Raw genomic sequence first — 57,307 nt, 5'->3', positions numbered from 1 at the left:
AGGCCATCGGTCAGCTTGTACTGCAGCGTGGTGCCCCAGTAATGCACGTTCCAGTTGTACCAGGTCAACGAGTTGGCGGACTTGCCGCCGCACAGCGTCAGCGTCTGAAAATCGCAGGGGATGATCTGATCGAAATCCTGCACCTTGTTCATCATGCCGATGCGCCACTGCAGCCGGCTGTCGAGGAAAGAACGGCTGAAGGTCAACCAACCCAGCCGGGTAATCGACTGTCCGCCATAGCTCTCTTGCGACAGATCGGTCAGGCCGACGCGCGGATCCTGCAGCCGATCGCGGGTCAGGTTGTTGTCATGGTTGCGGTTGACGATATTGCCTTCGATCGCCGCGTCCGGAATGCCGGTCAGCGCCTGCAAATCCTGGCTGAAGGTCAGCGAAAATTGGTCGATATACGACGCCTGTTTATCGTGGTTGTAACCGCCGCCGGCGTTATACGACAGCTGGCTGAGGTAGCCGAGGTTATAGTGGAAGCCATGATCCTCCAGGATCGGCCTGATCCCCAGCATATCCCCCAACAGCCCAGGCTGCGGCGGTTCAAAACCGAGCGCCACCCCTTCCCATTTGGCGGTGGGGGCTTCAACGTCCTTGCCGGTTTGCAGCGTTTCCGCCTGCGCCTGGCTGCACCACAGCGCCAGCGCCGCCAGGGTCATGGAACGAGGTAATAAGCTTTTCATCATTATTATATTTCTCCGCATAACGGCTGACTGCGGGCAACAGCATTCCCTGGGAGAGAATTTCCCATCATGAACAGCAGCGAATAACGTTAGGTTAACGCCCGGCGCTTGCCGCCGGGCTGAAGGGTTACCGTCGGTCTTTCAGACTGGCGCCATTGCTGTGGATCACATCGCGGTACCAGTAGAAACTCTTCTTGCGGCGGCGCTCGAGGCTGCCGTTGCCGGCATCGTCTCTGTCGACGTGAATGAAGCCGTAGCGCTTCGACATTTCGGCCTTCGAGGCGCTGACCAGATCGATCGGCCCCCAGCTGGTGTAGCCCATCACCTCGACGCCGTCGTCGATGGCTTCCGCCACCTGCACCAGATGGTCATTGAGGTAGTTGATGCGGTAGTCGTCGTTGATACTGCCGTCCGCCTCGACGCGGTCTTTGGCGCCCAGCCCGTTCTCGACGATGAACAGCGGCTTCTGATAGCGGTCGTACAGCACGTTGAGCAGGTAGCGCAGCCCGATCGGGTCGATTTGCCACCCCCACTCCGAGCTGGCCAAGTGCGGGTTCGGCACCATATCGAGAATGTTGCCGCGCGCCGTCTCGTACTGCTCCGGGTCGGCGGTGACGCAGCCGCTCATGTAATAGCTGAACGAGATGAAGTCGATGGTTTCGCGCAGCGTTTGCCGATCTTCCTCGGTGATCGTCACCTGAATGCCGTTTTCACGGAAAAAGCGCTGCATATAGGCCGGGTAATAGCCGCGCGCCTGCACGTCGCCGAAAAACAGCCAGTCGCGGTTTTGCCGCTGGGTTTCCAGTAGATCTTCCGGCTTGCAGCTCAGCGGGTACAGAATGCCGCCCAGCAGCATGTTGCCGATTTGGCCCTCCGGCACGATCTCGTGACAGGCCTTCACCGCTTTGGCGCTGGCCACCAACTGATGGTGGATCGCCTGATAGACGGCGCTCTTGTCGCTCTCCTGCGGCAGGCCAACCCCGGTGAAGGGCGCGTGCAGCGACATGTTGATTTCGTTGAAGGTCAGCCAGCGTTTGACCTTGTGCTTATAACGTTCGAATACGGTGCGCGCATAGCGCTCGAAGAAATCGATGGTGCGCCGATCGCCCCAGCCGCCGTAGCGCTTCACCAGACCGTAAGGCATCTCATAGTGCGACAGCGTGATCAGCGGCTGAATACCGTATTTCGCCATCTCGTCGAATAGCCGATCGTAAAACGCCAGCCCGGCTTCGTTCGGCGTCTCTTCGTCGCCCTGTGGAAAAATGCGCGTCCAGGCGATCGAGGTGCGCAGGCACTTGAAGCCCATTTCGGCGAACAGCGCGATGTCCTCCGGATAACGATGATAGAAATCGATCGCCACGTCCTTGATGCCGCTGTCGCCCGCCATGCGCGGCGTAATCGCGCCGAAGATGCCCTGCGGCTGCAGATCGGAGGTCGACAGCCCCTTGCCGTCAGCCTGATACGCGCCTTCTACCTGGTTCGCCGCTACCGCGCCGCCCCACAGAAAATGTTGCGGAAACTTGCCGTTCATCGCTTGCTCCTCAATTAACGTAATAAAGTCAGCAGCGGCGCCTGTTCCTGCACCGGAGACAGGCCGCTGGTCAACACGTCCACGTAGTCATCGCTGTTGCTGATGATGATCGGCGTGGTGGTGTCATAGCCGGCGGCATGGATCGCCGCCTGGTCGAACTCGATCAGCAGATCGCCCGGGGCGACCCGCTCGCCTTCCCGCACGTGGGCGGTGAAATGCGCCCCGTCGAGCTTCACGGTATCGATGCCGACGTGGATAAGAATCTCCGCGCCGTCGTCCGATTCGATGCCGATGGCGTGTTTGGTTTTGAACAGCGACGCCACGCTGCCGCTGACCGGCGCCACTACGCGCCCCTGCTGCGGCGCAATCGCCACCCCTTTCCCCAGCAGGCCGCTGGCGAAGGTCGCGTCGTTCACCTGATCCAGCGGCACGATATCGCCGGCGATCGGGCTGAGAATGGCCTGTTTGCGGTTAAGCGGCGCGGCGGCTTCAGGCTGTACCGTCTCTTCCGCCGGTGCGACGCCGAACAGATAGCTGGCCAGCGCGGCGAACACGAACGACAGCAGGGTGCCGCCGATCGCGCCCCATACCGTGGCGTCGATGCCGCCGCCGGGGATAATCTGCGCAAAGGTGAATACGCTCACCAGGCCGAACGAGTAGACCGAGGTATGGAAGTAGCCAATCACCGCACCGCCCAGCGCGCCGCCGATGCAGCCGAAGATGAATGGGCGTTTGTTCGGCAGCGTGACGCCGTACACCGCCGGTTCGGTGATGCCGAAGATCCCGGCGCCGATGGCTGAAGCAGACAGCGCCCGCAGCTTGGCGTCGCGGGTGCGCAGCATCACGCCCAGCGTGGCGCCGACCTGCCCCATCACCGCCGGCAACAGCAGCGGTACCATGGTGTCGCGCCCCAGCACGCTCAAGTTGTTGATCATCAACGGCACCAATCCCCAATGCAGGCCGAAGATCACGCACACCTGCCACATCGCCCCCATAAAGGCGCCGGCAATGATCGGGTTAAAGGCGTAAATGCTCTGATAGCCGTTGGCCAGCAGGTGGCTGAGCCAGGTTGCCGCCGGGCCGATCAGCAGGAAGGTCAAGGGCACGGTGATCGCCAGGCACAGCAGCGGCGTGATGAAATTGCGCAGCGCGCTGTGGATCACCCGGTTAAACAACGGCTCCAGGCGGCAGGACACCCAGGCCGCAAAGATGATCGGGATCACCGACGAGCTATAGTTGATAAAAGTCAGCGGAATGCCGAAGAAATATTCGCGCACCGCGCCCGGCTGCTGCGCCGCTTCGAACGCCGCCATCATCAGCGGATGCGTCAATGCGCCGCCGATCGCCATGGTGACGAAGGGGTTGCCGCCGAATTTTTTCCCGGCGGTGTAGCCGAGCATGATCGGGAAGAAGTAGAACAGCGAGTCGCTGGCGGCGAACAGCATTTTGAAGGTGCCACCGCTCTCCAGCAGCCAGCCGCAGGCCAGGCTCAGCGCCAGGAAGCCTTTTAGGATCCCCGAAGCGGCCATCACCCCGAGCAGCGGGGTAAAAATGCCGGACACCAGATCGATAAAGCGGCTGAGCAGGTTGTCTTTTTTGCCGCCCGCGTCGTCGCTCGGCGCGCCCTCGGCCAATCCGCCGACCCGATTGACCGCGTCGAACACCTCCGCCACGTGGTTGCCCACCACCACCTGGAACTGGCCGCCGCTCTCCACCACCATGATGACGCCCGGGTTTTTCTTCAGCGCTGCCGCGTTGGCGCGATTGTCGTCGCGCAGCTTGAAACGCAGGCGGGTGGCGCAGTGCACCAAGCTTTTCACATTGTCGCGGCCACCGACGCCGGCCAAAATCTCACTGGCTAATGTGTCATATTTCATACGGTTATCCTTAGACTTCGCGTTCTGCCGCTCCCCTCCCCGCACTGGCCTGGCGCCGGGGCGAAATGCGGCGCAAAAAAAAACCTAAACCTCGCGGCCTCTGTCCCATCGGGGAACAGAAACGCGAGGTTTAGGTTTTGCCTGCCGCAGCAGTAACAACCCTAAATCGGTTGAGCTATGACGTTAACACCGTGGATTTTGCCGGGGCAAGGCTTTGCGCCGGCAAATTGCCGAACTGTGATCGCGAGGGCAAAACGGCCTCAATGCGCGAAATAATGCATGCCGCCATCTACCGGGATCACCGCGCCGGTGATATATCGCGCGAGCGGGGAACAAAGAAACGCCGCCAGATAGGCCATATCTTCCGGTTCGCCGAAGTAGCCAATCGGGATATGTTGCGCAATGAACGCCCGGCGCGCTTCATCGCAAGCGTATAAGCGCTCGCGGATCTGTTCACTGTTGATGCGCCCCGGCTGTAACGTATTGACGGTAATCCCCTGCGCAGCCACGTCGCTGGCCAATCCTTTGGCCCACAGATGCAGCGCGCCCTTGGCGGCGCTGGCGGCGCTCAGGCTGCGCGGCTCCATCGATCCGCTGATATTGATCACCCGGCCCCAGCCTTGCGCCTGCATGGCCGGCAACAGCGCCTGAGTCAACCGCCGGGCCGGTGTGAAGTTCAAAGCAAAGGCGTCATCCCAGCTGCGATCGCTGTCGTTCAGCGTCGTGGGGTGAAACGCACCGACCGCGTTGATCAGAATATCGACTGTCCCCGCCTGGCGCAGCGCCTGCGCCGCCAGCTGGGTTATCGCGTCGGGGTCGGTCACGTCTGCAACGGCTACCCACGGGCGCACCGCCCCTTGCCGTTCAACCTCATCCGCCAACGCCTGCAGCCGATCACCGCGTCGTGCGGTAGCCACCACCTTGACCCCTTGAGCAGCCAATACCCTGACCATGCCGGCACCGATCCCTTCGCTGGCGCCCGTGACCAATGCCGTACGGTGTTGCAACTGTAGATTCATAAGAAAACCTAACCTAATTTTTTCGATTTTAAAGGGAACATTCACACATTGAATCACACCGTTATTCGTGTGAATATTCCCTAAAATCTCATCATCAATGCGCAGGAATTCACCGATGTTTGACTGGCAGGATTTAAAACACTTCGTGGCGCTGGCGCGTACCGGTTCCTTGTCGGCGGCAGCGCGGGAGCTGGGTTGCGATCACGCCACCGTCGGGCGACGCGTAGCGGCGCTGGAACAGGCGCTCGGCCTGCGTTTGATCGTGCGTCGGCCACGCAGCACGCCCTTGACCCAGGACGGGCAGGCGATTGCCGGGCTGGCGGCGGAGATCGAGGCGCAAAGCCAGGCTATTGCCCGCCATGCGCGCAGCGCCGGCGCAACGCCACAGGCCGGGGTGCGCATCAGTGCGCCGCCGTCGATCGCCGCGCATATTCTCGCGCCGCGCATTGCCGCATTTAACCAGGCTTTTCCACAGATCGTCGTCACGCTGTCGGGTGAATCGGCGCTCGCCGAGCTGGATCGCGGCGAAGCCGACATCGCCGTGCGCATGGTGCGCCCACAGCAACCGGAGCTGTTGACGCAGCGCATCGGCATGATGCGCTACGCGCTGTATGCCGCACCGGAGCACGCGGCTCTGCCCGACGCGGCGCGCCGCTTTCTCGCCTATGACCATCACTATCGGCAGCAGCCGCATCAGCAATGGTTGGTGCAGCTGTTGCAGGGGCGTCCGGTGGTCTTTCAGGCCAGCGATCTGTTTTCACTGCAACAGGCGGCGCGTTCAGGGCTGGGCGCCGCCGTTTTGCCGACGTTCGTCGCCGATGGCGATCCGGAGCTGGTCGCATTGCCAACGGCCAACGCCGCGCCAACGCGTGAGCTTTGGCTGGTGACGTATCCCGATTTGGCGCGCACCGCAGCCGTGCGCGCGGTGATGAATTTCCTGGCCGAAACGCTCGGCAAAACGTGCCCATTGCCGGCATAAAGCATCAGAATGACTAATATAAATACTGGACAAAAGTCACGCAGGGGATTATTACTGGTCAACGCTTAATCGAGAGTAGGGATGGCAGTCACCATGGTGTTGCGTACTGATGTAGGACGGATTCTGATCACCGGCGCCGGCGGCCGGGTAGCCACGGCGTTTCGTCAGGCGATGGGCGATCGCTACCCGCTACGGTTGGCGGAACGGGATGTCAGCCTGCTGCGCGATCGGCAGCCCGGCGACGAAGTCATCAGCTTCAACATCGCCGATCTCGACGCCTGCCGCGCGGCCTGCGCCAATATCGACACCGTGTTGCATCTGGCGGCCGATCCCTCCCCCGATGCCGACTTCTGCGGTTCGTTGATGGACAACAACATTCTGGGCACCTTCAATATCTTCCGCGCGGCGAAAGACGCCGGCTGCCGCCGGGTGGTGTTCGCCAGCAGCGCGCAGGCGGTGGAAGGCTATCCGCTCGACTATCAAATCCGCCCGGATGACGCGCCGAAGCCGAAAAACCTGTACGGCGCCAGCAAGGCCTTCGGCGAAGGCATCGCCGCCTACTTCGCCCATCAGGAAGGGCTTTCCGCCCTGTCGGTGCGCATCGCCAACTTCACCACCCTGAGCCGGGGCGAACAGCTTAGCGCCCGCGACATGAGCGCTTTTCTCAGCCATCGCGACGCCGCCGATCTGCTGGAGCGCTGCATTCGTGTCGAAGGGGTGCAATATGCGGTGGTGCACGGGGTTTCCAACAACCGCTACAAACGTTTATCGCTGGAAGAGACCCGACGCCTGCTCGGCTACGCCCCGCAGGACGATGCGTTCAGCCTGCTGGGCTTTGAGTGAGCACGGCGGAGAGTTCCGCCGTGCAGGTACAACTTAGTTGCTGGCGTAGGCCACTTTTTCGGCCTGACGGTGGGTGAACAGCACCAGCAGCAACGCCAATCCGGCAATAATTGCGCCCATCACCGGCACGAAGCTGTATCCCAGCCCGGCGGAGACCACCGCGCCACCGGCGGCGGCGCCCAGCGCATTGCCCAGGTTAAAGGCACCGATGTTGACCGAGGACGACAGGCCCGGCGCTTCGCTGGCGACACGCATCACGCGCATCTGCAGCGGCGGCACCACGGCAAAGGTCGCCGCGCCCCAAATCACCATGCTGACTGCCGCGCCGATTTCACTGCGCGCCAGGAACGGGATCACCAGCATAATGACCACCAACAGCAGCAAGAAGCCCTTCAGCGTCGCGCTCTCGGAGCGGTCGGCGAATTTGCCGCCCAGGTAGTTGCCGATGGAGAAACCGACGCCGATCAACACCAGCATGGACGTCACGAACAGCGGCGTCGCATCGGTGATGTGCTGCAATACCGGCGAGATATAGGTATAGAGCGTGAACATCGCGCCCGCGCCCAGCACGGTCGTCAGCAAGGCGGACAGCACCTGCGGGCGTACCAATACCGACAGTTCGCGCTTCACATCCGGGCGCGCGCCGGCGCTGCCTTTCGGCAACGAGAACCACAGCCCCAACATGGCGATCACCCCTAACCCTGCGGTGGCCAGGAACGACATGCGCCAGCCGATGGTTTCACCCAGCCAGGTCGCGGCAGGCACCCCGCCGATATTGGCGATGGTCAACCCCATAAACATGGTCGCCACGGCGCTGGCCTGTTTCTCCTTCGGCACCACGCTGGCAGCTACCACGGAACCGAGACCAAAGAACGCGCCGTGGTTCAGGCTGGTGATGATGCGCGACAGCATCAGGGTGGTGTAGTCAGGCGCAATGGCCGACAGCACGTTACCCAGGGTAAAGATCGCCATCAGGAAGATCAGCGCGCTTCTGCGCGCCCGGTGCGAGAGCAGCAGCGTCATCAGCGGTGCGCCAACCATCACGCCAACGGCGTAGGCGCTGATCAACATGCCGGCCATCGGGATGGAGACGTCCACCCCTTTGGCGATGGTCGGCAGCAACCCCATCGGGGAAAACTCGGTCGTGCCGATGCCGAACGCCCCCACCGCCAGGGCTAATAAGGGAAAGTTAATTTTCATTCAACAACTCCGGTTAACCGCTGCCGAAGCGCGGGAAAGTTAAGATGCCAAAAGTATGACATTGATCACACCAAAGATAAGCAGGCAGGAGGCTAAAAGACTTTTGCGATTTTGTTAAAAATCGTGGGGAAAAACAGCCGCCGACTCTATCTCAGCAACGCACCGACAAGCAATAGCAGCCGTCGCCCGAGCGCACATCGGGTTCATTCGCACCACCTGTGCAAGCCGCCATACCGACCCATCGGCGGCTGCCGCAACTATTGAACACAGAGCAAAAGTGTTTTGTTATTGTGCGCGTTTTTAGAATTAAACGACGAAATATAATGGCCTCAGTAAAACATCAATGCCCTACGACCTAATTCACATAGAGGGAAGCGCCATGCTTTTTGACTCGTATTCTTTAAACGGTTTATCGCTGAACAATCGCATCGTCATGCCGCCAATGACCCGCTCTCGGGCCGGCGCCGGCGACGTCGCCACCGACATGATGGCTGAATATTATGCCCAGCGCGCCAGCGCCGGGCTGATCGTCAGTGAAGGCACGCAGATCAGCCAGCAGGGCCAGGGTTATGCCTGGACACCCGGCATTTACTCCCCGGAACACATCGCCGGTTGGAAAAAAGTGACCGACGCCGTACATCAGGCCGGCGGCAAGATCTTCGCGCAGCTTTGGCACGTCGGCCGCGTGTCGCATACCATTTTACAGCCTGGCCACGCCGCGCCGGTCTCCTCCTCCGCCATCCAGGCCGACGGGGTCAAGGTGTTCGTGGATGTCGAAGGTCGCGGGCCGGAACATGGCGTGGGTGAAATGGTGCAGCACTCCGCACCGCGCGCCTTAACGCGGGAAGAAATTCCGGCGATCGTTAACGACTACGCTCAAGCGGCACGCAACGCTATCGCCGCCGGTTTCGACGGCGTAGAGCTGCACGGTGCGAATGGTTATCTGATCAATCAGTTTATCGACTCGCGGGAAAACCAGCGCGACGACGAATACGGCGGTTCACTGCAAAATCGCCTGCGTTTCCTGCGGGAAGTCGCGCAGGCGGTAGCGGATGCCATCGGCAAAGAGAAACTGGGCGTGCGCCTGGCGCCGCTGACCACCCTGATGGGCTCGCAGGACGATACCCCGGAAGCCACCTATCTGGCAGCGGCCAGCGTGCTGAACGATATCGGCGCCGCTTACATTCACATCGCCGAAGCGGACTGGGATGATGCCCCGGTGATGCCGGCAGCGTTCAAAGAATCGCTGCGCCTGATTTTCCGCGGCACGCTGATTTACTCGGGCAAATACACGCGTGAACGCGCTGAAGAAGCGCTGGCCAAAGGCTGGGCGGATCTGATCGGCTTCGGTCGCCCGTTCATCGCCAACCCGGATCTGCCCCACCGCCTGCAACACGGGCTGGCGCTGAATGCGCCAATCAAAGAGAAATTCTTCGGCGGCAGCCGGGAAGGCTACACCGATTACCCGACGATCGGATAACGATTGCCGACAACGCCGGCTCAAGCCGGCGTTATTTTTTCTGTGCTTCGATCCAGTCGAGAAATCGCATCATTCTGTCGCTAAAATCCGCGTCATTCGCCTCTCCCACCGCGTGCGCTAACCAATAGTCCATTTCATCTCGCTGCTCTGCATAAAGCGCCAACAGCTGTTCGGCATAGTCGGTTAACGTTATCGGCCAGAACGGGCTTCCCTCGGCGCGCAGCATATTGGTGGCTCGGATCAGTTTTCTGGCCGCTTCGCGCTTTAAGCGCCTCTCATCCGATACCGTCCTGGCCTGCAGCAGTTGCTCCCGATAACGCGCCAATACGCGGGGCAAATCGGCATTGACCGCCAACGCGATGCGCCGATCGGGCTGAAACAGCGGAAAAGCGGCGGACAGGTCTTCGCCCCACAGGCAGCGGCAGTGATGCTTCAGCCAAAATCCCCAGGAATCGTGATGCTCCGGCGCCAACGCCTCATCAACGCTGCCGATATCAAAGTCGACCTTGCTCACGATCCGCTGCTCCAGCTGAAAGGCTTGCCGCCACGCCTCAAGGCGCTGTAACGCCTCACTATCGGCTGGCTTGTTGAGCAACAGCGTGATGTCCAGATCGGACACGCCGGGAAGGGCTTCGCCACGCGCGACGCTGCCGTAGAGGTAAATGCTGTGGATGAGTGCCGGGAATTGGCGTGGCAGCCCCGCCGTCAGCGCTTCCAGCAGCGGGATAAAAGCCCGCTGCAGCGGAAATGCCGCCACCGTGGGAATCAGCGCCACCTCATGCCCTCCCGTTGCGCACTTTGCCCGAGCGCATTTCGATGTTCCGCTGCAGTTCGCGCAGCCCGCCGGCCAGGAAGCAAGCTTCCGCCAGCACGAACAGCGGGCCGATGATCAGGCCCGTCACGTCATCCATAAACGCCGGTTTTCGTCCCTCCCAGAAATGCCCGACAAACTGAAACAGCCAGCCGATGACGAAGCCGCCGATGCCGACGCTCAGCCACGCCGCCGTCGACAGCGACGCCACCCAGGCGCCGACCCCGAGGCACAGCAGCAGCAACGCCAACATCATGACGCCAAGGCGCAGGCTCAGCCGCAGGTAATAGAGAGCCGAAACGATAACCACCGCGCAGGCCGGCGAGAACGGCAGCCACCCCGCACCCCATGCCGGCCGGGAGAGCAGCGTCAGCAGGCTGACGACGATCAGGGGGATGCCGATAAAGTGCGTGACGATATTGCGCGCATCACGATGATAGGCGGCGTAAGCGGCAAGTTGATCTTCCAGACTTCGCATGTTGACCTCCGGTATGTACGGCCTTCGTCGCCGAACGCGCGCAGCCGCATGCGGCTGCCCTTACCCATAGCTTAGCGCGGGATCACCAATACCGGTTGGCCAATCTCATCCAGCAGGCCACGCGTGACGGAGGCGTTCAGCCAGCGCCCCAACGAAGACAGGTGGCGGTGCGAGATGATCAGCAAATCGCAGTTGAACAGCGCCATCTGTTCCGGGATCACCTCGATGGGCGTCCCCGCTGCCAGCAAGCCCTGGGCGTTGAAACCCTGCTGCTTCAGCGCCCGCGTCACCTGACCGACCTGCTTTTCCGCCAGCGCCTCTTCCCGTTGAGCGGCGGGGTACTCCTCGCGCTCATCGCTGTCGAAACGCAGGCCGCTGCGGCTGAGCGTAAAGGCATTGTCTACCACCGTCAGCACGATCACGTCGCCGATGCAGCCTTGCAGGCGCGCCATAAAATCCAGGGCATTGCCGCTGTGTTCAAAGCAGTCCACCGCCAATAACACTCTCTCAATCATAACCATCCTCACTCGCCTGAGTTAAATCGCGCCCTTGAAGTTGGCTTCGCCCTTTTTCCAATACCCCTTGGCAAACAGCGCAGCGCGGGAGATACCCATTTCGTTGATAAAGCGCGCCTTCAGGTACGCGGCAATCTGGTGTTCGCAGGCCAGCCATACCTGCCCTTCGCCGGACGGCAGTTCGCAATGGCTGACGGCCTGCACCAGCGGGCTGTTCATCACGCTGTCAAAATGTCGGGTGCGAATTTGCCAGCTGTTCACCTGCAAAAAGGAATAATCGACATCCTGAATCTCCTGCGCATCGCCCACTTCGGCGAACCACAGCACCGGCAACGGGTCGGACAGCGAGGCGAGAATGGTGCGCATGGCGGGCAACGCGGTCTCATCGCCCAGCAACAGCAGCCAGCGAGTTTGCGGCAACAATCGGAAGCCGCCGGAGCAAGGGCCGGCGAACCCCAGCTTGTCGCCCGGCATCGCGTCGCGCGCCCAGTTCGACGCCGGGCCTTCGCCGTGCAGCACCATATCGATATCGAAAGTGCGGGCGAGTTTGTCGATGCCGCTCAGGGTGTAAGCCCGTCCGGCCAGCGTGTCGCGCCACGGGAAGAACACTTTGACCCAACTGGCCGGCTCCTGCGCGCGCGGATCGGCGATAAACTTATCCACATCGTCGCCGCTCAACGTGATGCGGCGGATCCGGGCGGTGACTTGCCGCACGGCGCTCACCCGGGTCTCCCGTTTGCGGCGGGTGTCTCTTTCCAGCATCTCGTCGACAATCTTATTCAGCGTGTTGTGCATCAGCCTTCTCCTGTGGCGCCGCCGACGGGTAGGTGTGTTCCCAGCCGCCGCCCAGCGCTCGATAGATATTCACCACGGCGATCGCCGTCTCCTCCTCTGAAACAATTTGCGCGGACTGCAGATCCAGCAGCGCACGCTGCGTGCTCAGAACGTGGATAAAATCGCTCGCACCGTTCAGATAGCTGTCGCGCGCCAGCGCAAACGCGTGTCGGTTGGCGGCCAGCGCCTCGGTCAGGTGCGTCTGGCGGCGCTGCTGGGCGCGATAGCCGGAAAGCGCGTCGTCGATCTCGTGCCAGGCGCGCAGCACCGTTTGCTGGTAGGCGATGGCCATTTCCTGCTGCCGGTATTCGCTCAGGCGCACCCGTTGGGTGATTTTCCCTCCGTCGAACAGCGGCAAATACAGGGCGGGGCCGATGGCGAAGGTATGCGTGGACCAACTGCCCATATCCGCCAGCGCCAGTGCCTGATAGCCCGCATTGCCGGTCAGCGTGATGCGCGGATAGTAGTCGGCGGTGGCGATGCCGATCTCGGCGGTTGCCTGATGCAAACGCTCCGCCGCTTCGCGAATATCCGGCCTGCGCAGCGCCAGATCCGACGGCACGCCCATCGGCACCGCGCGCGCCAGCGTCGGCAGCGGCCCCGTCGGCGACAACATCGCTTTCAGCGCGCCCGGCCGCTCGCCCAACAGCAGGCTGATGGCGTTGATCAAGCGTTCCTGCCTATCGAACAGCGCCGGCAGCAGGGCATCCACCTGCGCCAACTGCACCTGCGCCTGATCGACATCCAGTTCGTTGCCCGCGCCGCTCTGATAACGGCTTTGCGTCAGCTGCAGCGTGCGCAGCGCCGTGGCGCGGTTTTCCTGCGCCACCGCCAGCTGTTGCTGCGTGGCGCGCAGGCGTAGATAGTCGCTCGCCACCTCCGCCGTCACCGACGTCAGCAGTGCGCGCCGGTTCTCCTGCGAAGCGGCAAAGCCGGCGCGCGCACTTTCCGACGCGCGACGCAGCTTGCCCCACATGTCCAGCTCCCAGGTGGCGCTGGATCCGCCGCGCCAGAGGTTATAATCCGCCTCTCCGCCGTTGCCGGACGGATCCATGCTGCCCACCGAGGTGGCGCGCTGGCGCTGATAGGCGCCGTCCAGGCTCAGATCCGGCATCAGCGCCGCCTCTGTCACGCCCAGCAAGGCGCGGCTTTGCTGCATGCGCGCCGTGGCGAGCTGCAGATCCAGGTTGCCGGCCGCCGCGCGCTGCACCAGTTGCGACAGCGACGCATCGTTGAATATCGACCACCAGGCCACCGGCAGCGCCCCGCCGCCGGCCTGCTCACCCCAGCTCTCGGGCAGCGCGTTCTGCGGCCGAGCGTAGTCCGGCCCCACCGCCCGGCAGCCGCTCAGCGCAATCAGCAGCAGCGGGATCACGGCTCTGTTCATTGCAGGCCCCCGTCCAGCGTATTGATGCTGACGTCCGCAGACATGCCGACGCGCAGGGCGCTCAACAAAGCGGCGTGCTCTTTGTTGATATCAAATACAATTTTCACCGGGATGCGCTGAACGATCTTGGTGAAGTTGCCGGTGGCGTTCTCCGGCGCCACGGCCGCGAAACTGACGCCGGAAGCCGGCGCGATGCTGTCCACCTGCCCTTTCAGCGTTTGGCCGGGAAAGGTATCGATATGGATGTCCACCGACTGCCCGTGCGCAATGTTTTCCAACTGGGTTTCCTGGTAGTTGGCGATGATGTACAGCTTGTCCTGCGGCACGATGGCCAGCAGCGCATCGCCCGGTTTGACGAACTCCCCGACCCGCAGGCTTTTCTTGCCGATCACGCCGCCGATCGGCGCGGTGATGCGGGTGTAAGACAGGTTCAGCTCGGCCATCGCTTTCTTCGCCTGCGCCAGCATCAGCTCGGCATCGCTGTCCGCCAGCTTGGCTTGCAGCACCTGCTCCATGTTTCGCGCCGCTTTAAGCGTCGCCTCCGCCTGCGCCACATTGGCGGAAAGCGTGTGCACTCGCGTTGTCGCCTGCTGCGCCGCCTGCTGTGAACCCGCGCCGCTGCTGGCCATTCTCTGGTAGCGGTTCTGCTCCTGGCGCGCAAACGCCAGCTCCGCCTGCGCCGCCTGCCGCTCCGCCTGCGCGGCGGCGATCAGCGCGCTCTGTCGGGTCTGGTTGGCCCTGGCGTCGTCCTGGCGGGCGCGGGCGGATTGCTCCTGCGCCGTCGCCTGCGCCAATGCGACGTTGAATTCACGCGGATCGATCACCGCCAGCAATTCCCCCTGTTTGACCCACTGGTTGTCCCTGACCAACACCTGCGCAATTTCACCGGCAATCTGCGGAGAAATACGCGAGATATCGGCGCGAATATAGGCGTCGTTGGTATTCTGCTGTGTCTCTTTAATAAAGAACTTATTGATTAATAACCCCAGCGTAATGACGGCAACCGCCAATACGGCGACGGCGACTTTCTTGTTAGCCATAAAAGTGACTCCAATTAATATTTATTTCTGATGATAAAATGTCAGGCAGCGACCGAACGCGGCGGATAAATACGGGTCGGCATAACTAAAATCAGCGCGGTCAGTAATAACGCCAGGCCGGCAACCAACAGATAAAGATCGGCGCTGGCCAGCACGTGGCCCTGCCGGGCGGCAAGCTGCGCCAGCTGCTCCGCCGACCCCGATGCGCGGCTGTAGGCCGAGCCGAAGCCGTCGGCGATCGTACTGGCGTGATAATCCCCGCGCTGCCGGCTGAGCAGCGCGATGGCGCCGCCGGCAGCGGTGGCGGCGAAACCTTTCACCGCGTTGAACCAGGCCGCCGCAAACGGCCCGTCGGTCGGCAACAGCCCGCCGGTCGCCTGCATCAGCAACGGGATGATCGCCATCGGTTGAGCGACCGCCTGCAACAGCGCGATGACGCGGAACGTGTCGCCGTTCCATTCCGGCGTCAGCTGAGCCGCCAGCACGCAGGCGGTGGCCATCAACAGCAGGCTGATCGCCAGCACCCAGCGGCAATCCACCCGCGGCGTATTGCAAATTATGGCGACGATCGGCAGCGTAATTAATTGCGGCAATGCGACCCACAGCATTAAGTCGGAGGTTTGTTCCTGACGATAACCCTGAATCGTGGCTAAATATCCCGACGTGATATTAACCAGCGACACCATAATTAACAGCACGCCACCCAGCGTAATTAAGGAGAAAGACAAATTCCTTTTGCTTAATAGCTGCAAATTAAAAAAAGGCAGCGGGTGATACCATTCGTTAATCAGAAATAACGCCAATAATCCGCCGCCGCCCAATAATAAAAAGTAGATCAGCGGCGAGTTCAGCCAGTCGAGGCGCTCCCCCTGTGAAATACCCACCGTCAACATGCCGAGCGCCATGCCGCCGAGCAGCAGGCCGCGCCAGTTGAACTGCCGCAGGCGCTCCAGCCGCAACGGATCCTGCGGCAGGCCGTAACCGATGCACACGGCGGCGATCGCCATCAGCGGCAGGTTCCAGTAGAAATACCCGCTCCAGCCCCAGTGAAAGGCAAAGGCGGCGGCGGTAGCGCCCAACGTAGCGCTCCAGGCCGAGACCCAGCCGTAGGCACCCAGCCCCAGCACCTTGATCAGCGGCGGCATAAAACGCAGCACCACCGTCATCAGCATCGGCGGCAACGCGCCGCCGGCGAAGCCCTGCAGGCTGCGCACCGCCAGCAGCACGCCATACTGATCTCCCAACCAGGGCGTCAACAGCCCACCGGCCAGGTAAATGCCGCACATCGTCAACGCCACCCGGCGCAGCGAAAAGGTCGGCCAAAAACAGGGCGTGAACCCGGAACCGATCACAAAGCCGGTGACGTAGCATGTGGTCAGCCAGCTGCCGACATCGAAGCTCAGCAGCATGCCACCCTGTATATCCGCCAGCGCAAACTTGCTGGCGTTTTCCCCCACGCCGCTGGCCATCACCGCCAAAAACACGCCGAACAACCCCAGCCAGGTACGGCCGTTGATTTCACCGGCGCTGGCGAGCCATCGATTTTTGTGGTGCGGCGTAACAGACACCTCAACCATTCCCCACTCCTGCTGTTTCAGCCTCAATCTTTGTTGTCGTGGGCAGTATCCGGAGTTATTTCGATTGTTTAAAATGAAATGATGTAATTAACTAGTTGCACAAAACGCAACCCATTGAGCGCACCCCCCCGGAGAGGCCATGCCGCAAAAAATTGATTTCAACCTGATCTATGCGCTGAATCTGCTGCTGGAAGAAGGGAGCGTGAGCGGCGCCGCCGAGAAGATGAATCTGAGCGCGCCGGCAATGAGCCGCATTCTCGGGCGCATCCGCCGGCAGTTCGACGACCCGATCATGGTCAGAGCCGGTAAGCATCTGGTGCCGACGCCGCGTGCGCTGGAGTTGAAACGCCAGCTCGGCGACATCATCGAGCAGGCCACTGCGCTGATCGCACCGAGTGATGCGTTCGAACCCGGCAAGCTGACCAGAACCTTCACCATTCGCGCCAACGATATCTTTATCGGCGCGCTGGCGGGCGGATTGCTGGAGACGCTGCGGGAATCGGCGCCGCTGAGCGGCCTGAAATTCATCGCCGAAAGCGACGGCGAGGATGACGCGCTGCGCAGCGGCAAAGTGGATCTGGTGATCGGTTCCTCACGCGACTGGCACCCGGAAATCAAGACGCAGAGCCTGTTCACCAGCACCTTTCAGGCGCTGGTGCGCCCTGGGCACCCGATCATCGGCCGGGTAACGCCCGAAACCCTGACCCATTACCCGCATATCAGCGTTTCTCGCCGCGGACGCACGCAGGGGCCGATCGACGACGCGCTGCGCGATCTCGGCCTGCAGCGCAACGTCGCCCTGACCCTGCCGGGCTTTCATTCGGCGATGATGCTGACCATGAAATCGGACTTTATCCTGCCGCTGCCGCGCCACGTGCTGCAGGGGGTGAGCAACATCCACCTGCCGTTGGCGGAGCTCGAGCTGCCGCTCGAGCTGGAATCGGTGTTTATCGTCCAGGCCTGGCACCCGCGCCTGGATCGCGATCCGGCGCACCGCTGGCTGCGGCAGACCATCAAGCAGTTCTTTTTGCAGCGGGAGTGAGGGGGTTCGCCGCCCATAATACCCCCTTCAGCGCATTACGGCACTGCCGCCAGAAGCCTCGCTAACGGTGAGCCACGCCCTGCGCCGGCAGGGGCAAGTTTATCGTGATTAACAGCCCTTTGCCGGCCGGCAGACTGGCCTTTATCGTTCCGTGATGGGCAACGCAAATCGCCTTCGCAATGGAGAGCCCGAGCCCGCTGCCGCCGGAATCGCGCGCGCGGGAAGTCTCACCGCGAGTAAAACGCTCAAACATTTGCGGCAAATAATCCTGTGCAACGCCAGGCCCCGTATCTTGAAAAGCCAACACGATTTCCTGTGCGGTCTGTTCGAGACGAATGCACATTCGATCGCCCTGGCTACAATAACGAAGCATATTTTCGATAAGTATGCTGAATACCTGACCTAGTCTGAATTCATCCCCAATAAAATGAAGCGGCCCGCCCTCCTCGATAGAGATGGACATGCCCGCAGCCTCCAACTGAGGTTTGAGCCAGGCGACTCTCTCCTTTAACACGCTATTGATAGTAAAAACGTTTTTACTTAATTTCAGTTGGCCCGCACTGGCCAGAGAAAGGAAATACAGATCGTCAGTCAAATAACTCAGGTTTTTTAATTGCGTCATCACCATATTCAGCTGTGCCTGACTCGCAGGAAACACGTTGTCTATCATGCCCTGAAGGCGGCCCATAGCCCCGGTCAACGGTGAACGCAACTCATGGGCCAACGCCACATGCGACGCTTTTATTTCACGCTCGTATAAAGCGAGTTTATTGACCATCTCATTGAAATTTATTGAGAACCTTATTATTTCATCAGGACACGCCTGGACCAGCTCGGCTTGTTGCTTAAAATTTCCCTGAGCCACGGTTTCCGCAACGTCGGTGAGATTTCGGAATTGGGCGGTAAGAGGGCGTGCGATGCGCACGCACATTAACGTTATCAATGGAACGACAACGATCAGGAAAATAAGCAGCCATCCCCAATTTAAAGAAGTCAGCGAAGGTGTACTGTAATCCAGCCCCCAATACGTATCGACGATCTCATGAAACGCCTCTATGTCCAGGCTGGGGTTCTCGCGCAGCACCAAGAATCTTTCGTAAACCGATGCCGGCATTTCATGAATGACATAAAAATACTGGGCAGCAAAAATGCCCCACATCGCCAGAATAATGGTAAAAAGCGTCACGATGGCGACGATGACGATACGAACAGACACCCAAAACAAAAGAGATTTATTTTTCCTTTTCATGATTTGCAAAACCTATAGCCGACGCCGCGCACATTAAAAATCACGTTATCAACGCCTGCCGCTTCAAGCTTTCGTCTTAGATTATAAACATGCGTATCCACCACTCTTTCGAGCGCATCGCTTTCAGGTAAACATTTTTCAAGTAATAGCTGACGACTCAGTGGCCGTGTCGACGCTTTCATTAACGTACTGAGAATGGAAAATTCGGTTAATGTTAAATCCAGAACATGGGCGCCGTCCTCGCTCGTGATGACTCTCGCTACCATATTAGCGATATCCAGTTCGAGCCTTTCCCAGCGCAATATTTCTTCGCCAACCAGCTGACTTCCGCCGCTTCGTCTTAACACTGCCTGCACACGTGCCATAACTTCACCGGGGTTATAGGGTTTAACGATATAATCATCCGCACCATAACGAAGAGCGCCAATTTTATCATGAGGTTCCCCCATGGCCGTGATCATGATAACCGGCGTATTCACCTTGCGCCTGAGCGCCGCCAATATTTCCGTTCCATTCATATCAGGCAACATCACATCTAGTAATATGAGATCGGGTTTCCAGGTTAAAGCCGTATTCAAACCAATCAGCCCATTCCCCACCACCGCGACATTATAGCCTTCACGCTTAAGGTAAGCCTCCAGTACATTTGCCGCATCGACATCGTCTTCAATGACTAGAACCCGTTTATTTTGCATCTCATTCCCCTGAAGGATCTTGGCTATTTATTGATTATTCATTGACGGTTAATTGACAAATCATCGGCATACTCCGCCTTGCGTGAACAGTCTTATCATACCGATACACATAATACCGAGGCTCATAATGTTAGAAAAGAAAATCATTAAAAATACGTTGGCTCTGCTGATAATATCCAGCATTCCACCCAGCCATGCAAGTAATAACGATAACAGCGGAACGGCATTTACCGTGAGCCTTGGCGCGGCATCATCACCTAAATACAGTGGTTCGAATGAGCAAACCTGGGGAGCCGCACCGCAATTTCATTTCCAACAGGATAACTTTTTTGTCGATTCAATGAATGGTGCTGGTTTTCGTTTCCAAAGCGAGAACGGTTTATATTTCATTCCAACGATAGGCTATGATTCAGGGCGAACCGATGAAGATTCAGGTTGGCGTAAGGGCTCTGACGCGCTTAAAGGCATGGGGGATATTTCAGCAACCGTTAACACTGGCTTAGCCTTGGGATGGGCGGTAACGCCATGGTTGGTCTTAGAGGGAAAAGCCACCCTGCCGCTGAGTGATGGCCAGGGGATATCTTACGCGACCTCCGTCGATTTCATTCCTGTTCTGGATGAGGAGGATACCGTCGCGCTAAAAATCAGCGCATTATTTGCAGACTCTCGCTATATGAACACCTGGTACGGCGTTAATAGCACGCAAAGCGCTAATTCGGGTTACTCACGTTATAACAGCTCGGGCGGTTATTACGGTACCGACGTGAGCCTGACGTGGGCGCATCAGTTTACCGAAACCTGGGGTGGATGGGTTGGTATTAACCATACCTGGCTGGGGGATAACGCCGCCAATAGCCCTATCGTTAAACAAAAGGAGGGGACAACGGGAGTCGTGGCAATAAGCTACACGTTCTAAGCCAGTGCAAAAACCTGAAACCGCAAAGTGACGTTCAGAAGAGTAATGGGACTTTAAAGATCCTCCACTCAATAGCTTGCTGTAATTAAAGTTTCATTACTCTTCAACCGACGATTCAGGAAAATTTGACTGATGAAGTTAAAAACTGGGGTTTTAACGCGGTTTTCAAACGCTTTAGTAACGGTTTGAATATATAAAGCCTGGGGGCATTAACGCATTGCGGTACATCATGAGAAGAGCACGACTTGAAATCACAGGTTATTGCTCCTGCTCCGTTGCCGAGTATGGCAATACCGCTTTGAATGCCGGAACATGGGCTTTCATGACAATGAATCGCGGTGATGAATATTGATACCAGTAAAAAGATTAACGACATGGTTTTCACGATGGCTTTCCTCATCACAGTTTAACTGTCTGAATGGTTTATTCACCCAAAATGAAAGCATGCCAAAAAATCATCAACCCAGTGTCAATCCACTGCAAAGAAACGCTCAACATGGCGCCAAAGTGAAAACACCCCGGTCTTCCAGACCCGGATAGCCGGATTAAATATGCAGTTATTCATTTTCTACAAAATGAATCAGACGTTATCAAACCGAGAGTCGATACCGCAAAAACAGGATGAATTTATGTTTCTAAAGATTGCCTATTACCTTTTAACCCTATCATCAACGCTTGCGTTATCCGGCTGCGTTTCGCTTTTCTAATCGTCAGAGGCCTGAATGAAGTCACTCATTTACATTTCTGTTCTGTCATCCATTTTTTTACTCAGCGGCTGTTTATCCATCGGCACGCACCTATTCAATAAGTAGCCGTAGTAATCCCTCGCGCAGCCGGACAATCTCATTGTCTGGCTGCAAGATCTCATATCCATCTAGGTGGACGGTCATTTATGCTGCAGAGCTCGGCTAACACAGAAGAACAAGGGAGACGATGATTGGCGGAAGATCACAGGAGTATAAAAATCAATGCAACATACTGTTATTAAAAAACAATTTAATACTACACAGTCAGAATATACACACGCATATACATGTTTGCTACCGATACATTCAGAGTTGTTTAAATTACAGACAATACCGGCGCTTACTCCACTTACAAAAAAGATTTATCGAAAAACTGTTCACCCTATACACATTTTTATTTTATCCTTTTATTTCAATGCATTGATTGGTGTTTAGCCATCTTTTCAGTGCACCCCCCTGTTCACCTGCCAAGTGCACACTCTTAATCACAGGCACAAAAAAACCGGCCTGAGCCGGTTTTGAGAGCGCTTGTCGTTATGATATTGGCCGTTCAGTGGCCGTTAGGATACCCTAGTGTTGCTGCATATTTTCGGGTCACTGCCACTATAGGCGGCACAGCGATTGAGCGTCCAATGGGTTCGGCAGATCAATCATGGTTTATTGATCGGCCTAGCCGATCAATGCGTAATTGCATCGGACTTGACTATCCGTTTACATTTTTACTTGGCGACCGTTTGCCAATTACTTGGCCATTACCAATAAGATCTGACCGTACACATTCGATGTGTGAAAGAGTTTCGTCTGAACGTCTGCCGTGTGCCAGAAGCCGACGTTTTCTTTGAGCCTGAACTGCCAAAGTTCTATCAGTATCAAAACCGTTAAACTGTGTATGCAGCAAAGCGGTTTTCAGGTAATCCGGGACTGAGATCAGATTCAGCTTTGAGCAAAGCACCGTCATATTCTGACAGCGCAGTGAGTCCCACTGCAGCCGTGGTGCAATAGAGACGGGTAAAACCCTCACCAGCGAGTGTCGGACAGGTGCTCTGGATTCCGGGTGACGTCAGAATAGCGTTTGTGGTCCCATCCGGGCGGTAACAGACAACACGGTTCCCACCCCATTCAGCATTCCATAGATAGCCTATCGCATCCACGCAGGAGCCATCAGGCGCGCCGCTGCCTTCGCTTTCGGCGAACACGCGCTGGTTCTGCAGCGAGGGGTAATCACAGCACATTATCCGACCCTGCATCGAGTCACAATGATAGAACGTGCCACCATCGGGGCTGAAACATATGCTGTTCGGTATAGCGACATCGGGCAGTGCAAGCGTCTCAACAGTCAGCGTTGCCGCGTTAAGCCGGTGAAACTTACCGATGACTTTAACGGGATAACCATCATCCATCGTTCCGAAGACAAAATTACCGGCACGGTCACACCGTCCATCACCTATGCGGGTGCCGGTATCTCCAGGTGAAGCGGCCACAGGGATAAGCAGACCGGTGATGAGATCATAGAAAGCCAGCCTGGACGCGAATCCCATCAGCAGAATGTGACTTTGTTCAGTCAGTGCAAAGGAGCCAAGGCGTTCAGGCAGCGACCAGCGCATTACAGTGTTATTGCCTTCTTCCAGTGCGAGCAGTTCACTGGCTTCAATGTCAGTCCAGTAGAGCCTGCGGGTTCTTTCACACCAGAGCGGGCACTCTCCGAGCGTATTCCTGACCTCAGTTGCAATTGAAAACATGATAATCCTCCGGACATAAAAGGTCGTACTGCACGATGGAAAAAGTGGATAACGCAGTTACTGTAGAAAACGTGCAGAGAGCCGATCGCCGAAAAGCATGACGGCAAGTCCGATCAGCATGACAACCATTCCCCCCAGCCTGAGTAACGAAACCGGACGCCGAACAGCGCCCAGCAAGCCAAAATGGTCAATCATCTGCGAGGAAAGTAACTGTCCGACAATCGCCAGCCCGAGCAGAGCTGATAACCCGATTTTCGGCGCAAGCACGACATAGCTGAAAAGGGCACATGCGCCTATCATTCCGCCCGCCAGACTCCAGAGGGGTTGCGACGGGATCGCCGCTAGCGATGTCATCAACCCACCCCGCAGCAGCGCGTAAATCCCCAGACTGAACGCGCCCGCCGTGAAGGAAAACAGCGCCGCAGTGACCGGGTCGCCGCCCAGTCCCTTTGCCAACTGGCTGTTCAGGGTCGTCTGCAGGGTGATCCCCAGACCAGCGGCAAAGGCGATTACGTAATAGATCATACCCATGCTTTTCATCCTGGTCAGTCTGCCTGCACCAGCGGCAGGAAGGTGTCAGCAAAAATGTCAGGCTCGTAGCCAGAGGCTGAAAAAAGGTGCTCACGCGACTCATCAATCGCCGCACGTAGTCGCGCGCTGTCTACGCCCAGCACCTTACCATTCTGTTTAACGATGCATCCGCCGATCATGACGGTGTCGATGTTGCTGCGCTCGGCAGCATGAACCACCGTGCCAAAGGCATTGCCGGACGGATAAAGATTGAGATCACCGGCGTTAATCAGCACCAGGTCGGCTTGTTTGCCTGGCGTCAGGCTGCCCACTTTGTCCTGCAGCCCTGCACAGGCTGCGCCATCAAGAGTCGCGGCTTTAAGGAGTCGCGCCGCCGGAAGCGTTTTCAGCGCATGTTCAGAATCGCAGCACTGCTGCTGATGCATGCCCATTACGCGCTGCAGGTAAAAGGCGACGCGCATTTCCATAAACATATCGGTGCTGTACGACGTTTCATTGTCTACGCTCAGGCCTGGATTGATGCCATGACGCTGCGCGGACTCTATGGCGAACATTCCGCTTTCGATCCCATAGTGCGAATCTGAGCGCGGGCAGACATTCACCCGGACACCGGCCTCCCGCAGAATTTTCCATCCCCGGTCGGGCAGCGCCGTGCAGTGATTGAAAATATTGTCCGGACCCAGCAGCCCCTGCTGATGCAGCGACTCAAGTTCAGACCCCATCTCAGCGCCAAAGAACTCAGTGACAATCGATAGTCCCAGCCTGCGGGCCTCGGCCCACAACTCTGGCTCCAACTGGGCCATGACGGCGAGAGAGACAAGGCTTTCAGGGTTGTCGGTGAAATACTTATCCTGTAGACGCTGCCAGTTTCCCGGCCAGTGCGCTTTATCCCATTCGCCAGCTACCGGTGCGCCGGAAGCATGAATGGCACGAATGCCGGTATCAAGCAGGGCCTCGACGGCGGCATCGGAATGCGCTGCGGTTCGGCTGTTGTGCGAGTTATCAATCATCGTGGTGATGCCCGCGTCAATAGCGCCCAGCGCCGTCAGCAGGTTGCCAACATAGATATCGGCAGGACGGTAATATTTAGCGAAGGAGAAGTGTGTGGCGTTGCTGTAGTCGTCCAGGCAGGTGGCGTTTGGGTTAATTCGGCGCAGCTGTCCTTCCCATGCGTGACGATGAGAATCGACCATTCCCGGCATGGCGATCATGTTGGTGGCATCAATGACATGCGCACCCGGCAAATCAAGGTTCTGGCCCACGGCGCTAATCGTTGATCCGTTGATGAGAATATCGCCGCGTTCAATATTACCGATGCTCTCATCCATGCTCAGTATCGTTGCGCCACGAATTAGCGTTGCCGCTGGAGCTACAGTCTGATTGCTGACAATATTTCTGTTGTAATCTGTCATTAACGTTGCCTCTTTCCTGATTAATGGGGAAACGATACGCCACCCCATTGACCTGAAAAAGATGCTTAAAGTGTTTTCATAATTCATAATTCACGAATAATTAGACTCACTTTTACCCGGGAACAGGATGATGGATCGGATTCAGGCTATGCAGGTTTTTACACGGGTTGCTGAAGCCGGGAGTTTTGTACGTGCGGCAGAAACACTTTCAATGCCTTCTTCCACCGTTACCAACACGATTAAAAACCTGGAGAAATACCTGCAGGTGCGCCTGCTGAACCGTACGACAAGACGGGTCAGCCTTACTCCTGAAGGCCTGCAGTATCTGGCGCAATGCCGGGAGATCCTGTCGCTGATTGAACATAGTGAATCCAGCCTGACCGATTCCGTCAGACGCCCCCAAGGGCGGCTGCGGGTGGATATGCCTGGTGGGATCGCCCAGTTCATAGTGATGCCCAACCTGAAAGACTTTTACCGACTTTATCCGGATATTTACCTGATGATTGGCGTGAGCGATCGGCAGGTCGATCTTGTTCAGGAAGGGGTGGATTGCGTCATCAGAACCGGGGAATTAACTGACTCCACACTGGTTGCCCGTCCGCTTGGCCGGTTTCGCTGGGTGACTTGCGCCTCGCCGGACTATCTCAGAAAGTTCGGTGTCCCTGAGACACCTGAAGCGTTGTCACAACATCGGGCTATTCATTACTTTTCCAGTTCGGGAAGACGCACCAATGAACTGCGTTTTACGAGTGGGACCGAGGCCTTCTCTGTTCCGGTGGAGGGGGATGCAGCCGTCAACGAAACGGGACTCTACATCAGACTGTGTCTTGAAGGTTTTGGGCTGGCTCAGCTTGCTGAGAATGTGATTTCGGAGAATCTGCAGCAAGGCAAACTGGTCGAGGTTCTGGCGGACTGGCAGCCACCCTCCGTGCCGGTAACGATGCTCTATCCGCATCAGCGTTTTCTCTCTCCCGCCGTGCGTGCTTTTGCTGACTGGGTCGCCGGACTTTTCAACGACAGCGTAGGTGAGAAAGGTCTTTCCGGTAAAAGACGGCTCCGGTAAGAGGAAGACTCTTCAGAACGACAATTAATAGCCCCCTCAGCAGAGGGACCGAACGATCCCCCTGCTGTGTCTGTGAATTCAGCCCGGCTACAGTGCAGGTTCCAGGTGAGCGTTTCGTCCGGCAGCCATTCCGGTGCAGGCACCTACGACAGCGATTGCTGCGGTCATCAGTAATGGCACCGTCCAGCCTCCGGATAACTCCTGTACTTTGCCCAGCAACAGCGGACCCATCGCCGCCATCAGATAACCGACACTCTGTGCCATGCCTGACAACGCGGCAGCATCACCAGCGTTTTTAGTACGCAGCCCGATGAATGTCAGACCCAGCATCATGCTGGCACCTGAGCCGAAGCCGAGAAGCGCAGCCCACAGCATCGCCATATTCGGCAGATACAGGATGCCGATAAAGGACACCGCGGTTAACAGGCTGACACCAGCAGCAGCTAATTTCTGATCGTTGAGACGACGCAGCGTGGCCGCCAGAATCAGGCCGGGAATGGCGGTGGTCAACTGAAGGATGCCGTGTACCTCGCCAGCCTGAGCTGAGGAGAGTCCACTGTCCGTAAGAATGGCTGGCAGCCAGCCCACCGCAACATAAAACGGCATCGCATTCAGGCCCATAAACAGGGTGACCTGCCATGCCAGAGGAGAGCGCCAGACCGCGACGGACGCCGTTTGTTTCTCACCCGCTGCTGGCAGCTGATGCTTGTTCGTTAACTGAGGCAACCATAAAAGCAGCGCAAGGAGCGGTGCTATAACCAGCATGGCTAACGCGATGTTCCAGCCCCAGCTCTGCGTCAGAGGAATGACAATGGCTGAACCAATGGCACCAGCGGCACCCATAGTGATGGAATACGCCCCCGTCACGGAAGCCACGTTGCCGGAAAAGTCACGTTTGATAAGGCCTGGCAAAAGGACATTGCCCAGGGCAATCCCGATACCTATTAATATGGTTCCGCCATAAAGCGCCCAGACGCTGCCTGTGGAGCGAAGCAGGATGCCCGCTGAAATCACGGCCAGAGCACCAAAAAGGGTACGTTCCAGACCGTACTTGCGGGAGATGGATGCGCTCAGGGGAGAAAAGGCGGCAAAGGCCAGTAAAGGTAGCGAGTTAAGCAACCCAACGGCTGTGATACTAAGCCCAAAATCATGGCGAATAGACTCTAAAACGGGTGCAATAGCGGTAAAAGGAACACGCAGATTAATGGCGATAAAAAGAATGCCGGTCACAAGTATGATTGAAGACCACTTGTTCGTAGTGTGGGACATAAATTTTGCTTTCTCTGGAAAAAAGAAAGACTTTAAAGAACGCATGAGTTACATAATATAGATAACCTGACAAAATATAGCTAAATCATGCCAATTAATAAAAAACCTGTGACCTCTCCGGAGGAGTTTAACGCCGATGCTTTCAGTCAGGCTGCTATTGCCCTGCATGTATCATCGTCAGGCGAGTATGCCGGGCAGAATCCGCACGCTCATCGCAAGGGACAACTGATTCTCTCTTTGCACGGTGCAGTGAGCTGTGAGGTTGAGGATGCGCTGTGGCTTGTTCCACCGGGACATGCAGTCTGGGTTCCGGGTGAAATCCCTCATAGTTGCCGGGTCACGAAGAATGCAGATACATGCTTTCTGTTTATCGAACCCGGCGCGGGAGCGATGCCGGAAATCTGCTGTACCCTGGCGATTACGCCTCTGGTCCGCGAGCTTGTTCTGTATCTTGCAGAGCAGGAACAAGCTTATTCTCCTGACAGTAAAACCGCCAGGCTCGTAGCGGTGCTGCTGGAACATATTCCTGATGCACCGGTTAATGCGCTCCATCTTCCTGTATCCGATCATCCTAAAATCCGGAATATGGCTGAGGCACTTTTTAATGAACCTGATGACCGGCGAACGTTAAAGCAGTGGGCTGCTCATCTGGCCATCAGTGAACGTTCTCTGGCCAGGCTGATAAAAGAGGCGACAGGAATGAGCTTTGGTCGCTGGCGTCAGCAACTGCATTTGATGATTGCCCTGAGCCATCTGGCTGAAGGTCAGTCCGTGCAGCACGTAGCCGGAATGCTGGGATATGATTCAGTCAGCGCTTTTATTACGATGTTTAGAAAAGCGCTGGGTAAATCACCGACGCAGTATTTTTCGTCTCTAAGCTAATGCAAAACAACACAAACCGGATTTTAATAAACGACGCCAACGTCCGCTCATCGCTCATAGCTGCAGGTGACGTGCCTTCTTTTTTTGCTGGAGATGTCCAAATGAAATGCAAACAGGCAGTCAAGTAAAATGCAAATATCCAGGATCGACTCGCTCATCTTCGCACCGCATCGCACTTCGGCAACCAGTCCGCCTCACATTCCTCACTCAATATCAGGTTGGTCTGTATTCCCTGTTTGGTGCGGCGTTTCAGCAGCGTATGCTCATACTCCTTCAGCGGTTGCGGCACTGCCTGGCTGAAGTGGTCAACAAAAACTGGCCACAGCTTTAGCGTTTTTCCAGTATCGATTTTCCGATTCGTTTGGTGGTAAACCACCGTTATATTCATGCAGTCTGGGCGAGCTGTAATATCTAACGATATAGTTCGTTATGGCGTGAGTTGCATCGCTGAAGCTTACGTAACCCATCACTGGTACCCATTCGTTCTTCAGACTCCGGAAAACGAAGATACGCACTTTTTGTTTTTTGCATCATCAGTCCGCATTTCAACAAGAGATCGTGAAATAAAACACCGTCTTGAAGGAGTTACAAAAGAGCTTTCCAGCCCCCCGGTAAATAGATTCCTCCTTCCTCTTTCATCCTTATCTGGCTATTGATTTTTATCTTCATACGAGGAACTGCCCCTCTTCCTCCAAGCTTCTGCGCCTCAACACAAGGGCTCCGTGATTTCATATGTGATTGTGAAAGTGACTATAACGTTACGGAATCATATCTCATTGACACTCTATATTGGCCATTGTATAAAATCCCGCCTCAGTAATGAGTTTCATTTTCATTCAAAAAACACCCCGGATTTTCAAAAACGATTTTAATGAAGGATAGCTAATGAAAAAGGTCATCTGCGCGTTGGGTATAGCGTTTGCCTCGGTCAGTTCTGCTCTGGCAACCACCTATCCTTTAACCATCGAAAACTGTGGGTATAAAGAGACATTTTCCCAAGCACCTGAACGCGTGGTTGCACTGGGGCAAAATACCGTTGAGATTTTGCTCCTGCTGAACCTGCAAAACAAGGTAATCGCTAGTGCATTTTGGCCGACCAAAGTCTTGCCGCAGTTGGCTGAACAGAATGCAAAAATCAAGACGCTGACGGTAGAAATCCCTACGCTTGAATCCGTGCTTGCGCAGAATCCAGACTTCGTTGCTGCTCAATTACCGCTGTTGCTGGGGCCTGAAAGCAAGGTCGCCAAACGTGAAGATCTGGTGACCCTGGGCGTGAACAGCTATGTGTCACCGGGCATGTGCGCCACCAAAAAAGCCATCGGCGACATGTATGGCAGCCGCCAGAAGCTGTGGGATATGACCTATCTCTATAAAGAAATTGCCGATCTCGCCAACATTTTTAACGTTGAAGATCGCGGCCGGGCCGTTATTGCCGATTTCAAAAAGCGTGAGGCGAACCTGCGCCGGGAGTTCGGTAAAAACAAACAGGATCTCTCCTTTGTCTTTTGGTTCTCTAGCTCATCCCCTTCAGCTGACGCCTATGTAGGGGGGAAAAACAGCGCATCCGGATTTATCGCCAATGTGCTGGGCGGACACAACGCCATCACTTCCGAGACCGAGTGGCCGACGGTAAGTTGGGAAAGCATTATCGCGGCGAATCCGGATGTGATCGTGGTCTCCAGTCTGGATCGTAATCGTTGGGCGCTGGACAACGCGGCGGAAAAAATCAAATTCCTAAAAAGCGACCCGGCCGTCAGCCAACTGGACGCAGTGAAAAAAGGTCATATCGTGGTGATGGACGGCCAGGCGATGAACCCGACAATCAGGACGCTCTACGGTGCAGAACAGGTGGGCGAACAACTCAGAAAACTGGGACTGAACTGATGACGACCGCCGTTCTTCAGCCTCGCAAGGGGCTGTTTCGGAGCTTCACGATCTTGCTCGCCATGGTGCTGTTATTCCTGGTGATCGCGATTGGCGTGAGCGTGGGGGAGCTTTCGATCCCGCTGCAAAGCGTCTTTTATGCCATCAGTAATAAAATGGGGCTGACTGAAATGCCGCTCAGCCGAATCCAGGAAAGCGTGATTTGGGACTTCCGTCTGAGCCGTGCACTGGTGGCAGCATGCAGCGGCGCAGGGTTAGCCATTTGCGGCGCCGTTTTGCAAAGCTTGCTGAAGAATGCGCTGGCCGAGCCTTATGTACTCGGCGTTTCTGCCGGGGCATCGACGGGGGCGGTTTCCGTCGTGGTTATGGGCATAGGCACCGGAGCCGTCTCTCTTTCTGCGGGTGCTTTTGCCGGGGCATTTGCCGCCTTTGCCTTTGTCGCTTTTCTGACCAACGGCGCGCGCGGCGGAAATGAACGCACTATTCTGGCAGGCGTTGCGGCTTCCCAGCTCTTCAATGCGATTACCGCTTACACCATCAGCACGTCGGCTAGCGCGCAGCAGGCGCGTGATGTGATGTTCTGGCTGTTGGGCAGCTTCAGCGGCGTGCGATGGCCTGAATTCCAGCTGGTGCTGGCGGTGGTGGCGATAGGGCTTGCCGTATGCCTTTACTATTCCCGGGCACTGGATGCATTTACTTTCGGTGATGATGCCGCCGCATCGCTCGGTATCGCGGTGCCCAGGGTGCGTCTGACTCTTTTTACCGTCACCGCGCTCATCACCGCGACCATCGTCAGTATGGCGGGCTCTATCGGCTTTGTGGGACTGGTGGTTCCGCATGTGATGCGTTTCTTTTTTGGCCCGCTGCACCGGACGTTGCTGATTGCCAGCGCGTTGGCCGGGGCTATCCTGATGGTGCTGGCCGACATTGCCTCTCGTCTGCTGATTGCGCCGCAAACTCTGCCGGTCGGCGTGGTGACTGCGCTGGTCGGCGTGCCTTTCTTTGCCGTGATTATTTACCGTTCAAGGAATAAGTGATGAGCATCTCCGCTGACAACATTACCTGGAAGGTAGGTAAAAAGGTCATCGTCAATGGCGTCTCGCTGAGCGTTTCTCGCGGTGAAACCGTGGGGCTGCTTGGCCCCAATGGTTGCGGTAAATCTTCGCTTTTGCGCATCCTGGCGGGCCTGCAGCGCCCGGATGCCGGCTGCGTGACGCTGGATGGGCAAGACATTGCCCGTATCGCCAAAAAGCGGCTTGCCCGCCGGGTAGCTTTCGTTGAGCAGCATGGCATGACTGAGGCCAACATGCGCGTTCGCGACGTGGTCAAACTCGGGCGTATTCCTCATCACTCCGCTTTTTCGAACTGGAGCGCGCACGATGATGAAACCGTCACCGCCGCCCTGCAAAGAGTGGACATGCTGGAAAAAAGCGCTCAAGGTTGGCTGAGTCTCTCCGGTGGGGAGCGCCAGCGGGTGCACATTGCCCGTGCGCTGGCGCAGACGCCCAGCGAGATCCTGCTGGATGAACCGACCAACCATCTGGATATTCACCATCAAATGCAGCTCATGCAATTGATCAGCGAGTTGCCCGTCACCAGCATTGTGGCCATTCACGATCTCAATCACGCCGCGATGTTCTGTGATTCGCTGATTGTGATGCAGGGCGGGCAAATCATCGCCACGGGGACCCCCGAGGACATTTTGTCGGAAACGCTGCTCTGGGACGTCTTTAGGGTGAAAACGAAAATTGAGATCTCCCGCTTCCATGGTAAAAAGCACATTCATTTTATCGTTTAGGATGCGGCGGCATGTTTCTTTTCTCCCTTCGTCCTGCCACAACGCTACGGCCGCCCGTTTTACTGGGCAGCCAGTTTGTTTTCAACATCGGCTTTTACGCGGTCGTCCCTTTTCTGGCGATATTCTTACGCGACGACATGCGGCTCTCCGGCGGCGTTATCGGATTGATTCTCGGGTTGCGTACCTTCTCGCAGCAAGGGATGTTTATTTTGGGCGGCACGCTTTCTGACCGATACGGTGCAAAGGTCGTCATCCTGAGCGGCTGCATGATCCGCGTTGCGGGCTATTTGTTGCTAGCGCTTGGACAATCCCTGTGGCCCATCATTCTGGGGGCTTGCCTAACCGGCATCGGCGGCGCACTGTTCTCTCCGTCGATTGAAGCGCTGTTGGCTAAAGCGGGCACCCACAGCGAGGTAAACGGAAAACGCAGCCGCGCGGAGTGGTTCGCGCTTTTCGCCGTGTGCGGCGAATTCGGCGCCGTGTTGGGCCCGGTTGTCGGCGCGCTGCTGACAGGGCTCGGCTTCCGCCAGGTGGCACTTGCAGGGGCTGGGGTCTTTGTTGTCGCCTTGGCGGTGCTGTACTTCTGCCTTCCTGCCGCTCGTCGCAGCGAGCGGGCACTAGAAATAGTGCCCTGGTGGACGACATTCCGTCAGCCGCGTTTCGTCGCCTTTATCATCGCTTACAGTTCGTGGCTTTTAAGCTACAACCAGCTCTATTTGGCGCTACCGGTTGAAATTCAACGATCGGGCGGCAGCGAAAAAGATCTCGGCCCGCTCTTTATGTTAGCTTCCGTCCTGATCATTGCCCTCCAGCTTCCGCTTGCACGTTTCGCACGGCGAGTAGGAGCGTTCAAAATCTTACCGATGGGTTTTTTGCTGCTGTCTGCCGCTTTTGGGAGTGTGGCCATGTTCGCCGCGACACCGCCGCTGGCTGGCTGGCTGCGGTTAATGCCTTCGGCTTGTCTGGTCACGCTTTTAACGTTAGGGCAGATGCTGTTGGTGCCGTCGGCTAAGGATCTGATCCCGCGGTTCGCCGATGAATCGACGCTTGGCGCGCACTATGGCGCGTTAGTCACCGCCGGAGGCTTCGCGGTGCTGACCGGTAATTTGTTGTTTGGTCCGTTGCTGGATAAGGCGCTGGTACCTTCAACGCAGGCCACTTATCCCTGGCTGCTGTTGGCACTGTTTCCCTTGTGCAGCGCTGCGGCTATGACCGTGATTTGTCGTCCACTGCAAGGTGCATCGAACGCGAAAGCCTGAATAGGATGATGTGGCCTCATCCATAAAGTTTACGGTATATCATTTAGTTTCTTCATGATGATGTTTAGGTAAGAGACTTATTGATTGAAAAAAAATAAGAACGGGACCAGGTTAGGAAGTTATTTTTGAAAAAATATTAATTCTTTCACGATAGCATCCTCGATTAACAAGCCAAATAGTTACTTATCTAATTTCTTATAAAGCCTTACTATTGCAAAAAAAATATGGCTCTTCATAAAAACAGGTCTAGCAACTCTTAAACTATCATTGCTATGACAATGATTATTTGTAATTCATGGAATACCCTATTGCACTACTATAAGTTATATATTTTGTTGTGCACCTTGAATGTCACTAGTCAACCATATGATTTAATTACGAAATCACAAGGCACCACCACTTTTACTCGTTCGTTTGACTACCGTTTTAATTCATTTTGTTACATTTTATTTTTTGATAGCGGTAAGTTCGATATGAAAGCACGTATTTTAGGCTGGGAAAAATCTACCAGGGAAGAGTATGGTTATACATACTCTCTTTTCGGCGGGAGCGTGTGTACGCATCCCGATGTGGTTGACTTTTTGAGTAAGCGTCTTGCTCCCCCTGACTTTTATGTTTACAAACGGAAAGGTGATGTTATAGCTGCTGCTTTTTCACTAAATAATGAGCTTTCTCTTAAGAAGAATAATTACCCTATTTTTTTTGATGATATCATTATCCCGTTTAAGAAGGGTAGTGGAAAAATCTTAATGCCATTTAAGACAAAACAGCTATCTCATCATCATAAAGGGGACTTCTCCAATTGTATTCATTGGCAGAAATTAAAAAGGAAAACCTGTGTAGTCAAGGATGACTTTTCTAAGAAAACCCATAAAAAAAGACGAGCCGAATATGAATACTTCATTAATAACGGAGGGGCATGTTTATCTATTGATAAATTTTCTGACAAGGAGTTATCAGAGATTTATATTTCTTTATTTAAAAAAAGATGGGGTAAAAAGCTAGAATGTTATTCAGAGGAGATTCTATTAGACGTCTTTAGTGAGTTACGCCATCTGGTGTTTGGCCATGTACTGTTGATTAACGGGGTACCCTGCGCATATGACCTTGTATTTAAGGCCGAATGCAAAGAGTGGATTTTTTTTGACTGCCATAATGGTGGTGTTGATCAAGCCTTTGCCAACTATAGTGTGGGGAGTCTCCTTATGTATAAAAACATAGAGTTAGCGAAAAAGATAGGTAAAGAAAAAAATATTAAGACAATCTACTCGTTAGGCATGGAAGATCCACGATGGGAGTATAAAAAGCAATGGTGCAACGTGTTAACTTTAGGCAGATCCCTGATGCTTTGAAATAATAATTATTTCATTATTAATTTTAATAAAAATACAAAATCAAGACCTGGCGACACTATTCAATAATAACTGCCGCCAGTTTCTTTATAGAACATTAATATTATCGCTGAGTAAATTTCTCTCTATAAAACTTTCAACATCGTCTTTTGCCTGTAATAACGCAACTGAAGAGGGCAAAGTAAACAAATGTTCGCTGTAGCCAAACAGCATTGCATCCAGTTGTCGTGCTGTACGGTGTACATCGACTCGCTGAAAAACACCCTCCTCTATACCGGAGTCAATGATATAAGTTAATACCTTGTGCCATTCCTCTAAAAAGAATTGCATCTGTTCGGCATAAGCTCCGTTGTGGGTGGAAAGTAACCATAACGAACCATATAGTTTTCTGGTAGGGTCAGGTTCTTCTGAGATCATGCCATGAATGAACTCTTGAAGTTTCTGAATAGCTGGTAGCGGTGTGATGATAGTGCGAAACTCTGCCAATTCGCTGCGCATGAAATTAGCAACGGCTTCGATGCTCAACGATTGCCAATCTTTAAAGTAATGATAAATATGGCTTCTGGAGACACCAATATGCTCAGTAAGCTCACGCGTAGTGACGTTTTCAATGCCCTTTTCGATAAATAGCTCGACGACGCCATTCAGTATTTTTTCTCTCATGAGCTCTGATTTAGCTTTCATTTAACCTCCTCCATTGACTTTGAGCAAGTGCTCAAATAGCATGCACTCATGTGTTGAGCGGTTGCTCAATTTTTAATTTTAACAGAAAAAAACGTCATGAGCAGTCATAATATCGCAGCCCAAAAGCCTGTCGGAAGTGCAACCAATACATTGAAATTACTGGCAAAAAGAAACAAGAAAAAGCTGTTCATCACCTTTTTTCTGGTTGTTGCCGAAAACCTGACCTATCTTCTGTACCCGATTTTGGCTGGTATCGCCATCAATGCCATCATGGCCGGGCAGACGCTGAATGCAATGCTTTACGGATTGATGATCTTATTTATCTGGTGTCTTGGAGCTGCACGTAGAAGCGTGGACACCCGCACTTTTGCCAAGATTTATGCTGCTCTGGCGGTTTCTGTTGTTATGGCGCAACGCAGAAATAATCTTAACCACTCTACCGTTGCAGCCCGGGTGACACTGTCCAGAGAATTTGTCGATTTCTTTGAGTTGCACCTACCTACGCTCATTACATCGCTTTCCTCGATGATAGGTGCAGCGGTAATGTTGTTGATCATCGAATTCTGGGCAGGGATTTCATGTTTGGTCATCTTGGTATTCCTGGCTTGCTTTCTGTCCGGATTTACCAGGAAAAATGAGGTGCTTTATAACAAACTGAACAATCGCCTTGAAAAAGAGGTCGACTTTGTTAACAAAGCTTCAACGTTATCTTTGAACCGACATTATTCTACGCTTGCCAAGCTGCGCATAAGACTTTCTGATCGTGAAGCGTTGGGGTATTTGTCGGTCGGCGGTCTTGTCGCCATGCTGTTTAGCCTGACGATTATATGGATGTCCAATTCAGTGAACATCAATGCCGGTCATATTTATTCGGTAATGACTTACTTATGGATGTTTGCCACAAGCCTGGATGATGGACCTCGATTGCTGGAGAAATATTCCGAACTCAAGGATATTGGTAGACGTGTCAATACAGAATCAGAGTAAGTTGAACAATGAGCTCATCCTTATTATTACATGATGTTTTTGACGTATGAAACTGTGTATATAAGGTGAAGAAGTGAACCGTATTTTGATTCAGCATACTATAGCATTTTATGCTTTGCAGTCACATTAATCCATAACCACTTTATAATGAATTTGGATGGTGTTATATGTCCCGTTTTTTTATTGAGCGCCCCGTCTTTGCTTGGGTTATCGCACTATTTATTATACTTGGTGGTGTTCTTGCTATCCCCCAGTTACCGGTAGCTCAATATCCCGCTGTCGCACCACCCAGTGTGACAATATCGGTAACCTATCCTGGGGCAACACCGGATACCATGAATACATCCGTGATATCACTGCTTGAGCGTGAAATCTCTGCGGTAGATAACCTGCTTTATTTTGAGTCGTCCAGCGATACATCAGGTGTCGCTTCAATAACAATGACGTTTAAACCTGGTACTGATATCAAACTTGCTCAGGTAGACGTTCAGAACCAAATCAAGGTGGTAGAGGCACGCCTTCCACAAGTTGTGCGGCAGAATGGAATAAACGTGGAGTCAGCCAACTCCGGCTTTCTGATGTTGATTGGTTTGAAATCACCTTCAGGCCAGTATCAAGAGGCTGACTTAAGTGATTATTTTGCTCGTCATATCACTGATGAACTGCGTCGCGTACCAGGTGTAGGTAAAGTTCAGCTTTTCGGCGCAGAAAAGGCAATGCGTGTCTGGTTGGACCCGATAAAAATGTTTAGCTACAAGCTATCGGTTAATGATGTCATTACCGCGATTAGCCGACAGAATCTACAGGTTTCACCCGGTAGGATTGGTGATGCTCCAGCAGCTGTTGGGCAAAAAGTAACTTACCCTATTACTGTGAGCGGACAGCTTTCTTCTGTCGAGGAGTTTCGCAATATCACCCTTAAAGCGAATGTCAGCGGCGGTCGTTTAAAACTGGCTGATATTGCTCGCGTAGAGCAGGGCTTGCAAAGTTATGCATTTGAAACGCGTGAAAATGGCCAACCAGCAACCTCTGCTGCCATCAAACTATCACCGGGCGCTAACGCCATCAGTACGGCTGCAGGCATCCATGCGAGACTTAAAGAGCTTTCAAGCACGTTGCCACAAGGGATGGAATTTTCAGTCCCTTTTGATACTGCCCCGTTTGTAAAATTATCCGTACAGAAAGTCATCCAAACGTTCATTGAAGCAATGGTTTTGGTGTTCCTCGTTATGCTGCTTTTTTTGCATAAGCTCCGTTGCACGCTTATTCCGGCTATCGTGGCACCGGTTGCATTGTTGGGCACGTTCACCGTTATGCTGTTCAGTGGTTTTTCCATCAATGTACTGACCATGTTTGGCATGGTGTTAGCAATCGGCATCATTGTAGATGATGCTATCGTAGTTGTGGAAAATGTCGAACGTCTGATAGAGGAGAAAGGGCTTCCTCCCAAGCAGGCGACACACCAAGCCATGGAAGAAATTACTCCCGCTATTGTCGGTATTACTCTGGTCTTGACCGCAGTATTTATCCCTATGGGATTCGCCAGCGGTTCGGTCGGGGTCATTTACAAACAGTTTACGCTCTCTATGGCCGTATCTATTTTGTTCTCCGCGTTTTTGGCGTTAACGTTGACTCCAGCTTTATGTGCATCCCTGCTGAAAGCACATGAACCAAAAGAGAATCAATCGGGTCGCTTTTCACGTTGGTTTAATCGCAGATTTAATGCGTTAACTATTCGTTATGAAACGGGGTTGATATATATATTGAAACGTGGGGGGCGAGTAATGTTACTTTATGTTGTCCTCTGCGGCCTGCTTTTTCTAGGGCTGAAAAAGCTCCCTTCATCGTTTTTTCCTGAGGAAGATCAGGGATATTTTATGTCATCAATCCAGCTTCCTTCCGACGCAACCATGGAGCGTACTCGTGAAGTTGTGAAACACTACGAGGCGGCGATAGCAACCCGTAGTGCCATCGAGAATAATGTCTCTATCCTTGGCTTTGGTTTTTCCGGTTCGGGCCAAAATACAGCGATGACATTTACAACACTAAAAGATTGGCCATATAGAAATGGGGCAACGGCTCAGGATGAGGCTCATTTTGCTGAAGCCGCAATGAAGGATATTGATGATGGTAAGACAACCAGTCAATTGCCACCGGCTATTTCTGATATGGGAACTTCCTCAGAGTTTATGATGTACATAGAAGATCGCGGTGGAAAAGGTTATCACGCATTGAAACAGGCAACAGATCAGCTTCTTGTGCACGCTAATCAAAGTAGTGTTTTGGGAGGGGTAGCTATTGATGGCTTACCTGAGGGTGTAAGTCTTTCATTAAACGTCGATAGAGAGAAGGCCGAAACTTTTGGCGTATCATTTAATGAAATTGGCGAAGCGCTCTCTGCGGCTTCTGGATCTTACTATGTCAATGATTACACTGATAACGGCCGTGTTCAGCAGGTCATTATTCAAGCTGACATAGCTTACCGGATGCAACTCGCGGATTTACTCAAAATCTCTATCAAAAATAAAATGGGAGAGATGGTGCCTCTTTCAACATTCGTGTCTTCATCATGGACTTTGTCACCACAGCAATTGAATCGCTATCAAGGGTATCCCGCACTCAGAGTGACAGGTAGTGCCGCTAATGGGCATTCTAGTGGAACTGCCATGGCAGAGATGGAGAGACTGGCAAGAGATCTTCCCGAAGGCTTTAAAGCTGAATGGGCAGGTAGTTCGCTCCAGGAAAAAGAGTCAGCTTCACAACTTCCGTTGCTTATTTTGCTCTCTATTCTTGTTGTATTCATGGTGCTGGCAGCCCTTTATGAAAGCTGGGCAACCCCTTTTGCCGTGATGTTGGTTGTGCCGTTGGGGCTTATCGGTGCGGTTTGCGCAGTCTTCATTGCTGACATGTCAAATGATGTGTTTTTTAGAGTCGGAATGATAACGATCATCGGGCTTTCTACTAAAAACGCCATTTTGATCATTGAGTTCGCCAGACAACTACGAATGCAAGGCATGGATATTTTTTCCGCAATATTGCTGGCATCCCGGCAGCGATTGCGCCCTATTATGATGACTTCACTCGCCTTTACGCTCGGTGTTGTACCATTAATACTCGCTACCGGCGCCAGTGATAAGACCCAGCACTCCATCGGCACTGGCGTTTTCGGCGGTATGATAAGTGGAACATTATTAGCCATATTCTTTGTTCCTGTCTTCTATCTATTCGTCATGCGTATGCTGGAAAAAACAAAGCTATAAGTTACCAGAGCAAGGGGAGGAATGCCCTTTGCCAGCAATGCGCATTACGATTCAGGACAGGAATGCAGGCATTTCTAACATCGTGGAATTGCTAGCAAGCTGAGCACTATACTTTGAAGGAAAAAAACCGGCCTGAGCCGGTTTAGGAGCGCTTGTCGTTTTTATACTGGCCGCTCTGCGGCCGGGGTAATGCCCTGGTGTTGCTGTATATCTTTCAATGTCACTATAGGCGGTGCAACGATTGAGCGTCCAATGGGTTCGGCAGATCAATAAAGGGCGATTGATCGGCCCGGCCGATCATCACACCGTACCGCACTTCGGCAGCCAGTCCGCCTCGCACTCTTCACTCAATACCACATTGGTCTGCATCCCCAGCCGGGTTTTACGTTTAAGCAGGGTTTTCTCATACTCCCTCAGCGTGTGCGGCACCGCCAGGCCAAACGCCGTCAGGTTCATCACATGCTGATAGCCGCGTGCCGCCATAAACGACAGGTAGGCGTGGTACAGGTAACGGCGCGGGTTCGGTGGGGTAATGTTGGCATTGCCTATCATCATCCCTTCCGGCGCACCCAGCACCGTCAGGTAACCGCAGAAGTCGACCAACGGGTCGGCCTGGCGTTTGATGGTCAGCGCCTCATCAGAGCTTTGCTGCGCCTGGAGCAGTTCACGGGCCTCGTTCGGGTTGGCGAAGCGCTGCATCAGGTGGCGCACAATGACCGCCAGCTCATTAGTAATTTTGTCCAACAGCTGCGGGTCTCGCTCGGCCAGCGGTATCGCGTCCGGGAAGGTAATAATCACTCGACGCCGGGAGACACCGCCGCTGCGGTCGCTGAACTGCATCGGGTTGTTGTTCACCGCCAGTATCACCGCCGGGATGTAGGCGGCGTAGGCATCGCGGTATTTGGGATCGATGGCGACTGCATCGCCGCCGGTGATGGCCTTGATGCCTGCTCCGTCGCCGCTCCATTTCTCTTGGTCGGGCAGGATAATCAGCGAGTAGCCGACCACCGAAGCCCGTTCGCGTGCCGACTCCAGGTTGTCGATGGTGGCGGCGGTGGTGTTATCGGCCCCGGCGAGCAGTCGGGCGATGGCCGCCATTACGCTCTTGCCGCTGCCGCCGGGGCCGGTCACTTCGAGGAACAGCTGCCAGTCGTAGCGGTTGGCCAGCACCATAAAAAGTGCCGCGAGGATACGCTCCTGTTTATCGTGGTTGCCCCCGGCGGCCCGCGTCAGCCACTGCCAGAAGTGCGGTGCATGGTCGGCCAGGTTCTCCCCGGCGCGCGGCGGCGTGTAGTCCACGCTGTTTACAGTGCGCAGCCAGTGTTCTTGCCGGTGAGCGCTGAACTGGCCGCTGACGGTATCAAACACCCCGTTACGAAAACCAATCAACCGGCGAGCAGGCTCGCCCATCTGCGGCACCATCAGCTTGAGGGTGTCCAAAATGCTGTTGATACCGGCGGCGGAGAACGGTGCGCGCACCTTCTGGAACAACGCGGCAATCTCCCGGCTCAGTTGCCGGTGTGGCAGCACCTGCCAGGCACCGCGCGTATAGCGGCAGAGTTCTTCCCCCACCGGCGGCACCGCCAGGGTGTTGCCGTAGTGCTCGGCCAACAGCTCGGCTTTCTCGCTGGCGCTCATGGCTTTGAGGTCAGCATCGCTCAGCGTGTCGAACGGGCTCGGCTGCGGCGGCTGGCTGAGCGCCTGGAGTTGCGTACGTGTGGCCTCAGCGCCCTGCTGACAGTAAACGTCGTTCCAGTCGCCTTCCGTGGGCGGCAGTGCCGGAGTGCCGCCGGTTAGGGTGGCCACCTCGGCGGCGCGGGTCTGCCCGGTGCCGTTTCGGTCATTATCGGCCGCCAGCAGCAACCGTGCATCCGGGTAATGACTGCGCAGCTGCTCCGCCACCGCCGCCAGGTTGTTGGCGCTGAGTGCCACGCACACCGTCTCACCGGTCAGGCGGTGCACGGTAAGGCCGGTGGCGTAGCCTTCGGTGAGCCAGATAACCGCGTTGTCCGGGCCGTTCAGAATGTGGCAGGCGGCTTTCACCTGCCCGCCTGCCAGCATGCGCTTGTCACCGGCGGCGTTAATCAGCTGCACGTTAACCACTTCTCCCCCGGCATTGTACAGCGGCAGCAAGAGTTCGCCGGGCTGGAAGGTGATACCGCCGACGCGCAGCGACTGGCCCTGCAAGGTCAGGGTGTCCACCTCCGGCCAGCCCTTGGTGCTCAGGTAGGCGTTGCCGCTTTTGCATTGAGCGGCGGCCACCAGAGCCTGTGCCTGTCGCGCGGCCTTGTGCTGGGCCTTGGCTTTGTCTTGTGGTGAATGAGCGGTCTCAGCGGCCGGTGACAGAGCGTTGGTGTTACTCCCCATCACGGCGGCCACCTGTTCGGCAGCAGCCTTTGCTGACAGCGACAGGGCTTTTTCCACCAGGTTGAGGCCGTCACCGGCCCCGCACTGATTGCAGAACCAGGTGCCGCGCCCGTCCTGGTTGTCGAAACGGAAACGGTCTTTACCGCCACAGGTTGGACACGGCTGCGGCTTGCCGTTCGGCTGCAAGGCAATGCCGAGGGCCGGGAGTATCACCGGCCAGTGGCCGGTGGCGGTGCGTACGGTCTGGGAAACGAAGTGGGCGCTCATCCTTTCTCTCCTCAGTGTACGGTGGCGTTCTGTGCCGCCGACAGGCGCTCGCAGCACAGTTCGTCCATCATCTTTTGCCCCAGCGCAGTCAGGCGTGGCGCGGCCACCAGAACGTCCGGCTGCACCATGTCACTCAACATCGTGCACGCCATGTCCATGCCATCCTCCGCACCGTACTGACGCACAAAATGCCCTTCCAGACGCAGGGCAATCGTCATCTGCAGCTCGTCCAGCGTGTAACCCAGGCTCACCCGGTAAAAGGCGAAGGTGTCCAGATAGGCTTGCGCCACGGCGCGACGGAAAACGGCGGAACGGACTTCAATCGGTAAACAGGATGAGGTGTTCATGCGGCGGTGGCCTCCATGCGGGCAAGGATTTGGGATTCACAGGTGTTGACGACGTGGCCGAGCTGGTCGGTCAGCAGGGCAATGACCGAGGCAAACGATGCCAGTTGCGTGGCATCGGGGCGCTGCCCGCCCAGGTCGAGGGTGTCCAGCAGGTCGAGGAACAGCACGCCGGTGGCGTGCGCATGCTGAAGACGCAGAAAATCGGCGTGCGGGATAGGGTAATGGGTGTCGCGGTAGTAGCGGTCGGCCAGGGTGTTCATGCTGCCGCCTTAACCGGCAGACGACCGGCAAAGGACAACACGTAATCACGGGCCAGCACGCGGCGGGCATTGCGTTCGCTATCCGCCACGGTGCGCACCATACGGGGCGAAGCCGTCAGCGCAGACCGGCGCACGGCCGCAAACAGAAAGCAGAATGTAGGATGAGTCGGGGTGAGGATCGTAGCCATGGTGGCAGCCTCCAATAAGTATTGGTTATTGCTACCACCGAAGTTCCTACACTTATGGGTGGTAGCCCAGACGGGGGTAGGAATACCGGCCTTATTGGAAACCGGCCAGCCCGAAGGCTGCCCCGCCTGAGCCACCATTGATTGACTGCTGCGATAGCATAACATCCACCGCGCAAAAAATGAGCGCACTAAGGCCACGACATAAAAAAACACGCCTGGCGCGTGTTGTGTCGCCAATAAGTAACACGGGTTCCTACGCCCGGCTGCCGATTTTGCGACAGCGGGAGGACTATAGCGCAGAGCCGGACGTGGGGGCAAGCCGTAAGACGCACCCGGACGTTCAATCGATCGCATTGTGATCAACCACTTCGTCGGCACAGATACGACGCAGCTCAGCCTGCCGGTTCGCCAGGCAAATCACACCGTGTTTTTCGCTGCGGTGCTCAGGCAAGACGATATCCGGGTGTTTGCGCTGCAACAAGATGGCTTCCGCTACAAACCGGGCGTCATTATCGCTCAGGGTAAAACTGTGCCGACCGAGGGTTAACTGCATCACTTGGCGCTCCCCTGATGACGGTTGGCAATACGTTCTTCCATCCACTGTTCGACCTCGGAGGCCAGCCAGGCGACGTTTTTACCGCCAAGGGAGACCTGAGCCGGGAACTGTCGGCGACTCATCATCTCGTACACGGTGGAGCGGGACAGACCGGTGGTGTAGAGCACTTCCGGCAGGCGAATAAAACGTTCGCGCGGGGTGTAACCGCCAGGAAGCACCGGCGACGGGGTGAATGGGGTGGAAGTGGAAACGGTCAACATAAAACGCTACCTCTTTGTGTCCGGCCAACGCTGGCCGGGACTGTGTGAACTTCAGTAGCGCCCTATTATGTGAATATTTACCGGGGTGGCAACAAGGTGTTGTTGTGTGGTGGGACAGCTTTTATGCCTATTTTTCAATCAAATGGGCATATAGGTTAATATTGACCTTTATTGGCAAGCCTTGGCAAACCCAAAGAAATGAACGAGCCATGAATAGCCGTTTATTAATAGGCAGAAACAGGCATACAGGCACAACCCCAGGCTAGCCAGAGAAAAGGGCCTTTTTAGCCGAGTGAACAGCAGTGAACACCGGGTGATGAGTGAGGAAATGACTCATCACAGTTTTATTTATTGATTTAACTAATTTTTTATCCAAGTGAACAGTAGTGAAGAGTTTAAAGAAGAACTAAAACCGCAAAGGTGATTTTGCAGTCAATATCTGAGGCGGCTACAACGAAAGCGCTGGCGGGAAGAAAGGCGGCGCAAGACCCCATCACGGGCCTCGCTATGATGGGATAATCACGCCCGCTTCCATCACGCGCCCCCTATCCTTCCCCCAAAAACAGCCTTTTTCCTGGCTAGCGGGTGTCAAAGAACGCGTGCATGCATAGAGTGCATGATTTTGCATGCAAGAAAATGCATTTTTTATCCCCTGCCACACCAGTAGCAGCGCGGCCTGCGGTCTCTCATGCACCTGCATGAAAAGCGACACATAAAGCGGGCAGGCGAGGCGGGGATAGCATTGCGCGCCAGCGGTGGTGTTTAATATTAATAATTATTGTCTGAGTGCGTTGTAACGGCGCGGGCGTGGTTGATGTTGGTTCGTTAGTGGTTGGTTGTGATCGTGCGCGCGTGGTGCGTCTGAGGTGCGATGGTGGCGAGTATGAAAAAGCCGCCAGCTGGCGGCTTTGATATGAAGGAGCTGAACTATCAGGCAACTTTTAAAACTGGATAAAAAATAGTTTTAAAATCATCAGGAATCGCCTCTCTAAGTTGACCGATAATCGAACTGTTCTTAGGCAACTGCGATGCCAAGTTACTGAGCAGTGCATCAAGCTTTTCACTGCGATCCCATTGGATCTTATAGCTTGAGGAATCAATTTTTTGAGCAATCGATAGTAATTGTTGTCTATCGTTATAGACATATTTCATTTTAATTAAATTGACACCATCATCATGAATATCTGAATAAGTTAAAATGAAATGAACTAGCTCACCTTTCTTATAAGTTTCGATGTGTTGATACTCACGCTCAAAAATAGATGTAACCAACTCATGAGGCTGCACCCCTTTTACCATGCAAAAAGAAATTATTTTATTAATCTCTTTCATGATTTGAGTATAGTTTGTCATTTAATCATCCTCTCAACTTCTGCGAGAACCTTATCTAAATCATTAATCGATTGGAGAAGGGCTTTGTTATCTCGCTTATCAACTGGGCCATAAGCTTTGGCTAGCTTTAGAAAAACATATCTTACTAATATAGCATCATTAGCCTCAGTTGTCTTTAAATATGGCATGTAACGGCTAAAAATCGGATAAAGCTCTGAGCTTTTCTCACCAATACCATTATCAATCAGTAGATTAGATGCCGCATCTTGAGTGCGTGTTTTCAGAATATCCCTCATTAATTTTCTTGCTTGGTGAGGTCTTTTCTCAATTAACTCAGGGTCAATGTATTCAGCAGCTTTCTGAACTTCTTTTTCTGCTAATTTCTGGCGTAACTCTTCTAATGTATCCTCTGGAAGGTCTAGGCCAGACAGTCTAATTTTCTCTATTTGCTGGTTTACTGAATCGCTTATCTCATGGCGTTTTTGTTCGAATAATGCATTGAAATCAATGTCATTTAAGTAAGAGTCTTTATCACTGACATAAACGCTTTCACTTTCTACTCCTGCTAATTCGTTGTCTCTTTCAACATAGTCTCTGTCAGTGAACGTATACTCGCGTACAGTCGCTCTACGAGCTTTTTCTACCTCATTCTGGAAATTTTCCCACATGACATTCAAGCCTATTTCCTCATGAAAAATCACTATTCCATTATTATCAATTTCGAAATGTTTGATTTCAGATTCAGGAATAACTCGTAAAATACGACCGACGACTTGAGCAAAAGCATTAAGGCTTCTATATGGCCTAAATATAGCAAGAACAGTTAAATATTTATGGTCATAGCCTTCCATTAACATATTAACGGAAATGACAACATCACACTGATGATGTTCAACTTTCATTAATGCATCAGCTAATTCATTTTGTTCCATTTCACTATGTACTATTACAGAAGTCATGCCTCTATCTTTATACCAAGTAAGTAAATCTTCAGCATGAGCGATACTACAACCCACAGCTAAAATCTTGTGAGGAACGTTTGGCGAGGCCTCTTTAAGTTCTCTGAGTTTACTAATGCTATGGTCTATAACATCTAAAGAGCACTCTTTAGATAATGCGATACTTTTTTCAATCCATTCTTTATCCTTAAGCATTAATATTTGCTCTTTAGATAATTTTACACCGGGTTGCTCTGGAGTTGAAAAAAATAACTCATGCGCATTTACTGTTTCTTTTCTTAACCATTTTACATATTTATCTCTCATGACCTCAGACAAAGGTGTTTCATGGATTTTTACTCCAGGAATTTCCTGATTATCTCCCCGGTAGGGCGTTCCTGTTACGTGAAGTACTTTCGCATTAGAGAAATAACGGAGCGTATCACGCCAGCTTTGAGCAGGTGCATGATGAGCCTCATCAATAATAATTAAATCAAAGAAATCCGAAGGAACCCTATTGATTAATGCATTATCGCGAGTTGATGAAACCTTTTGTATATTAGAGTAAACAATGTGACTACTTAAAAGGTGTTCGTCTGATAACTCAGCAGAATATTCATTAACAATGGGTATGTCTTTACTGCTAAATACAACATCGAAGTTTACCCAAAAATTATCAGCGAGAACTTCTTGGGTTTTTCTGATGCTATCTTTTGTGATAAGCCCTGGGGTGATAATTAAAACTTTTTTATGTGCAACGCCAAACGGAGCTATTGAGATAAGGCCACTTTTCCCTGTGCCTGTAGGTAGGACAACTAGAGCTTCTTTATTTTCCACATCACTGAAGAAGTCTTTTATTTTTATATAGGCTTCGATCTGCGGAGCTCTAAGCTTGGTATTACCTTCGATATTTACTGCTGTATCAAAAAAATAAGACATTTTAATCACCCTTAATTAGTTAACTAATAATTATTTCCTGGGGTATAGTTGGTCGGCATAAAATTGAAGCATGCGATTCCTGCCGTCAAGATACTGAGCATGGTTATAGATACCACGAATGCTATTCTTATCTACATGCGCTAGCTGCATCTCAATCCATGCAGACTCAAAACCCTGCTCATGCAGGATAGTGGACATCGTATGCCTGAAACCGTGACCAGTTGCTCGTCCCTTATATCCCAACAGTTCTATTACCTGATTCACACTTTCCTTACTTATAGGCTTTCTACGGTTGTTTCGTCCAATGAAAATGTAAGGATAGTGACCGGTGATCGGTTCTAGTTGCTTAAACAACTCAATCACCTGTGTGGAGAGTGGCACCAAATGCGGGCGGCGCATTTTCATGCGCTCGGCGGGAATCTCCCAGATACCCCGCTCAAAATCAATTTCCTCCCATGTAGCAAAGCGCATTTCTTGCGTGCGGACGCCGGTCAGCATAACGATCTTCGCTGCATTCTTCGTGATGATGCTGCCGGTATACCCTTCCAAGTCCTTAACAAAGTAAGGCAGTTCTTCAGCCGAAAGGAACGGATGGTGCTTTTGCTTAGGCACAGCCAGCGCACTGGCGAGATCTGGTGCTGGGTTGTACTCCGCTCTGCCGGTAATAATTGCGTAACGGAAGACCTCTCCGCAGCGCTGGCGTACCTTACGGGTTTTCTCCAATGCCCCACGCTTCTCAATGCGCCGCAGCACTTCCAGCAGCTCTAACGGCTTAATTTCGGCAATGGGGCGTTGACCAATATACGGAAACACATCCTGCTCAAAGGTGCGCATGATTTCTTCTCTGTAAGCCAGAGTCCACCGGTCAGCCTTGTTCGTGTGCCATTCACGGCTAATAGCTTCAAAAGAGTTCTCGACAGAAAGCTTCTGAGCGAGCTTTTGCGCCTTTTTCTCGGCTACTGGATCAATGCCATTCGCAACCTGCTTACGGGCCTCTCCGCGCTTTTCTCGCGCGTCGGCCAGCGTTACCAACGGGTAGGTACCAAAGGACATTAGCTTGGCTTTTCCGGCATAGCGATAGCGAAAACGCCAACCTTTACTCCCATCAGTATTGATAAGAAGAGATAGACCTTGGCCGTCGTTGAGGGTGTAGGGTTTTTCCTGCGGTTTGGAGCGTCGAATTTGTATGTCAGTTAGGAGCATGTGTATAAGTGGATTCTGTGTATAAAAACTCTATACGCATCACTATACACATTTTTCACGGATTCAGGCAGTAGCACACGGACTTATACGGACAGAAACCTCAATCAATCCATTGATTTATTGTGTTTTTATGGATTGATTAGGAACTACCCGGACAAGCTTTGGCGGAAGATCACAGGAGTCGAACCTGCCCAGGACCGCTGGCGGCCCCAACCGGATTTGAAGTCCGGCCGCCCCACCGGGGACGAGGATCTTCCTTGGAGAAGAGAAGAAGCAAGGCGCTGATTATAGCGCAGTTTGTTCGTTGCGCTAAGCGGGAAATGGCGGCCGCCGGCGATTCGGCGGCCGGGGAGCGCTACTTCAGGAAATCCTTCACGTCCAGCAGGATGAACTCGTTGTCATCCGCCATATTGGGCTGGCGGCTGGAGGAGAACGGGAAGTTATTGTCGTTACCGACGATGATGTGGTTGGCGTCCACCACGTCCACGTTCTCGATGGTGAAGAACGGGAAGGTCAGCACGCCGTCGTTCAGCGGCTTGCGCGCCAGCTTGTTCGGATCCTGAATGTTCATCAGGTCGATATAGCCCAGTTTTTCGACCGGTTTGCCGACGTTGGCGTCCGAGAAGGCGATTTTATACACCCGCTTGAACTTGGCCACCTGGCTGAAGCAGTTGTCGGTCGGCGCGCCGGCGGCGCAGGCTTTATCCGGCGTGCCTTCGCCGTTGTCGCGCTCGATCACCAGCCCGTGGGTGGCGTCGATCATGTTGAAGTCGCCGATGGCGTTCTGGTTGTCTTCCAGCACGTACTGCCAGCTGCGGCCGGTCCAGGCCTGCTGTTTGACGTCGAACTCCAGTACCCGCAGGTAGCGTTTACCGCCGACGTTCTCGAACTGCTCGCCGTCCCACAGCGCCCCTTCCAGCAGCGGGTACAGCTTGCTGCCGTCCGGCGAGGCGGCCATGCCTTCAAAGCCTTTGGAGCGCGCCACCTGGAAGTTCTGCTTGCCGTCCGGCGCGCCCGGCAGGGTCAGCGTCGGGTTGTCCGGCGATTTCACCACCTTGCCGTCTACCTGGGTGTCGAACACTGCCAGCACCTTGCCGTTCAGGTCGGCCTTGATCAGGTAAGGCCCGAACTCTTCACCGATCCACAAGGCATCATCGGCAAACTGGAAGCTTTCAGGATCGAAATCACTGCCGGTCAGATAACGTTTCTCGGTGCTTTCGTTGATGATGTGAAACGGCACCTTTTTATCCGGATCGTGCAGGAACACCGTCTTCAGCGGCGCGACCGTGCCGTCTTTGAAATCGATCTTGTAGTGGTTGAGGTACAGCATGGCGTCCGGGGAGTTGGCCTTGCTGCCGAAGCCGTTGTCGGTTAGCACCCAGTAGGTGCCGTCGGGCATGTGTTTGATGCCGGAGTGGCCCTGCAGCGGCTGGCCGTCGATCGGCAGGCCGAGGCCGGTCAGGCGATCGGCGGATTTGCCCGCCACGCTGCCCAGCTCGGTGACGCGTTTGCCGCTGGTGTATTTGCCGCTCTGCTGCAGATCGCTCGGCGCGTCCTTCGGCGTGGAAACGGCGGATTTCACCGGCAGCAGCGCATGCCCGGCCAGCGTCGCTTGCACCGGCTGCGCGTCGGCCCACAGGTTGGCGCTCAGCGCCATGCAGCCGACCAGCAGCGCCAACCGGGTTTTGGTGTTGTGCATGTCATTGTCCCTTTTCGTTGTTATCGCCCAGAAGTAAAAGCAACGTCACTATAGGGAGCGGCAATGACAGAAATATTATTCGGCGAACGCCCGCCGGTAGCTGTGCGGATGGAAGCGCCAGGTGATGGCGATCAGCACCACCACCAGCAGCGCGTGGATCTGCCAGTCCAGCACGAAGCCGCCGCTGTAGTCGCGCAGCAGGCCGGAAAGGTAAGGCGTGACGCCCGCCAGCAGGAAACCGACGCCCTGCATAAAGGCCACCAGCCGCCCGGCCGCCGCCGGCTGGTGCAGGTGATCGAGCGCAAGCACCAGGCACAGCGGGAACGCGCCGCCCAGCCCCAGCCCGGAAAGCAACACCCACAGCCACGGCAGAGTCTGCGGCAGATAAATCAGGCCGATAAAGCCGATCAGTTGCATCATCAGCGCCAGCAACAGCAGCGGCCGCCGGTCATGATTGCGCGCCAGCGCCGGCAACAGCAGCGCGCCCACCACCTGGCCGAAGGTCATCAGCGCCAGCAGCGAACCGCTGGCCTGCGGCTGCCAGCCGAGCTGCATGTAATACGGCGGCAGCCACGCAATCAGGCTGGTATAACCGCCGTTGATCAGGCCGAAATAGGCGCCGAGCAGCCAGGCGCGCCGGTTGCGCAGCAGGCCTGGCCCGCGGTTTTCGCCCGCCGCGCCCAGGCGAGACAGCCCGCGGCTGACCGGCCACCAGGCCAGCAGCGCCACCAGGGCCGGCAACGCCCACCAGGCCAGTGCGCTGTGCCAGTCGTGCCCTACGCTCATCAGCCACGGGGTGATCGCCGCCCCCAACCCGCCGCCGCCCATCAGCGCCGCCGACCACAGCCCGGCCACCAGCGCCATGCTTTTAAGGAAGTGATGCTTGATGATGCCGGGCATCACCGCCTGGATCACCCCGATACCGAGCCCGCCCAGCACCGCGCTCATCAGCAGTTGCACGCTGCCGGGGGCCAGTTCGCGCCAAAGCGCGCCCAGCCCGATCGCCAGCAGGCTCAACGTCACGGCGCTGCGTTCGCTGAACAGCCGATTGATGGTGCCGCCCGCCAGCGCCATCAGCCCCATCATCAGCACCGGCAGCGTGGTCAACAGCGCCGCGCCGCCAAAACTCAGCCCGGTGACCTGGCGCAGCGTCGGCAGCAACGGGCCGATCGAGGTCAACAGCGGCCGCATGTTCAGGCCGATCAACACCAGCGCCAGCAGCAGAGGGTTGAGCCAGCGGCGCGGGGAAGGTGAATTAACAGAATGATTTAACACGGCATATTCCTGGTACTGCGAAATGAAGAGTGCGGCGTCACAGCGCGATCGCCGCAGCGTTGCGTTACTGTAGGCAACGCCGCTAGTATTGGGAAATTAAATAATAAAATAGCCAACAGTGGGAAAATGAATCGCTACCCGATGTTCAATCCGCAGCTGCTGCTCAGCTTCGTCGCCGTGTGCGACAGCAACAGCTTCACCCGCGCCGCAGAGCGGGTGTTTTTGTCGCAGTCCACCGTCAGCCAGCAGGTGCGCCGGCTGGAAGAGATGCTGGGCAAGCCGCTGTTTGAGCGCTCCTCGCATCAGGTGCTGCTGACCGAAGAAGGCGTCAAGCTGTTGAGCTACGCGCGCCGCATTATCGCGCTGAATGAAGAAGCCCACGACGCGCTGACCGGCATCTGGCGCGACGGCGTGCTGCGGATCGGCATGCCGGAGGATTTCGCCGTGCCCACCACCGAGCTGCTGGCCGACTTCAGCCGTGAGCACCCGCACCTGCGGCTGGACGTCGCCAGCGGCCTGAGCGCCGATCTGCACAGCGCCTACGCGCGTGAAGAGCTGGATCTGATCCTGGTGAAACAGCGCCGCCGGCAACCGCCGCGCGCCGCGCGGCCGGAACCGCTGCTGTGGCTGGACAGCCTGGCCTTCCCGGCCATCGAGCAATCGCCGGTGCCGCTGGCGGTGTTTCCGCTCAACGGCCTGTACCGCGACGAGCTGTGCCAGGCGCTCGACAACCTCGGCAAACGCTGGCGCATCGGCTACAGCAGCGCCAGCCTGGCGGCGCTGACCGCCGCTTCGGCCGCCGGGCTGGGCGTCACCCTGCTGCCGGCCGGCTGCCGTCTGCCCGCGCACCGGGTGCTGGGCGGAGCCGAAGGATTGCCGCCGATAGACAGCTTCGAACTGGCGCTCTACTACCGCGACGGCGCCCCTGCCGCCACGCTGGCGCTGGCCCAGCGGCTAACGGTGTTTTGCGGGTTGAAATGAGACCGCTTACGCCACTATCTGCGGATATTCGCGCTGCAGCCAGTCGATAATCCGTACCCACAGCGCTTCTGTCTGCTCAAGGCAAGCTTGTACCGCCGCGTCCGTCACCAAGTCGCCGGAATAATCCGCCACGTTGCGCTGTTTTCGCAATGCATCCAGGCAGATCATTGCCTCGCGCGGCAACCCTACAGTGAGCGGCAACGTTTGGATCATGGTCTGGTGATGACCAGGCCTGCTGGTCAGCGTGCGGTATCCTTTGGCTTGCAAAGCGGCATTCGCCATTTGCATGACCGCTTTATATGCCGTGTCGAAACGGCTCTCATTGCTGAGCTGAGTGATACCCGCATCGCGTCGGTTGCGAGCGGCAGCGGCCAGCAGTTTTTTAATCGCCCCCGCGTCAGGCGTTATCACCTCCAGTCCCAGCCCGACCAGATTGTCCAGCGTCATCCTTGTCTCCCGCAATCCAGAGTTGGGGTTTCTGCATAATGTCCTGAATAAACGCGGAGTTCTCGGCCAAAACCGCTCGCCACTCTTCCGGCGAGTACAGTTTGGGGTTAATTTCCCGACCCAGCGTTGCCTGCAGCGGATAAACCGCCTGAATTACATCCGCAAAAGACAGTTTACCGACGATCAGAACATCGATATCACTGGCCGCCGTCGCTTTGCCACTGGCGACGGAACCAAAGATGAAAGCCCGTTCAATGTCCTCCCCAAATCCTGCCAGCACCTGCCGTAAGCGCGCAGCCGGGCCGCAGGTCTTGCGGAAAATCGCCGCCAGCTCGGGAAAAATCAGGCAATCGGCGTTAGCCTGATAGCAAATTTGGTTGCCCTGCCGCTTCCTGAGCAAGATGCCGCCTTCAGCCAGCCGGCTCAACTCTTTATGTAAAGTCCCGGCCTGAGTTGCGGTGCGCCGCGCAATTTCTCGCACATGAAACGCCTGCCCGGCTTCAATAAACAGCAGGCTTAGCACTTTTCTACGGTATTCGCTGAACAGTAATTCGAGCATCGGATCGTGCATCACGCTGACCTCAATGTAGCTTTAATGACTACAAATGTAGCCATTAAAGCTACGAAAGAGCAAGCCAAGAGCACCATTCCGCCGGCAGACGCCGATCATTACCAAATCGAATAGTCACCAGTGGCAAATGTCGCTGCCAACCGGTCGGTTCCTCTCCTAAATTGGGGGATATTTTCACTCCCTCACCTCTGGATTAAGGAACCGAACGTGGAAAATCCTCAGCAACCGGGCCGCAGAGCCTTCCTCAGCCAAACCGGCAAACTCACCACCGCCTGCGCGGTGATCGGCCTGACCGGCGGCATGGCGCAGGCCGCTTCGCCTGGCGGCGAGCCGTGTGCGCCAACGCCGATGACCCTGACCGATCGTCACTACTGCCTGAGTGAGGTGCGGCTGGAAGACGGCTTTGAATACGACGGCGAAACGGTGATCGGCACCCGCACCGCGCTGTACACCCTGGAGATCAAAGACGGCAAGATCGCCGCCATTCACGCCGCCAACGCCGCGTTGCCGGCCGGCGTGCCCCGCTATAAGGCGCAGGGCCGGCTGCTGCTGCCGGCATTTCGCGATATGCACATCCACCTGGACAAAACCTTCTACAGCGGCCCGTGGCAGGCGCCGCGCCCGCGCCAGGGCAAAACCATCATGGACATGATCGCGCTGGAGCAGACGCTGATCCCGAAACTGCTGCCCACCTCGCAGCAACGGGCGGAAAACCTGATCGCCTTGCTGCAGTCCAAAGGCAGCACCGTGGCGCGCAGCCATTGCAATATCGATCCGGTCAGTGGCCTGAAAAGCCTGGAGCACCTGCAGCGCGCGCTGGAAAACCACCGGGCGGATTTTAGCTGTGAAATCGTCGCCTTCCCGCAGCACGGTCTGTTGCACTCCAAGGTCGACGCGCTGATGCGCGAAGCGATGCAGATGGGCGTGCAGTACGTCGGCGGGCTGGATCCGACCAACGTCGACGGTGCGATGGAGAAATCGCTCGACGCCATGTTCCAGATCGCCCTCGATACCGGCAAAGGCGTGGATATCCACCTGCATGAAACCAGCCCGGCTGGGGTCGCCGCCATTAACTACATGATCGCCACCGTGGAGAAAAACCCGGCGCTGCGCGGCAAGGTCACCATCAGCCACGCTTTCGCCCTGACCACGCTGACGCCGGGCGAACTGGCGGAAACCGCCACCCGGCTGGCGGCGCAGCAGATCGCCATCGCCTCCACGGTGCCGATCGGCGGCCTGATGATGCCGCTGCCGCAGCTCAGTGAGAAAGGGGTGTTCGTGATGACCGGCACCGACAGCGTGATCGACCACTGGTCGCCTTTCGGCACCGGCGACATCCTGGAGAAGGCCAATCTGTACGCCCAGCTGTACCGCGGTTCCGACGAGTATCACCTGTCGCGTGCCATGGCCATCTCCACCGGCGGCGTGCTGCCGCTGGACGATAAGGGGCAACGCGCCTGGCCGAAAGCCGGCGATGCCGCCGAGTTCGTATTGGTCAACGCCAGCTGTTCCGCCGAGGCGGTCGCCCGTCTGCCGGCGCGCAGCGCCACCTTCCATCAGGGGCGCCTGGTCGCCGGTCAGGTAAGCAAAGCCTAAGGTCGGTCCGCTGTTGTCATCATGATGGCCGTTTTTGGCCTTCTGCCAGAGTAAGGCGCGGCGCAAGATGGTCGCTACACACACTGATGGAGGGCCGAAAATGTCACAAAGCGCGTTATTGATCATCGATGTCCAGCAATCATTCCAGCACCGTCCATTCTGGCAGGAGGACGATCTGCCGGCGTTTCAACAGGCGCTGACGCGCCTGATCGCAGGCTGCCAACGACACGGCGCAGCGCTGGTCGACGTGCTGCACGTTTCGCCGCAAGGGCCGTTCTCTCTGGCTTCGGGCCATGTGCAGCGCCTGCCGTTCCTCACCCACCAGGCGGATATCACCGTACACAAGCATGTGCACAATGCGCTGACCGAATCCGGCCTCGACGCCTGGCTGCGCGAGCGGGATATCAACCACCTGATCGTCTCCGGCATCCGCACCGAGCAGTGCTGCGAAACCACCACCCGGGTGGCGTCCGATCTCGGTTATCGGGTGACTTTCGTCACCGAGGCGACGTTAACCTTCCCGATGCGCCATCCCGACGGTGAAATCTTTACCCCCGCGCAGTTGAAGCGGCATACTGAAACCGTACTGGTCGATCGTTTCGCCCGCATCGCCAGCGTGGATGAGGCGCTGGCGCAACTCGCACAGGAGTAATCATGTCGCAGGCCGTCTATTTTCTGCTGTTGCCCAACGTACTGTTGCTGGACGTCAGCGGCCCGGCGGAAACCCTGCGCCTCGCCGGGCAGTTCACCCTGCGTTATCTCAGCCCGGCGCCGCAGGTCGTCTGTTCCATCGGCATGACGCTGAGCGGCCTGCAGCCGTTGCCCGAGCGCCTGGAAGACGGTGCCATCCTGGTGCTGCCGGGCGTCGGCGATTCGCAGCGCTATTTCGCCGGGGAAGAGGCCGAGCAGGCGCGCCGCTGGCTGGCGACGCTGCGGCCCGACCTGCAGCGGCAGCGCATCACCCTGGTGTGCATCTGTTCCGGCGCGCTGCTGGCGGCGCAGGCCGGGCTGCTCGACGGCTATCAGTGCACTACCCACCACGACGTCATCGAACGTATCCGCCGGCAGGCGCCGGCAGCGCAGGTGAAAGAGAACCGTATCTTCGTCGAAGATCGCGGAGTCTACACCAGCGCGGGCATCACCACCGGCATCGATTTGGCGCTGCACCTGGTCCACCGCCACTGCGGTTCCGGCCGGGCGCGCGACGTCGCCCGCGATATGGTGGTCTATTTCCGCCGCGCCGGGGACGATCCGCAGCTGTCGCCCTGGCTGCGCTACCGCAACCACCTGCACCCGGCGGTGCACCGCGCGCAGGACGTGATGGCCGCCGAGCCGGAGGCCGACTGGTCGGTGCCGCAGATAGCGGAGAAGGCGCACGTCAGCAGCCGCCACCTGGCGCGGCTGTTTCGCAGCCACGTCGGCATCAGCGTGCGGGAATATCATGAGCAGCTGCGGCTGGCGGTGGCGCAACAGCGCCTGCAGCAAGGGTATGGCTTGGAGAAGGCCGCGCTGGCGGCCGGTTTTTCTTCCGGGCGGCAGCTGCGCCGCGCCCAGCAGCGCCAGCACTCGCCGCTATGACACCAGCCGGCGGGTATCCAGCCGCTGCAGGCCGACAGACAGCAGCAGGCTGAGCCCCAGCGCCACGCCGAACACCCAGAAGATATCCAGCAGCGGGTGGCCGGTGAAGTCCAGGTGCCGGCTGCGCATCACGTTGACGATCAGGGCGTGAAAACCGTAGATCGCCAGCGAATGGCGGGAGAACGCGCTCAGCCAGCCGATCGGCTGCGGCAAACAGTGTTTCACCCACACCAGCAGCGCCACCGCCGCCATAAATACCAGCGGGCCGCTGTAGATGTAGTAGGTATCGGCGAAGTTGCCGTTGATGAACAATTGGTGTTTGGTGCCGCGAGCGATCAGCGCCACGCACAGCGCAAATCCCAATGCCGCCAGCCAGCCCACGGCGCGCCCGCGCGCCTCCATCATGCCAATCGCCCGCCCGGCCAGCGCATACAGCAGGTAGTAGAAGGTATCGCCGTAGATATACAGGTTAACCGGCAGCAGGTGCGCGTTGCCGAAGGTCAGCTTGTCGGTATTCGGGTTGGCGATCACCGCCAACACCACCAGCGCGGCGGCCAGGGCGTAGCGCGACACCGGTTTGACGCTGATCAGCGGCGACAGCAGGTAAATCACCGCGATGGCGTAGAAAAACCACAGATGATAGAACACCGGCTTTTGCAACATGCCGCGCAGCGATGGCCAGAAACCGATCTTGGTAAAGGCCGCGATATAGATCAGCGCGATGGCGCTGTAGAACAGAATGCAGCAGATGATGCGGGTGAAATGCCGGCGGCCGGCGCTCTTTTCGCCGAAGAACAGGTAGCCGGAAATCATAAAGAACAGCGGCACCGATACGCGCGACAGCGAGTTCAGCACGTTGGCGATATCCCAGTTGTGCAGCCCTATCGCCGCGCCGTTGGTGACGTAATAGGTGGTGGCGTGGATCATCACCACCATCATGCACGCCATCGCCCGCAGGTTGTCTATCCAGCCGATTTTCTCGCTCAAACGCTCGCCCGATCTTGTGTCATATTGATATGTTAAGAAGAGGTTATCGGGCACGGCGTTCGGCGACAACCCAAAAGCGAAATATCAGAATGCACTTAAACAACACCTTATGATTGCGAAGGTGAACAATTGGCGGCAAAATAGCCGCCATAACTCGCTCAGTTTGCGCTTCCCGCCCTGGCAGTTCCTTTTTCTCTTTTACTATCAGTACAATAATATGAAAACGACATTACCACCTGCGGCACGTTTGGGCCGGCAGGCGCTTTTATTCCCTCTTTGTCTGGTGCTGTTCGAGTTCGCCACCTATATCGGCAACGATATGATTCAGCCGGGCATGCTGGCCGTCGTGGCGGATTTCAACGCCGGCGAAGAGTGGGTACCGACCTCGATGACCGCCTATCTGGCCGGCGGCATCTTCCTGCAGTGGCTGCTCGGGCCGCTGTCGGATCGCCGCGGCCGTCGCCCAGTGATGCTGGCCGGGGTGGCGT

At 55.6% G+C, this 57,307-nt stretch carries 52 protein-coding genes, 1 tRNA gene and 1 pseudogene (2 of these 54 only partly in view); 19 read left to right on the top strand and 35 right to left on the bottom strand.

The genetic code is table 11. The annotated features are described in order from the left end of the window. The 4 genes from GUC32_RS00520 to GUC32_RS00505 all read right to left on the bottom strand — a co-directional run. Positions 1 to 689 carry the 5' portion of a carbohydrate porin gene (locus GUC32_RS00520; RefSeq protein WP_025304828.1) on the bottom strand. 706 nt of this gene lie to the left of the window's left edge, so only the first 689 of its 1,395 coding nucleotides appear in the window; it begins with the start codon at positions 687 to 689; its stop codon lies off the left edge, out of view. Between the two features lie 127 nt (positions 690 to 816). Further along, positions 817 to 2,220, bottom strand: coding sequence for a glycoside hydrolase family 1 protein (locus GUC32_RS00515; RefSeq protein WP_025304827.1), 1,404 nt, complete (start codon positions 2,218 to 2,220; stop codon positions 817 to 819). A gap of 14 nt (positions 2,221 to 2,234) precedes the next feature. Continuing rightward, complete coding sequence (gene bglF, locus GUC32_RS00510; RefSeq protein WP_025304826.1) at positions 2,235 to 4,097, bottom strand: PTS beta-glucoside transporter subunit IIABC; 1,863 nt, start codon at positions 4,095 to 4,097, stop codon at positions 2,235 to 2,237. Between the two features lie 260 nt (positions 4,098 to 4,357). Further along, on the bottom strand, positions 4,358 to 5,116 hold the full coding sequence (locus tag GUC32_RS00505; RefSeq protein ID WP_043142316.1) for an SDR family NAD(P)-dependent oxidoreductase: 759 nt from the start codon (positions 5,114 to 5,116) through the stop codon (positions 4,358 to 4,360). 115 nt (positions 5,117 to 5,231) lie between these two features. On the opposite strand from GUC32_RS00505, the gene GUC32_RS00500 reads away from it, so the two are divergent. Then, the gene (locus GUC32_RS00500) at positions 5,232 to 6,095 is read left to right on the top strand and encodes a LysR family transcriptional regulator (RefSeq protein WP_049205737.1); all 864 of its coding nucleotides are present in this window, start codon (positions 5,232 to 5,234) and stop codon (positions 6,093 to 6,095) included. 93 nt (positions 6,096 to 6,188) lie between these two features. Beyond that, positions 6,189 to 6,938 (top strand): NAD(P)-dependent oxidoreductase, encoded by a 750-nt coding sequence (locus tag GUC32_RS00495; RefSeq protein ID WP_043142321.1) that lies wholly within the window; start codon positions 6,189 to 6,191, stop codon positions 6,936 to 6,938. 33 nt (positions 6,939 to 6,971) lie between these two features. Here the strand turns inward: GUC32_RS00495 and GUC32_RS00490 are convergent, their stop codons facing one another. Next, entirely contained in the window at positions 6,972 to 8,138 is a 1,167-nt protein-coding gene (locus GUC32_RS00490; RefSeq protein ID WP_025304822.1) for an MFS transporter, read from the bottom strand. 379 nt (positions 8,139 to 8,517) lie between these two features. On the opposite strand from GUC32_RS00490, the gene GUC32_RS00485 reads away from it, so the two are divergent. After that, a complete protein-coding gene (locus GUC32_RS00485) occupies positions 8,518 to 9,618 on the top strand; it encodes an alkene reductase (protein ID WP_043142322.1) in 1,101 nt (366 codons plus the stop codon). A 31-nt stretch (positions 9,619 to 9,649) separates the two neighbouring features. On the opposite strand, the gene GUC32_RS00480 is transcribed toward GUC32_RS00485, so the two are convergent. From GUC32_RS00480 to GUC32_RS00450, 7 genes are all read right to left on the bottom strand, one after another. Beyond that, positions 9,650 to 10,393, bottom strand: a complete 744-nt coding sequence (locus tag GUC32_RS00480; protein ID WP_099816924.1) for a nucleotidyltransferase domain-containing protein — start codon at positions 10,391 to 10,393, stop codon at positions 9,650 to 9,652. Between the two features lies 1 nt (position 10,394). Next, positions 10,395 to 10,907 (bottom strand): DUF962 domain-containing protein, encoded by a 513-nt coding sequence (locus GUC32_RS00475; RefSeq protein WP_049205736.1) that lies wholly within the window; start codon positions 10,905 to 10,907, stop codon positions 10,395 to 10,397. Between the two features lie 71 nt (positions 10,908 to 10,978). Beyond that, positions 10,979 to 11,422, bottom strand: a complete 444-nt coding sequence (locus GUC32_RS00470; protein ID WP_025304818.1) for a universal stress protein — start codon at positions 11,420 to 11,422, stop codon at positions 10,979 to 10,981. Between the two features lie 21 nt (positions 11,423 to 11,443). Then, entirely contained in the window at positions 11,444 to 12,217 is a 774-nt protein-coding gene (locus GUC32_RS00465) for a siderophore-interacting protein (protein WP_369435483.1), read from the bottom strand. Further along, entirely contained in the window at positions 12,198 to 13,643 is a 1,446-nt protein-coding gene (locus tag GUC32_RS00460) for an efflux transporter outer membrane subunit (protein ID WP_049209007.1), read from the bottom strand. Before GUC32_RS00460 ends, GUC32_RS00465 begins: the two co-directional genes overlap by 20 nt. After that, positions 13,640 to 14,683: an HlyD family secretion protein gene (locus GUC32_RS00455; RefSeq protein ID WP_049209008.1), complete on the bottom strand. Its 1,044-nt coding sequence runs from the start codon at positions 14,681 to 14,683 to the stop codon at positions 13,640 to 13,642. The genes GUC32_RS00460 and GUC32_RS00455 overlap by 4 nt, the downstream gene beginning before the upstream one ends. A gap of 41 nt (positions 14,684 to 14,724) precedes the next feature. Continuing rightward, a complete protein-coding gene (locus GUC32_RS00450; protein WP_049209009.1) occupies positions 14,725 to 16,260 on the bottom strand; it encodes an MFS transporter in 1,536 nt (511 codons plus the stop codon). 139 nt (positions 16,261 to 16,399) lie between these two features. Between GUC32_RS00450 and GUC32_RS00445 the strand changes: the two genes are divergently transcribed. Next, complete coding sequence (locus GUC32_RS00445; RefSeq protein WP_025304814.1) at positions 16,400 to 17,302, top strand: LysR family transcriptional regulator; 903 nt, start codon at positions 16,400 to 16,402, stop codon at positions 17,300 to 17,302. Positions 17,303 to 17,363: 61 nt separating this feature from the next. Here the strand turns inward: GUC32_RS00445 and GUC32_RS00440 are convergent, their stop codons facing one another. Next, positions 17,364 to 18,551 (bottom strand): cell wall metabolism sensor histidine kinase WalK, encoded by a 1,188-nt coding sequence (locus GUC32_RS00440; RefSeq protein WP_049209010.1) that lies wholly within the window; start codon positions 18,549 to 18,551, stop codon positions 17,364 to 17,366. Continuing rightward, on the bottom strand, positions 18,548 to 19,246 hold the full coding sequence (locus tag GUC32_RS00435; RefSeq protein WP_049209011.1) for a response regulator: 699 nt from the start codon (positions 19,244 to 19,246) through the stop codon (positions 18,548 to 18,550). The genes GUC32_RS00440 and GUC32_RS00435 overlap by 4 nt, the downstream gene beginning before the upstream one ends. Before the next feature lie 127 nt (positions 19,247 to 19,373). On the opposite strand from GUC32_RS00435, the gene GUC32_RS00430 reads away from it, so the two are divergent. Further along, a complete protein-coding gene (locus tag GUC32_RS00430; protein ID WP_025304811.1) occupies positions 19,374 to 20,162 on the top strand; it encodes a MipA/OmpV family protein in 789 nt (262 codons plus the stop codon). 1,624 nt (positions 20,163 to 21,786) lie between these two features. On the opposite strand, the gene GUC32_RS00425 is transcribed toward GUC32_RS00430, so the two are convergent. Genes GUC32_RS00425 through GUC32_RS00415 form a run of 3 tightly spaced genes read right to left on the bottom strand, consistent with a single transcriptional unit; the run spans position 21,787 to position 24,590 of the window. Beyond that, complete coding sequence (locus tag GUC32_RS00425) at positions 21,787 to 22,647, bottom strand: SMP-30/gluconolactonase/LRE family protein (protein ID WP_101452813.1); 861 nt, start codon at positions 22,645 to 22,647, stop codon at positions 21,787 to 21,789. Positions 22,648 to 22,704: 57 nt separating this feature from the next. Continuing rightward, positions 22,705 to 23,178: a DMT family transporter gene (locus tag GUC32_RS00420; protein WP_101452812.1), complete on the bottom strand. Its 474-nt coding sequence runs from the start codon at positions 23,176 to 23,178 to the stop codon at positions 22,705 to 22,707. Positions 23,179 to 23,192: 14 nt separating this feature from the next. Further along, complete coding sequence (locus tag GUC32_RS00415; RefSeq protein ID WP_101452811.1) at positions 23,193 to 24,590, bottom strand: amidohydrolase family protein; 1,398 nt, start codon at positions 24,588 to 24,590, stop codon at positions 23,193 to 23,195. A 130-nt stretch (positions 24,591 to 24,720) separates the two neighbouring features. On the opposite strand from GUC32_RS00415, the gene GUC32_RS00410 reads away from it, so the two are divergent. Beyond that, complete coding sequence (locus GUC32_RS00410; RefSeq protein ID WP_237651473.1) at positions 24,721 to 25,653, top strand: LysR family transcriptional regulator; 933 nt, start codon at positions 24,721 to 24,723, stop codon at positions 25,651 to 25,653. A gap of 87 nt (positions 25,654 to 25,740) precedes the next feature. On the opposite strand, the gene GUC32_RS00405 is transcribed toward GUC32_RS00410, so the two are convergent. Then, positions 25,741 to 26,922: an MFS transporter gene (locus GUC32_RS00405; RefSeq protein ID WP_101452809.1), complete on the bottom strand. Its 1,182-nt coding sequence runs from the start codon at positions 26,920 to 26,922 to the stop codon at positions 25,741 to 25,743. Positions 26,923 to 27,009: 87 nt separating this feature from the next. Between GUC32_RS00405 and GUC32_RS00400 the strand changes: the two genes are divergently transcribed. Next, positions 27,010 to 27,804 carry a helix-turn-helix domain-containing protein gene (locus GUC32_RS00400; protein WP_101452808.1) on the top strand — a complete coding sequence of 265 codons (795 nt, stop codon included), beginning with the start codon at positions 27,010 to 27,012 and terminating at the stop codon, positions 27,802 to 27,804. A gap of 305 nt (positions 27,805 to 28,109) precedes the next feature. On the opposite strand, the pseudogene GUC32_RS00395 reads toward GUC32_RS00400, so the two are convergent. After that, positions 28,110 to 28,304 (bottom strand): annotated as a pseudogene (locus GUC32_RS00395) (IS110 family transposase); the annotation flags it as partial. 385 nt (positions 28,305 to 28,689) lie between these two features. Here GUC32_RS00395 and GUC32_RS00390 point away from each other — a divergent pair. From GUC32_RS00390 to GUC32_RS00370, 5 genes are all read left to right on the top strand, one after another. Continuing rightward, complete coding sequence (locus tag GUC32_RS00390) at positions 28,690 to 29,688, top strand: ABC transporter substrate-binding protein (protein WP_099981941.1); 999 nt, start codon at positions 28,690 to 28,692, stop codon at positions 29,686 to 29,688. Continuing rightward, positions 29,688 to 30,725 carry an iron ABC transporter permease gene (locus GUC32_RS00385; RefSeq protein ID WP_101452807.1) on the top strand — a complete coding sequence of 346 codons (1,038 nt, stop codon included), beginning with the start codon at positions 29,688 to 29,690 and terminating at the stop codon, positions 30,723 to 30,725. Before GUC32_RS00390 ends, GUC32_RS00385 begins: the two co-directional genes overlap by 1 nt. Continuing rightward, complete coding sequence (locus tag GUC32_RS00380; RefSeq protein WP_237651439.1) at positions 30,725 to 31,486, top strand: ABC transporter ATP-binding protein; 762 nt, start codon at positions 30,725 to 30,727, stop codon at positions 31,484 to 31,486. Before GUC32_RS00385 ends, GUC32_RS00380 begins: the two co-directional genes overlap by 1 nt. An 11-nt stretch (positions 31,487 to 31,497) precedes the next feature. Further along, positions 31,498 to 32,745, top strand: a complete 1,248-nt coding sequence (locus tag GUC32_RS00375) for an MFS transporter (protein WP_237651438.1) — start codon at positions 31,498 to 31,500, stop codon at positions 32,743 to 32,745. 473 nt (positions 32,746 to 33,218) lie between these two features. Beyond that, a complete protein-coding gene (locus GUC32_RS00370; RefSeq protein ID WP_172448683.1) occupies positions 33,219 to 34,097 on the top strand; it encodes a transcriptional regulator in 879 nt (292 codons plus the stop codon). A gap of 87 nt (positions 34,098 to 34,184) precedes the next feature. Here GUC32_RS00370 and GUC32_RS00365 read toward each other — a convergent pair whose 3' ends face one another. After that, positions 34,185 to 34,781 carry a TetR/AcrR family transcriptional regulator gene (locus GUC32_RS00365; protein WP_101452803.1) on the bottom strand — a complete coding sequence of 199 codons (597 nt, stop codon included), beginning with the start codon at positions 34,779 to 34,781 and terminating at the stop codon, positions 34,185 to 34,187. 96 nt (positions 34,782 to 34,877) lie between these two features. On the opposite strand from GUC32_RS00365, the gene GUC32_RS00360 reads away from it, so the two are divergent. Together GUC32_RS00360 and GUC32_RS00355 are read left to right on the top strand one after the other, a co-directional pair. Next, the gene (locus tag GUC32_RS00360; protein ID WP_237651437.1) at positions 34,878 to 35,768 is read left to right on the top strand and encodes an ABC transporter six-transmembrane domain-containing protein; all 891 of its coding nucleotides are present in this window, start codon (positions 34,878 to 34,880) and stop codon (positions 35,766 to 35,768) included. Positions 35,769 to 35,935: 167 nt separating this feature from the next. After that, positions 35,936 to 39,028: a multidrug efflux RND transporter permease subunit gene (locus GUC32_RS00355; RefSeq protein ID WP_241168029.1), complete on the top strand. Its 3,093-nt coding sequence runs from the start codon at positions 35,936 to 35,938 to the stop codon at positions 39,026 to 39,028. 300 nt (positions 39,029 to 39,328) lie between these two features. Here the strand turns inward: GUC32_RS00355 and GUC32_RS00350 are convergent, their stop codons facing one another. The 12 genes from GUC32_RS00350 to GUC32_RS00295 form a co-directional block, all read right to left on the bottom strand. Further along, positions 39,329 to 41,662, bottom strand: coding sequence for a primase-helicase zinc-binding domain-containing protein (locus GUC32_RS00350; RefSeq protein ID WP_237651435.1), 2,334 nt, complete (start codon positions 41,660 to 41,662; stop codon positions 39,329 to 39,331). An 11-nt stretch (positions 41,663 to 41,673) separates the two neighbouring features. Continuing rightward, a complete protein-coding gene (locus GUC32_RS00345) occupies positions 41,674 to 42,009 on the bottom strand; it encodes a DUF5375 family protein (protein WP_237651434.1) in 336 nt (111 codons plus the stop codon). Further along, entirely contained in the window at positions 42,006 to 42,269 is a 264-nt protein-coding gene (locus GUC32_RS00340; protein ID WP_101452799.1) for a hypothetical protein, read from the bottom strand. The genes GUC32_RS00345 and GUC32_RS00340 overlap by 4 nt, the downstream gene beginning before the upstream one ends. Next, positions 42,266 to 42,811 (bottom strand): host cell division inhibitor Icd-like protein, encoded by a 546-nt coding sequence (locus GUC32_RS00335; RefSeq protein WP_101452798.1) that lies wholly within the window; start codon positions 42,809 to 42,811, stop codon positions 42,266 to 42,268. Before GUC32_RS00335 ends, GUC32_RS00340 begins: the two co-directional genes overlap by 4 nt. Further along, a complete protein-coding gene (locus GUC32_RS00330; protein WP_225528312.1) occupies positions 42,798 to 43,010 on the bottom strand; it encodes a hypothetical protein in 213 nt (70 codons plus the stop codon). The genes GUC32_RS00335 and GUC32_RS00330 overlap by 14 nt, the downstream gene beginning before the upstream one ends. Then, the gene (locus GUC32_RS00325) at positions 43,010 to 43,273 is read right to left on the bottom strand and encodes an AlpA family transcriptional regulator (protein ID WP_241168028.1); all 264 of its coding nucleotides are present in this window, start codon (positions 43,271 to 43,273) and stop codon (positions 43,010 to 43,012) included. The genes GUC32_RS00330 and GUC32_RS00325 overlap by 1 nt, the downstream gene beginning before the upstream one ends. A gap of 930 nt (positions 43,274 to 44,203) precedes the next feature. Further along, complete coding sequence (locus GUC32_RS00320) at positions 44,204 to 44,626, bottom strand: hypothetical protein (protein WP_130054968.1); 423 nt, start codon at positions 44,624 to 44,626, stop codon at positions 44,204 to 44,206. Beyond that, the gene (locus GUC32_RS00315) at positions 44,623 to 46,482 is read right to left on the bottom strand and encodes a DEAD/DEAH box helicase (protein WP_237651432.1); all 1,860 of its coding nucleotides are present in this window, start codon (positions 46,480 to 46,482) and stop codon (positions 44,623 to 44,625) included. The genes GUC32_RS00320 and GUC32_RS00315 overlap by 4 nt, the downstream gene beginning before the upstream one ends. Before the next feature lie 30 nt (positions 46,483 to 46,512). Further along, positions 46,513 to 47,685, bottom strand: coding sequence for an integrase arm-type DNA-binding domain-containing protein (locus GUC32_RS00310; RefSeq protein WP_237651431.1), 1,173 nt, complete (start codon positions 47,683 to 47,685; stop codon positions 46,513 to 46,515). 162 nt (positions 47,686 to 47,847) lie between these two features. After that, a tRNA-Sec gene (locus GUC32_RS00305) sits at positions 47,848 to 47,942 on the bottom strand. Positions 47,943 to 48,040: 98 nt separating this feature from the next. Next, on the bottom strand, positions 48,041 to 49,384 hold the full coding sequence (locus GUC32_RS00300) for an esterase-like activity of phytase family protein (protein ID WP_025304806.1): 1,344 nt from the start codon (positions 49,382 to 49,384) through the stop codon (positions 48,041 to 48,043). A gap of 75 nt (positions 49,385 to 49,459) precedes the next feature. Further along, entirely contained in the window at positions 49,460 to 50,575 is a 1,116-nt protein-coding gene (locus GUC32_RS00295) for a cyanate transporter (RefSeq protein ID WP_342590425.1), read from the bottom strand. Positions 50,576 to 50,785: 210 nt separating this feature from the next. Here GUC32_RS00295 and GUC32_RS00290 point away from each other — a divergent pair, with 210 nt between their 5' ends. After that, positions 50,786 to 51,640, top strand: coding sequence for a LysR family transcriptional regulator (locus tag GUC32_RS00290; RefSeq protein WP_149570660.1), 855 nt, complete (start codon positions 50,786 to 50,788; stop codon positions 51,638 to 51,640). Between the two features lie 6 nt (positions 51,641 to 51,646). Here the strand turns inward: GUC32_RS00290 and GUC32_RS00285 are convergent, their stop codons facing one another. Then, positions 51,647 to 52,087: a DNA-binding protein gene (locus GUC32_RS00285; protein WP_149570661.1), complete on the bottom strand. Its 441-nt coding sequence runs from the start codon at positions 52,085 to 52,087 to the stop codon at positions 51,647 to 51,649. Further along, positions 52,038 to 52,658, bottom strand: a complete 621-nt coding sequence (locus tag GUC32_RS00280; RefSeq protein ID WP_149570662.1) for a nucleotidyltransferase domain-containing protein — start codon at positions 52,656 to 52,658, stop codon at positions 52,038 to 52,040. The genes GUC32_RS00285 and GUC32_RS00280 overlap by 50 nt, the downstream gene beginning before the upstream one ends. Before the next feature lie 207 nt (positions 52,659 to 52,865). Here GUC32_RS00280 and GUC32_RS00275 point away from each other — a divergent pair, with 207 nt between their 5' ends. The 3 genes from GUC32_RS00275 to GUC32_RS00265 all read left to right on the top strand — a co-directional run bounded on the left by GUC32_RS00275 (position 52,866) and on the right by GUC32_RS00265 (position 55,832). Next, positions 52,866 to 54,254 carry an amidohydrolase family protein gene (locus tag GUC32_RS00275; protein WP_049209015.1) on the top strand — a complete coding sequence of 463 codons (1,389 nt, stop codon included), beginning with the start codon at positions 52,866 to 52,868 and terminating at the stop codon, positions 54,252 to 54,254. A gap of 100 nt (positions 54,255 to 54,354) precedes the next feature. Next, positions 54,355 to 54,906, top strand: coding sequence for an isochorismatase family protein (locus GUC32_RS00270; protein WP_369435482.1), 552 nt, complete (start codon positions 54,355 to 54,357; stop codon positions 54,904 to 54,906). A gap of 2 nt (positions 54,907 to 54,908) precedes the next feature. Next, positions 54,909 to 55,832, top strand: a complete 924-nt coding sequence (locus tag GUC32_RS00265) for a GlxA family transcriptional regulator (protein WP_197837350.1) — start codon at positions 54,909 to 54,911, stop codon at positions 55,830 to 55,832. On the opposite strand, the gene GUC32_RS00260 is transcribed toward GUC32_RS00265, so the two are convergent. Further along, positions 55,827 to 56,819 carry an acyltransferase gene (locus GUC32_RS00260; protein ID WP_141996941.1) on the bottom strand — a complete coding sequence of 331 codons (993 nt, stop codon included), beginning with the start codon at positions 56,817 to 56,819 and terminating at the stop codon, positions 55,827 to 55,829. The two genes, GUC32_RS00265 and GUC32_RS00260, sit on opposite strands and share 6 nt — an antisense overlap. A 217-nt stretch (positions 56,820 to 57,036) precedes the next feature. Between GUC32_RS00260 and GUC32_RS00255 the strand changes: the two genes are divergently transcribed. Further along, on the top strand, positions 57,037 to 57,307 hold the 5' end (the start) of the coding sequence (locus GUC32_RS00255) for an MFS transporter (protein ID WP_049204735.1). The gene runs 977 nt beyond the window's last position; 271 of the gene's 1,248 nt are visible here — the first part of the coding sequence; the start codon lies at positions 57,037 to 57,039; its stop codon lies beyond the right edge, outside the window.

Source organism: Serratia sp. NGAS9 (assembly GCF_009905295.1).
GTDB classification, from domain to species: Bacteria; Pseudomonadota; Gammaproteobacteria; order Enterobacterales; family Enterobacteriaceae; genus Serratia; species Serratia bockelmannii.
The sequence above is the reverse complement of the archived record's forward strand: the minus strand, read 5'-3'. Positions and strand labels throughout refer to the sequence as shown.

Bases quoted from the DNA above. Each gene is read 5' to 3' on its own strand.
- GUC32_RS00465 (WP_369435483.1), bottom strand. From the start codon at position 12,217: ATGCACAACACGCTGAATAAGATTGTCGACGAGATGCTGGAAAGAGAC.
- GUC32_RS00470 (WP_025304818.1), bottom strand. From the start codon at position 11,422: ATGATTGAGAGAGTGTTATTGGCGGTGGACTGCTTTGAACACAGCGGC.
- GUC32_RS00310 (WP_237651431.1), bottom strand. From the start codon at position 47,685: ATGCTCCTAACTGACATACAAATTCGACGCTCCAAACCGCAGGAAAAA.
- GUC32_RS00270 (WP_369435482.1), top strand. From the start codon at position 54,355: ATGTCACAAAGCGCGTTATTGATCATCGATGTCCAGCAATCATTCCAG.
- GUC32_RS00445 (WP_025304814.1), top strand. From the start codon at position 16,400: ATGCCGCAAAAAATTGATTTCAACCTGATCTATGCGCTGAATCTGCTG.
- GUC32_RS00360 (WP_237651437.1), top strand. From the start codon at position 34,878: ATGAGCAGTCATAATATCGCAGCCCAAAAGCCTGTCGGAAGTGCAACC.
- GUC32_RS00495 (WP_043142321.1), top strand. From the start codon at position 6,189: ATGGTGTTGCGTACTGATGTAGGACGGATTCTGATCACCGGCGCCGGC.
- GUC32_RS00430 (WP_025304811.1), top strand. From the start codon at position 19,374: ATGTTAGAAAAGAAAATCATTAAAAATACGTTGGCTCTGCTGATAATA.
- GUC32_RS00400 (WP_101452808.1), top strand. From the start codon at position 27,010: ATGCCAATTAATAAAAAACCTGTGACCTCTCCGGAGGAGTTTAACGCC.
- GUC32_RS00485 (WP_043142322.1), top strand. From the start codon at position 8,518: ATGCTTTTTGACTCGTATTCTTTAAACGGTTTATCGCTGAACAATCGC.
- GUC32_RS00435 (WP_049209011.1), bottom strand. From the start codon at position 19,246: ATGCAAAATAAACGGGTTCTAGTCATTGAAGACGATGTCGATGCGGCA.
- GUC32_RS00335 (WP_101452798.1), bottom strand. From the start codon at position 42,811: ATGCGATCGATTGAACGTCCGGGTGCGTCTTACGGCTTGCCCCCACGT.
- GUC32_RS00370 (WP_172448683.1), top strand. From the start codon at position 33,219: ATGAAAGCACGTATTTTAGGCTGGGAAAAATCTACCAGGGAAGAGTAT.
- GUC32_RS00285 (WP_149570661.1), bottom strand. From the start codon at position 52,087: ATGACGCTGGACAATCTGGTCGGGCTGGGACTGGAGGTGATAACGCCT.
- GUC32_RS00420 (WP_101452812.1), bottom strand. From the start codon at position 23,178: ATGGGTATGATCTATTACGTAATCGCCTTTGCCGCTGGTCTGGGGATC.
- GUC32_RS00325 (WP_241168028.1), bottom strand. From the start codon at position 43,273: ATGTTGACCGTTTCCACTTCCACCCCATTCACCCCGTCGCCGGTGCTT.
- GUC32_RS00345 (WP_237651434.1), bottom strand. From the start codon at position 42,009: ATGAACACCTCATCCTGTTTACCGATTGAAGTCCGTTCCGCCGTTTTC.
- GUC32_RS00415 (WP_101452811.1), bottom strand. From the start codon at position 24,590: ATGACAGATTACAACAGAAATATTGTCAGCAATCAGACTGTAGCTCCA.
- GUC32_RS00375 (WP_237651438.1), top strand. From the start codon at position 31,498: ATGTTTCTTTTCTCCCTTCGTCCTGCCACAACGCTACGGCCGCCCGTT.
- GUC32_RS00410 (WP_237651473.1), top strand. From the start codon at position 24,721: ATGGATCGGATTCAGGCTATGCAGGTTTTTACACGGGTTGCTGAAGCC.
- GUC32_RS00295 (WP_342590425.1), bottom strand. From the start codon at position 50,575: ATGCGGCCGCTGTTGACCTCGATCGGCCCGTTGCTGCCGACGCTGCGC.
- GUC32_RS00340 (WP_101452799.1), bottom strand. From the start codon at position 42,269: ATGAACACCCTGGCCGACCGCTACTACCGCGACACCCATTACCCTATC.
- GUC32_RS00280 (WP_149570662.1), bottom strand. From the start codon at position 52,658: ATGCACGATCCGATGCTCGAATTACTGTTCAGCGAATACCGTAGAAAA.
- GUC32_RS00265 (WP_197837350.1), top strand. From the start codon at position 54,909: ATGTCGCAGGCCGTCTATTTTCTGCTGTTGCCCAACGTACTGTTGCTG.
- GUC32_RS00475 (WP_049205736.1), bottom strand. From the start codon at position 10,907: ATGCGAAGTCTGGAAGATCAACTTGCCGCTTACGCCGCCTATCATCGT.
- GUC32_RS00385 (WP_101452807.1), top strand. From the start codon at position 29,688: ATGACGACCGCCGTTCTTCAGCCTCGCAAGGGGCTGTTTCGGAGCTTC.
- GUC32_RS00515 (WP_025304827.1), bottom strand. From the start codon at position 2,220: ATGAACGGCAAGTTTCCGCAACATTTTCTGTGGGGCGGCGCGGTAGCG.
- GUC32_RS00355 (WP_241168029.1), top strand. From the start codon at position 35,936: ATGTCCCGTTTTTTTATTGAGCGCCCCGTCTTTGCTTGGGTTATCGCA.
- GUC32_RS00505 (WP_043142316.1), bottom strand. From the start codon at position 5,116: ATGAATCTACAGTTGCAACACCGTACGGCATTGGTCACGGGCGCCAGC.
- GUC32_RS00450 (WP_049209009.1), bottom strand. From the start codon at position 16,260: ATGGTTGAGGTGTCTGTTACGCCGCACCACAAAAATCGATGGCTCGCC.
- GUC32_RS00290 (WP_149570660.1), top strand. From the start codon at position 50,786: ATGAATCGCTACCCGATGTTCAATCCGCAGCTGCTGCTCAGCTTCGTC.
- GUC32_RS00390 (WP_099981941.1), top strand. From the start codon at position 28,690: ATGAAAAAGGTCATCTGCGCGTTGGGTATAGCGTTTGCCTCGGTCAGT.
- GUC32_RS00315 (WP_237651432.1), bottom strand. From the start codon at position 46,482: ATGTCTTATTTTTTTGATACAGCAGTAAATATCGAAGGTAATACCAAG.
- GUC32_RS00300 (WP_025304806.1), bottom strand. From the start codon at position 49,384: ATGCACAACACCAAAACCCGGTTGGCGCTGCTGGTCGGCTGCATGGCG.
- GUC32_RS00365 (WP_101452803.1), bottom strand. From the start codon at position 34,781: ATGAAAGCTAAATCAGAGCTCATGAGAGAAAAAATACTGAATGGCGTC.
- GUC32_RS00500 (WP_049205737.1), top strand. From the start codon at position 5,232: ATGTTTGACTGGCAGGATTTAAAACACTTCGTGGCGCTGGCGCGTACC.
- GUC32_RS00460 (WP_049209007.1), bottom strand. From the start codon at position 13,643: ATGAACAGAGCCGTGATCCCGCTGCTGCTGATTGCGCTGAGCGGCTGC.
- GUC32_RS00380 (WP_237651439.1), top strand. From the start codon at position 30,725: ATGAGCATCTCCGCTGACAACATTACCTGGAAGGTAGGTAAAAAGGTC.
- bglF (WP_025304826.1), bottom strand. From the start codon at position 4,097: ATGAAATATGACACATTAGCCAGTGAGATTTTGGCCGGCGTCGGTGGC.
- GUC32_RS00490 (WP_025304822.1), bottom strand. From the start codon at position 8,138: ATGAAAATTAACTTTCCCTTATTAGCCCTGGCGGTGGGGGCGTTCGGC.
- GUC32_RS00455 (WP_049209008.1), bottom strand. From the start codon at position 14,683: ATGGCTAACAAGAAAGTCGCCGTCGCCGTATTGGCGGTTGCCGTCATT.
- GUC32_RS00350 (WP_237651435.1), bottom strand. From the start codon at position 41,662: ATGAGCGCCCACTTCGTTTCCCAGACCGTACGCACCGCCACCGGCCAC.
- GUC32_RS00320 (WP_130054968.1), bottom strand. From the start codon at position 44,626: ATGACAAACTATACTCAAATCATGAAAGAGATTAATAAAATAATTTCT.
- GUC32_RS00330 (WP_225528312.1), bottom strand. From the start codon at position 43,010: ATGCAGTTAACCCTCGGTCGGCACAGTTTTACCCTGAGCGATAATGAC.
- GUC32_RS00405 (WP_101452809.1), bottom strand. From the start codon at position 26,922: ATGTCCCACACTACGAACAAGTGGTCTTCAATCATACTTGTGACCGGC.
- GUC32_RS00425 (WP_101452813.1), bottom strand. From the start codon at position 22,647: ATGTTTTCAATTGCAACTGAGGTCAGGAATACGCTCGGAGAGTGCCCG.
- GUC32_RS00440 (WP_049209010.1), bottom strand. From the start codon at position 18,551: ATGAAAAGGAAAAATAAATCTCTTTTGTTTTGGGTGTCTGTTCGTATC.